The organism is Thioclava sp. JE_KL1, from assembly GCF_009296265.1.
GTDB lineage: Bacteria > Pseudomonadota > Alphaproteobacteria > Rhodobacterales > Rhodobacteraceae > Thioclava.
The window spans coordinates 54,515-111,027 of the sequence record NZ_WBJS01000003.1 but is presented as its reverse complement, the minus strand read 5'-3'; the positions used below and the strand labels follow the sequence as shown (position 1 = coordinate 111,027).

Below are 56,513 nucleotides of genomic sequence, written 5' to 3'. Positions count from 1 at the left end.
ATCCCCGAGACGACCGGCCTCGCGCGGCGGATTTCCGAAATCAATCCCGATATCGTTCTGGTCGATATGGCAAGCCCGTCGCGCGACATGCTCGAAGAGCTGACGCTGGCATCGGGGCCGCTGGAGCGTCCGGTGGCGATGTTCGTCGATCGCTCGGATGACGGGGCGACGAAGGCCGCGATCGATGCGGGCGTCTCCGCCTATGTGGTCGATGGGCTGCGCGCGGATCGCATCAAGCCGATCATGGATGCCGCGATTGCGCGGTTCAACATGGTGCAGCGGATGCGCACCGAGCTGGAGACGACCCGGCGCGCGCTGGAAGAGCGCAAGGTGATCGACCGCGCGAAGGGTCTGTTGATGAAGGCGCGCGGGATCGACGAGGACGAGGCCTATGCGCTGCTGCGCAGGACGGCGATGGATCAGGGCAGGCGGGTCGCGGATGTCGCCCATGCGCTGGTGACGGCTGCGGGGCTCCTGTCATGAGCGGTGTGCCGATTTCGGTCGGATACATCCCGCTCGTCGATGCGGCGCCGCTGATCATCGCGCGCGAGATCGGTTTCGCCGAGGAAGAGGGGCTCGCGCTGACGCTCAATGCTGCGCCGAGCTGGTCGACCTTGCGCGATCAACTGATGTTGGGGCGGCTCGAGGCGGCGCATATGCTGTTTCCGATGCCGATTGCCGCCGCATTGGGTCTGGGCGGGTTCAACACGCGCATCGATATCCTGCAGATCCTGTCGCATAACGGCAATTCGATCGGCGTGTCGCGTGCGCTGGCCGATCGGATGCGGGCGCAGGGCTACGGGTTCGATTTCGCGGATGCGCGCGCGGCGGGCGAGGCTCTGATCGCGGGCGCGGCGGGCCGTTTGCGCATCGGCGTGCCGTTCCCGTTCTCGATGCATGCGGAGCTTCTGTATCACTGGCTGGGTGCGATCGGGTTGAGCGCGCCACAGGATCTCGACGTTCACACCGTCCCGCCGCCTTTGATGGCGGAGGCCTTGGCGGCTGACGAGATCGATGTGTTCTGCGTGGGTGCGCCCTGGGGCTCTATCGCGGTGGAGAACCGGGTCGGTGAAATGCTGCTGCCCGGCACGGCGATCCGCGCCAACGCGCCGGAGAAGGTTCTGGCCGTGCGCCACGACTGGGCCGAAGCCGAGCCGGGGCTGACTCGGCGGTTGATGCGAGCGGTGTGGCAGGCTGGGCGATGGCTTGGACATGAGCGCAACCTTCTGACGGCGGCCGAGCTGCTTGCCCGGCGCGACTATCTCGACTTGCCGCCGGAACTGATAGAACGGACGTTGACCGGCAATCTCGTGATCTCGCCGCGGGGCGAGATGCGAAGCGTGCCGGGCTATATGAGCTTCCAGACCGGCGCGGCGGGCTACCCCTGGGCCTCGCAGGGTGCGCTCGTGGCAGCAAGGCTCGCGACAAGACTGGGGCTGTCGCGCGAGGAAGCGATGGCCTCGGCGCGTGCGATCTGCCGGACCGATCTCTACACCCGCAATCTCGCCGATCTGGGGGCGGATCTGCCCGAGGCGCGCGACAAGATCGAAGGCGCGCTGAACGCTCCGGGTGCCATTCCGGCCGTTCAGGGCCAGGTGATTCTGCCGAGCGATGCGTTCTTCGATGGCTGGATTTTTGATCCTTTCGCAAATTCATGACGGTTTCGTGAGCATTTTCTAAGCGCGCTGCAGAAAATCGTCTCTTCGCAGGCGCAGCATGAAACCCAATTGTTGACGCTGCGGGTGCAAAACTCGTTTTCTGGTTCTATCGAAGCAAGGGCGTTTCGATTTCCAACATATTCCGCCTCGCATCGCTGTGAGGCTCCGAACAAAGCCGTTCGACCCTGATCGCAGATCTTCCTCCTCCCTTGGAAGTGGTGCGCTCGGGTCGGGCGGCTTTTTCGTTTTCGACGCACATGACGATGCAACAGGGACCGTAACGATGAAAAAGCTTCTGGCAGCCATTGCCACCACCACCTGCCTTGTCAGCCCCGCGCTGGCGGAAATGCTCGATGTCGAGAAGGACGAGCTGAAATTCGGCTTCATCAAACTCACCGATATGGCGCCGCTCGCGGTGGCCTATGAGAAGGGCTATTTCGAGGATGAAGGCCTCTTTGTCACGCTCGAGCCGCAGGCGAACTGGAAGGTTCTGCTCGATCGCGTGATCGACGGCGAACTGGACGGGGCGCATATGCTGGCCGGTCAGCCGCTGGCCGCGACCATCGGCTTCGGCACCAAGGCGCATGTCGTCACACCCTTCTCGATGGATCTCAACGGCAACGGCATCACCGTGTCGAACGAGGTCTGGGACGAGATGAAGAAGAACATCCCCGTAGGCGATGACGGCAAGCCGGTGCACCCGATCTCGGCGTCGGCGCTCAAGCCGGTCGTCGAGAGCTACCGCGCCGAGGGCAAGCCCTTTAACATGGGCATGGTGTTCCCGGTCTCGACCCATAATTACGAGCTGCGCTACTGGCTGGCCGCGGGCGGTCTGGAGCCGGGCTACTATTCGCCCGATGACGTGTCGGGCCAGATCGGCGCCGATGTGCTGCTGTCGGTGACGCCCCCGCCGCAGATGCCCGCGACCCTCGAGGCCGGCACCATCTACGGCTACTGCGTGGGCGAGCCGTGGAACCAGCAGGCCGTGTTCAAGGGCATTGGCGTTCCGGTGATCACCGATTACGAGATCTGGAAGAACAACCCCGAGAAGGTCTTCGGCATCACCGCCGAATTCGCCGAGGAAAACCCCAACACCACGCTCGCGCTGACCAAGGCGCTGATCCGTGCCGCGATGTGGCTCGACGAGAACGACAACGCCAACCGCCCCGAGGCGGTCGAGATCCTAGCCCGCTCGGAATATGTGGGTGCGGATGCCGAGGTGATCGCGAACTCGATGACCGGCACGTTCGAGTATGAGAAGGGCGACAAGCGCGACGTTCCCGACTTCAACGTCTTCTTCCGCTACTACGCGACCTATCCCTACTACTCGGATGCGGTCTGGTATCTCAGCCAGATGCGCCGCTGGGGCCAGATCCCCGTGAGCCAGAGCGACGACTGGTATGACGAGGTCGCCAAGTCGGTCTACAAGCCCGAGATCTACCTTCAGGCCGCCCAGATGCTGGTCGATGAAGGTATCGCGGACAAGGCTGATTTCCCTTGGGATACCGATGGGTATCGTGAGCCCACCTCCGACATCATCGACGGTGTCGAGTATGACGGCCGCACCCCCAACGCCTATATCGACAGCCTGCCGATCGGTCTGAAATCGGGCCAGAAAGTCGTCGGCAACAAGGTCGAAGGGTAACTCCCCTGACTTGCGGGCGGGGCCGAGGTCTCGCCCGTCCTTTCCTCTCTACATTCCCCCAAGGACGCCAAGCCATGACCGCCATCGATCCTGACGCCCTGACCGCACAGCAGGCCCGCGAGGCCCGCCGCGAACGTCTCTTCACCCGCATCAACAAGGCCGATAGCTGGTTCAAGGTGCTCGGCGTGAGCTGGGTCACGCCGGTTCTGCGCGCCGCGGCCGGTGATAATCCCAAAGCCCAGATGAAAGAGATCTGGCAGCTTCTCGGCGTGCCGGTGGTGGCGATCATCGCCTTCCTCGCCGTCTGGGCGGTTCTGGCTCCGAAAGTGGAAACCTCGCTCGGCGTCATCCCCGGCCCGGCGCAGGTCTGGGAGCAGGCGGAGGTTCTCTATGCCGACCACCTGCGCGAGCGCGAGAAGGCCGCCGCCTTCTACGAGCGTCAGGACGTTCGCAACGACAAGCTGGTGGCGGCAGGCAAGGCCGACCGGGTGAAATACCGCGACTATACCGGGGCGCCGACCTATTTCGATCAGATCTGGACCTCGATCAAGACGGTGTTCTTCGGCTTCGCGCTCGGCACGATCGTCGCGGTGCCGCTGGGCATCATGGCGGGCCTGTCAAAAACCGCCAATGCCGCGATGAACCCGCTGATCCAGATCTTCAAGCCGGTCTCGCCGCTCGCGTGGCTGCCGATCGTGACGATGATCGTCTCTGCCGTCTACGTGACCAATGACGGGATGTTCTCCAAGTCCTTCCTGATCTCGGCGATCACGGTGACGCTGTGCTCGCTCTGGCCCACGATCATCAACACGGCCCTTGGCGTGGCCTCGATCGATAAGGACCTCGTGAACGTCTCGAAAGTGCTGAAAATGGGCACCTGGACGAAGATCACGAAACTGGTGCTGCCCTCGGCGCTGCCGCTGATCTTCACCGGTCTGCGCCTGTCGCTCGGGGTTGGTTGGATGGTGCTGATCGCGGCGGAAATGCTCGCGCAGAACCCGGGCTTGGGCAAATTCGTCTGGGACGAGTTCCAGAACGGCTCCTCGGAAAGCCTCGCGCGGATCATGGTGGCTGTGTTCACCATCGGCATCATCGGCTTCATCCTCGACCGGCTGATGTTCGCGATCCAGTCGATGTTCACCTTCTCGAACAACCGGTGATCCTCATGAGCATCCTCGAATTCAAATCCGTCTCGAAAAGCTTCGGCGAAGGCACCGCGCGCAGCGACGTGCTCAACGGCATCGACCTGAGCGTGAAAGAGGGCGAGTTCCTCGTGCTCTTGGGCTTCTCCGGCACCGGCAAGACCACCCTGATCAACCTGATGGCGGGGCTTGAGATGCCCTCCAAGGGCGAGGTCCTGTTCAAGGGCGCGCCGGTCACCGGCCCCGGTCCGGAGCGCGGCGTGATCTTTCAGAACTACTCGCTGATGCCGTGGCTGACCGTGGATCAGAACGTAGCCCTCGCGGTCGAGACGATTTTCCCGGGCCTGTCGAAGAAAGAACGTCAGGCAAAGGTCGATCACTACGTGAAGATGGTGGGCCTGAGCCACGCCGCGAGCCGCCGCCCGGCGGAGCTGTCGGGCGGCATGCGTCAGCGGGTCAACGTGGCGCGCGCGCTGGCGATGAACCCCGAGGTGTTGCTGCTCGACGAGCCGCTCTCGGCCCTCGATGCGCTGACGCGGGGCAACCTTGCCGACGAGATCGAGCATATCTGGGAGCAGGACAAGAAGACCTGCGTGCTGATCACCAATGACGTGGACGAGGCGATCGTTCTGGCCGACCGTATCATCGCGCTGAACCCCGATGGCACGCTGGGCGAGGAGTTCAAGGTCACCATCCCGCGTCCGCGCGATCGCGGTGCGATGAACCACGATGAAGGGTTCAAGCGCCTGCGCGCCGCCGTCACGAACTACCTGATGGATGTCGGCATGCAGGCCAAGGCCGAAGGCACGCGCAAGCTGCCCGATGTCACGCCGCTGCACGCGCTGCCCAAGGCGGTGTCCGACGCCGCGCGCTCGGCACTAGAAGGGAAGTATCTGGAGTATTCGCAGCTTCACAAGATCTACCCGACCCCGAAAGGGCCGCTGACCGTGGTGGAGGATTTCAACCTCACCCTGAAGAAGGGCGAATTCGTCTCGCTGATCGGCCATTCGGGCTGCGGGAAATCGACCGTGCTGACGATGACCGCGGGGCTCAACGATGTGTCGAAAGGCGGCATCAAGCTCGACGGTTTCGAGGTGAAGGGCGCCGATCCCGAGCGCGCCGTGGTCTTCCAGGCGCCGTCGCTGTTCCCGTGGCTCTCGGCGCGCGAGAACGTGGCCGTGGGCGTGGACAAGGTCTATCCGAAGGCATCCCGCGCCGAGCGTCAGGACGTGATCGACTATTACCTCGAGCGCGTGGGTCTGGGCGATGCGATGGACAAGCCCGCGTCGGACATGTCGAACGGCATGCGCCAGCGTGTGGGTATCGCGCGCGCCTTCGCGCTTTCGCCGAAATTGCTGCTGCTCGATGAGCCTTTCGGGATGCTCGACAGCCTGACCCGCTGGGAGCTGCAGGAAGTGCTGATGGAGGTGTGGTCGCGCACCAAGGTCACCGCCGTCTGCGTCACCCATGACGTGGACGAGGCGATCCTGCTGGCCGACCGCGTGGTGATGATGACCAACGGACCGCGCGCCACGATCGGCAAGGTGATGGAGGTCGATCTGCCGCGTCCGCGCACCCGCAAGGCGCTGCTCGAACACCCCGACTACTACCTCTATCGCGAGCAGGTCCTGAACTTCCTCGAAGAATATGAACAGGGCCACACGCCCAAGAAATCGGAGGCCGCGTGATGGACGCTGCAACTGCAACCGCAACCCCCGCACGCGCCTTCATCGGCGTCAGCGAAGTCTGGGTGCCCGAGGGCGACCGCCTAGTTCATGCCGCGGGCGATTATGGCGCGCTCACGGCCTTTGAAGCGGCCTCGGTCCGCACCAGTTTCGCTCATGGCGAGGGCCTGCCGGGGAAAGCATGGGCCGAAGGGCGCCCGGTCGTCCTGAAAGGCTTCGACGGATCCTATTTCCAGCGCATCGAGGCCGCGAAGGAGGCGGGGCTGACCTCGGCGGTGGCGCTGCCGGTTTTCGATGGCGACACGCTCAAGGCCGTTCTGGTCGTGCTGTGTGGCGATGACGAAATGACCACCGGCGCGATCGAAGTCTGGGCCGAGCGCGACGGGCTTCTGATGCTCGACGATGGCTATTACGGCGCGGCCAAGCATTTCGAATGGGTTTCGAAGCACACGCATTTCCCGAAAGGTCAGGGCCTGCCCGGCGGTGTCTGGGCGTCGCAGACCCCGATGCTGATGCGCGATCTGGGGTCGGGCTATCGCTTCATCCGCTCGGAAAGCGCGGGCGCGGCCGGGCTGACCACGGGTCTCGGTCTGCCGATCCCGGTGCCGGGCGATCAGAACTATGTGGCAACGCTTTTGTCGGCCCGTGGCACACCGATCGCACGTCGTTTCGAGATCTGGGACGCCCGCGAGGCCCGCGTGGGGCGCGACGGTGGCGCGGTTCTGGTGGATGGCCTGTGCGAGCGCGAAGGCGCGCTTTGGAACGAGGACAACCCCAAGCGGGCGCAGGACTGGCAGGGCCCGATCGGCAAGGTGCTGGGCACAGGCCTGCCGCTGGTGATCGGTGGGGCGCAGATCGCGGCCGGCTACAGCTCGATGGTCGCGCTGCCGATCCATCGCGATGGCGAGATCGCGCATATCGTCGCCTGGTATCTTTGAGGAGTGACCGAGATGCAGAAACTGGTCGTTATCGGCGCAGGCATGGCCTCGGGGCGGATGCTCGAGCATCTGTTCGAAGCCGCTCCCGGCGCATGGGATGTCACCCTTTTCAACGCGGAGCCGCGGGGCAATTACAACCGCATCATGCTGAGCCCGGTGCTGTCGGGCGAGAAGAGCTATGCGGAAATCGTCACCCATGACGAGGCTTGGTATGACACCCATGGCGTGACCTGCCGCTTCGGCGAGAAGGTCGTGGGGATCGACCGCGACCGCAAGGTCGTCATCGGCGAGCAGGGTGAGGTCGCTTACGACAAGCTGGTCATCGCCACCGGCTCGAACCCGTTCATCATCCCGCTGCCGGGGCATGATCTGGACGGCGTGATCGCCTATCGCGATCTCGACGACACGAACAGGATGATCGAGGCGGCGCGCCCCGGCGCGCGCGCCGTGGTGATCGGCGGCGGTCTGCTGGGGCTCGAAGCTGCGGCGGGTCTGCGCCTGCGCGGCATGGACGTGACCGTGGTCCATATCATGGGCCACCTGATGGAGCGCCAGCTCGACGAGGCGGCGGGTTACCTCCTGCGCCGTGCGCTCACCGATCGCGGGATCGAAGTCTGCTGCTCGGCGAATTCCAAGGAGATTTTGGGTGAAGATGGCAAGCTGCGGGCGCTGAAGCTGGATGACGGCACCGAGCTGCCCTGCGACCTGCTGGTCATGGCCGTGGGCATCCGTCCCTCGGTCGCGCTGGCCAAGGAGGCAGGCCTCGAGACCGGGCGCGGCATTCAGGTCGACGCGCAGATGTTGACCTCCGACCCCGATATCCTGTCGCTTGGCGAATGCGTGGAGTTCGACGGGCAGATCTTCGGTCTTGTCGCGCCGCTCTACGATCAGGCGAAGGTCGCTGCGCAGACCCTGACCGGGGAGGCCAGCGAATACATCCCCCGCGAAGTTTCGACCAAGCTGAAAGTCACCGGGTGCGACCTGTTCTCGGCAGGCGATTTCGCCGAAGGGGAAGGCCGCGAAGACATCGTCTTCCGCGATCCCGCGCGCGGCGTCTACAAGCGCCTCGTGCTGGAGGGCGACCGCGTCATTGGCGCGGTGATGTATGGCGACGTGGCCGACGGCAACTGGTTCTACGGTCTGATCAAGGGCGGCACCGACATCTCGGAGATGCGCGAGACGCTAATCTTCGGCCCGGCCTTCCAAGGGGGCGCCTCGGTGGACCCTATGGCGGCCGTTGCAGCCTTACCGGCTGACGCAGAAATCTGCGGCTGCAACGGCGTATGCAAAGGTCAGATCGTGGCCGCGATCGAAGCGGGCGCGACTTCGCTCGACGCGATCAAGGCCACCACCAAAGCCAGCGCGTCGTGCGGCACCTGTTCGGGGCTGGTGGAGCAAGTTCTGGCGGTCACGTTGGGCGATGATTTCGTCCTGCCCACCGCGAAACCGATCTGCGCCTGCACCGATCACCCGCATGAGGATGTGCGCCGTCTAATCAAGGCTAAAGAGTTGAAATCGCAACCGGCGGTGATGCAGGAGCTGGGCTGGAAGACGCCCAATGGCTGCCATGTCTGCCGCCCGGCGCTGAACTATTACCTGCTGGCCGATTGGCCGCTGGAATATCAAGACGATCCGCAAAGCCGCTTCGTGAACGAGCGCAACCACGCGAACATCCAAAAGGACGGCACCTATTCGGTGATGCCGCGCATGTGGGGCGGGATGACCACCCCCGAGGAACTGCTCGCGATTGCCGAAGCCGCGAAGAAATACGACGCGACGGTCAAGGTCACGGGCGGTCAGCGCATCGACCTTCTGGGCATCAAGAAAGAGGATCTGCCGCATATCTGGGCCGATCTGAATGCCGCCGGAATGGTTTCGGGGCATGCCTACACGAAGGGTCTGCGCACGGTGAAGACCTGCGTGGGCACAGATTGGTGTCGGTTCGGGACGCAGGATTCGACCGGGCTCGGGATCAAGCTGGAGAAGCGGCTCTGGGGCTCGTGGACGCCGCACAAGTTCAAGATGGCGGTGACGGGTTGCCCGCGCAATTGCGCCGAAGCTACCTGCAAGGATCTGGGCGTGGTCTGTGTGGACTCGGGCTTCGAGATCAGCGTCGGCGGCGCGGCCGGGATGGAGCTGAAAGAGACCGAGCCGCTGGCCAAGGTCGCGACCGAACAGGAGGTAATCGATATCTCGGTGGCCTTCCTGCAGCTCTATCGCGAGAGCGCGAATTACCTCGACCGGCCCTATAAATGGATCGCCAAGACCGGCGGGTTGGAGTGGATCATCGCGCAGGTCGTGGACGATCTCGAAAATCGCGCGGCGCTGATCGAGCGCTTCGATATCTCCCAATCCGTCTATCAGAAAGACCCATGGGCCGAACGCGCGACCCCTCACTACGAGCGCGCCTGGAGCCCGCTCGCCGATCTCACGAAGGAGGCTGCGGAATGAGCTGGATCGATATCGGAGCCCTCGACGACATTCCGGTGCAGGGCGCGCGCGTCATCAAGACCAAAATGGGCTGTGTCGCGGTGTTCCGCACCGCCGATGATGCCGTTTTCGCCCTCTCGGATCGCTGCCCGCACAAGGGCGGGCCGCTCTCGGAGGGGATCGTGCACGGCCACAAGGTGACCTGCCCGCTGCATAACTGGGTGTTCAGCCTCGAGACGGGTGAAGCTCAGGGTGCCGACGAGGGGCAGGTGCCGACCTATGATCTGCGTGTGGAGTCGGGCCGTTTGCTGATCGACGCAAGCAAGCTCGCCGCGCAAAGCGCAGCCTAAACCGGAGTGAAACGATGACCCGCGCTGCTCCGACAATTTGCACCACATGCCCCTATTGCGGCGTCGGCTGTGGCGTTCTCGCTTCGCCCGACGGGATGGGCGGGATGGAAATCCGGGGCGACAAGGCCCATCCCGCCAATGCGGGCAAGCTGTGCTCGAAAGGGTCTGCACTGGGGGAGACGGTCGATCTGGAGGGGCGGCTGCTGGCCCCGGTCGTGAACGGGCAGGCGACGGATTGGGACGCGGCGCTCGATCTGGTGGCCGAGAGGTTCAAAGCGGCGATCGCTGAGCACGGTCCTGACAGCGTGGCTTTCTACGTCTCGGGTCAGTTGCTGACCGAGGATTACTACGTCGCCAACAAGCTGATGAAGGGCTTCATTGGCTCGGGCAATATCGACACCAATTCGCGCCTCTGCATGGCCTCGTCGGTGGCGGGGCACAAGCGCGCCTTCGGCACCGATACCGTGCCCGGCCAATATGAAGATTTCGATCAGGCCGACGTCATCGTGCTCGTGGGGTCGAACCTCGCCTGGTGTCATCCGGTGCTTTTCCAGCGCATCGCGGCGGCGAAAAAAGCGCGGCCCGAGATGCGGGTCGTGGTCGTCGATCCGCGCCGTACCGCGACTTGCGACATCGCCGATCTGCATCTGGCCGTGGCGCCGGGGGCCGATGCGGTGCTGTTCAACGCGCTGCTGGCCGAGATCGCGGCGCAGGGCGCGGTGGATCGTGATTACGTCGCGGCCCATGTCAGCGGGTTTGACGACGCGCTCGCGGCGGCGCAGGCGTCTGATCCGTCCGCGACCGGTCTCGGCGCCGCCGATCTGGCCGAGTTCACGCGGCTCTGGATTGGCTCCGAGAAGGTCGTCACGATCTACAGCCAAGGCGTGAACCAATCCAGCTCCGGCACCGACAAGGTCAACGCAATCCTAAATTGTCACCTCGCCACGGGCCGCATCGGCAAACCCGGCGCGGGGCCGTTCTCGGTCACCGGTCAGCCCAATGCGATGGGCGGGCGCGAGGTGGGCGGTCTGGCGAATATGCTCGCCTGCCACCTCGATATCGAGAACGCGGAGCATCGCGACGCAGTGCAGGGCTTCTGGGCCAGCCCCACGATGGCGCCGGGTCCGGGCCTCAAGGCCGTCGACATGTTCCGCGCGGTCGAGGAGGGCCGGATCAAGGCGCTCTGGATCATCTGCACCAATCCCGCCGTCTCGATGCCCGAGGCCGACCGTGTGCGCGCCGCCATCGCGGGCTGCGATTTCGTCGTGGTCTCAGATATCACCGCCGACACCGACACCGCGAAGCTGGCCGATGTGATCCTGCCCGCGACCGGATGGGGGGAGAAGGACGGGATCGTCACCAATTCCGAGCGCTGCATCTCACGTCAGCGTCCCATTCTGCCTGCGCCGGACCAGGCCCGTCACGACTGGAAGATCATCTGCGACGTGGCCGCGAAAATGGGATGGGCCGAGCATTTCGCCTATGAAGGCCCGGCGGCGATCTTCCGCGAATATGCGGCGCTGTCCGAGGTCGCAGGACGGTTTGGGCTCGATTTCGACATCTCCGACTACAAGTCGATCACGAATGCGGACTATGAGGCGCTCGCGCCGTTTGTCTGGCCGCAAGGTCCTGCCAAGAAAGGCGGCCGGTTCTTCGAGCGGGGCGGGTTCTTCACGCCCGACCGCAAGGGGCGGATGCTGCCGATCACGCCCCGCGCGCCGAAAACCGCGCTGAGCCCGCAGACGCCGTTCCGCTTCAACACGGGCCGCGTGCGCGATCACTGGCACACGATGACGCGCACCGCGAAATCGCCGCGCCTGAGCCTGCACATGGCCGAGCCCTATCTGGAGATTCACCCCTCGGATGCTGCAAAGCTGGGGCTGCGCCCGGCAGGTCTGGCGGAAGTGAAAAATGCTCAGGGTCGCGCAGTTCTGCGCGTTCTGGAAAGCACCCGGATGCAACCCGGTTCGGTCTTCGCACCGATGCACTGGACGGGCGAGACCGCCTCCGATGGACGCGTCGATGCGCTGGTCGCCGCCCATGTCGATCCCGTCTCGGGCCAGCCCGAAAGCAAGGGCTGCGCTGTGCAGGTCTCCCCCTATGAGGCTGCGTGGTTCGGCTTTGCGGTGAGCGCGCATGATGTCACGCCGCGCGCCGGTTACTGGGCCAAGGCCCGGGCGAAAGGCGGCTGGCGGATCGAGATGGCCGGGCGCGAGGCACCTGCCGATTGGGAGGCCTTCGCGCGCGACCTCTTCGCTTTGCCCGACGCGGAAGCCGTCACGATGATCGATGATGGCCGGGGGCTCGCGCGGATCGCGCTGATGGTCGAGGGACGCGTCTCGGCGGTTCTTTTTGCGGCCCCCGAGCCGGTCGCGGTGTCGCGCGGCCATGTCGCGGCGCTGCTGGGCGAGACCGATCAGCCGAGCTTGCTGGCCGGGCGCGCCGGTGCCGATCAGCCCGATCCGGGCGCGATCGTCTGCGCCTGTTTCGATGTCGGCGTGAACACGATCCTCGCCGCGATTGCCGATCAGGGGCTAGCCTCTGTCGAGGCGATCGGCGCGGCCCTGCAGGCGGGCACCAATTGCGGCTCCTGCCGCCCCGAACTCGCGGCGCTGCTGGCGAGCGCCCAACCCCGCGAGGCCGCCGAATGAGCCTCGCTCCCTATATCCACGCGATGGGCCGCGGTCCGGGCCGCGCGCGGTCGCTGACGCGCGATGAGGCTCGCGACGCGATGGGCCAGATCCTGCGTGGCGAGGCGGCCCCCGAAGCCGTCGGCGCGCTTTTGATGCTGATGCGCTATCGCGGCGAGAGTGCCGCCGAGATCGCGGGCTTCGCCGAAGCCATTCGTGAGACCTTGCCGGATTGGACCGGCCCCGCGCCCGCGCTCGACTGGCCGAGCTATGCGGCGGGGCGTTCGCGGGGCTTGCCGTGGTTTTTGCTGTCCGCGCGGCTGGTGGCAATGGCGGGAGAGCCGGTTCTGCTCCACGGCTGGAACTCGCATCAGTCGCCCGTGGCTTCCGTCCGCGACGCGCTCGCAGGCGCAGGGATCGCAGTGGCGCAGGACATGCAGGACGCTGCCGCGCTACTGAAACGCGACAAGATCGCCTATCTCCCGCTTGAAAATTTCGCGCCGCGCGCGCTCGATCTGCTGCGGCTGCGCGAGGTTCTGGGGCTGCGCTCGGCGGTCAATACCGTGCTTCGGGTGCTCAACCCAGGCGGCGCGGGGGCCTCCGTTCAGGGTGTCTTCCATCCGCCCTATCGCGAGCTGCAGGCCGATGCCTGCGCGCTGCTGGGTTTGCAAGCGATGACGGTGATCAAGGGCGGGGGCGGCGAGTTCGAGCGCCATCCGGGCAAGGATATCGCGCTCTTCGGTCTGCGGGCGGGGGAGGCATGGACCGGGCAGGGCGCGGCAAGCTGCGATGCGACCCGCCGCCTTGCCGACGAAGCCCCCGATCCCGCCGAACTGGGGCGCCTCTGGTCGGGCGAGATCGACGATCCCTTCGCGACCGAAATCGTTCTCGGCACGGCAGAGCTGGCGCTAGACACCGCCGGAATCGCACAGCCCCGCGCGCGCGCCGCCGATCTCTGGACGCACCGACACAGCGCGCGCGCCGCCGATCTCTGGACGCACCGACACAGCGCGCGCGCCGCTTGAAAGGAAGATGATCATGAAACTCTCTGCCGCATCCCCCTTTGCCCCGAGCGACGCCGCGCTTCGCGCCCGCAAGCCGGGGCTTCTGGCTTTCATGAGCGAGGTTTTCCACGATTGGCGGCTGGCTCTGGCAGGCGTCTCGCCTAAGGCGACGACCCCGACCCGATCCGCGCCCGATCGCGCGAAACAGGGCGCGATCGCGCTTGTCGGGGCGGGCCCCGGTGCGCGGGATCTGCTGACGCTTCGGGCGGCTCAGCGTCTGAGCCAAGCCGATATCATCTTCTACGACCGCCTCGTCGATCCGGAGGTGCTGGAGTTGGCGCGCCGGGAGGCCGAGCTTGTCTATGTCGGAAAAGCGGTCGGCGCCTGTGCCTGGCCGCAGGAGCGGATCGACGCGGTGATCGTGGCGGCGGCGCTGCAGGGCAAGCGGGTCGTGCGGCTGAAAAGCGGCGATCCGTGCATGTTCGGGCGGGCCACCGAAGAGCTTGCCGCCGCGCGCGCCAACGGCATCCCGGTCGAAATCGTACCCGGTGTGACCGCAGCCTCCGCCGCAGGGGCCGCGCTTGGCCGGTCGCTGACGGAACGCGGCGCCACCGATCGCGTGGTCTTCGCCACCGGCATGTGCCGCGCGGACGACGACACGCCCGATTGGGGTGCTTCCACGCGCGCGGGCACGACGCTCGCGCTTTATATGGGTGTGCGGCAGGCGCCGGTGATCGAGGCGAACCTTATCGCGGCGGGTGTCCCGGCTGTCTCCGAGGTCGAGATCGTCTCGGATATTTCGACCGACCGTCAGAGGATCGCGACCTGCCAGCTTGGCGCGCTCGCCGCGACGATCCGGGCGGAAGCGATCGGCAACCCGGCGATCATCCTGATCCGTCACGACAAGGGAGCCGCGCGCCTTGGCGGCACGGCGGACCTACAGTCTCGGGACGTGGGGAAAGCTGGAAAAGCGCCGCTGGTCGCCGACTTCTGACGCCGAAGCTGTTACAGCTCACATCTCAGAGCGCAAACGGAAGGTCGGAGCCGCCGAGTTTCACCGGCGAGCCCCTGCTTTTCGCCCCTTCGCGAATGAAGTTTTTCGAGGCACATCGGGGCCTCAATGCCCCGACATCATCTCGCCCTTCGCCATCGCCAGATGATGCGGCTGATGGTGCGCGCCGACGGTGAGGATGCCGATGAAACCGAGCGCGCGGATCTTCTGCGCATCCGCGCCGGTCACGGTCAGCGCGCTGCCGCCGGGGACTTCCTCGGCGCTCATCTCCCAGCCCTCGACCCCATTCATCGTCGCGACATGGGCAGGCACCATCGCGCGGATCGAGGCGGTGACCTCGGGGTCGTCGGAAGTCGCCTCGAAGCGCGCGCCACCTTCGATGTCGTCCTCTTTGATCTTGGCGCGCAGGGTGACGTTGTTCATGTCGATCAGATGCTGGCGCAGGCCCTCGATATTGACGCGGTTCCAATCCGTGTCGGGATCGGCGAGCAGATAGGCGACGATCTCCTGAATGGCCGCGAAGGCGGACTGGCCCGGCTCGGTGATCGCGCCCGTGTCCCCGGATTGCAGTCCGGGCATCTGCGCGGTCGAGGTCATCGGCATCTGCCCGTCGGCATGGGCGTCGTCGGACATCATGTGGTCGTCATGTGCGGGCATGTCCTCTTCGTTACCCATATGCTCATGGTCGCCCATGTCCGCGTCGTCCATCATCATGTGATCGCCCGACATCATGTCATGCGCGCTCCCATCCGCGCTGCCATCCCCGTGCGCGTAGCTGACGGTGGGCAACGCCACGAGGGCGAGAATGCTAAGAAAACGTGTCATGAGTCCTCCGGAGTTTTGCGTAACTCTGTCATCTTTGCGCGCCGATGTCACAGCTTCAGCCTCCGCAAGCGCAAGGCGTTCCCGATCACCGACACCGACGAGAAGCTCATCGCGAGCGCCGCGATCACCGGCGAGAGGAGCACGCCGAAGACGGGGTAGAGCACGCCCGCCGCGATCGGCACGCCTGCGGTGTTATAGGCGAAGGCGAAGAACAGGTTCTGGCGGATGTTGCGCATCACGCCCTCGGCGAGGCGACGCGCGCGGACGATGCCGGTCAGGTCGCCCTTGACCAGCGTGAGCCCTGCGCTCTCCACTGCGACATCCGCACCGGTGCCCATGGCGATGCCGACATCGGCGGCGGCGAGTGCGGGCGCGTCGTTCACCCCGTCGCCCGCCATTGCGATGGAGGCGCCGTCCTTGCGCAATTTCTCGACCAGCGCGGCCTTGTCCTCGGGCGAGACCCCGGCATGGACCTCGTCGATGCCCAGCTCGCGCGCGACGGCCCGCGCGGTGCCTTCGCTGTCGCCGGTGGCCATGACGATCCGCAGGCCTTCCTCGTGGAGTGCGCGAATGGCGTCTGCCGTGGTCTCCTTGATCCGGTCGGCCACTGCGATCACCCCGATCACCTTGCCGTCGCGGGCGAGATACATCGCGGTCTTGCCATCCGATTGCAGCTGCTCGACCGTCTCGGACTGAGCGGAGGTATCCGCGCCGATCTGCTCCATCAGGGCGGCGTTGCCGAGCGCGATCTGCGCACCGTCGACGCGTCCGGTGACGCCCTTGCCGGTCACCGCCTCGAAGCCTTCGGCGTCCAGTTTGGGCGCGTCTTCCGCGCCTTGCACGATGGCCTCGGCCAGCGGGTGCTCCGAGCCGCGTTCCAATGCGGCTGCGAGGGATTTGACCTCTTCCTCCGAGACGCCGTCCCCAATCACATCGGTCAGCGCGGGCTTGCCCTCGGTCAGCGTGCCGGTCTTGTCGACGATCAGCGTGTCGACCTTGGCGAAGCGCTCCAGCGCCTCGGCGTCGCGGATCAGCACGCCCGCGCTTGCGCCGCGCCCGGTGCCGACCATCACCGACATCGGCGTGGCGAGACCCAGCGCGCAGGGGCAGGCGATGATCAGGACGGACACGGCGGCCACGGTCGCGTAGCCCAGGGCCGGCGAGGGGCCGAAGACGAGCCATGCGATGAAGGCGAGGATCGAACAGGCCACCACGGCGGGCACGAAATAGAGCGCGACGCGATCGGCCAGCCCTTGGATCGGTGCGCGCGAGCGCTGCGCCTTGCCGACCATCTCGACGATGCGCGAGAGCGTGGTTTCCGAGCCCACGGCCTGCGCCTCCATCACGAAGCTGCCCTGCTTGTTCAGCGTGCCGCCGGTGACCGCATCGCCCTGTGTTTTCTCGACCGGGACCGGCTCGCCGGTGATCATGCTCTCGTCGATGGCGGAGGAGCCTTCCGCGACCACGCCATCCACCGGCACGGTCTCGCCCGGGCGCACGCGCAGCTTGTCGCCCGTTTGCACCTGATCGAGCGGCACGTCCTCGTCACCATTTTCGCCCACGCGGCGCGCGGTTTTCGGCGCGAGGTCCATCAGCGCGCGGATCGCGTCGCCGGTTTTCTCGCGCGCGGACAGCTCCATGATCTGGCCGATCAGCACCAGCACGAGGATCACCGCCGAGGCCTCGAAATAGACCGGCGGCAGGCCGTGCTCGTTCAGCATCTCGGCGGGGAAGATACCCGGCACCAGAAGCCCCGCGAGCGAGAACAGATAGGCCGCGAGCGTGCCCAAAGCGATCAGCGTCCACATGTTGGGCGAGACATTCACCACCGATTTCCAGCCGCGCACGAAGAAGGGCCGCGCGAACCACAGCACCGGGGTCGCAAGCGCAAATTGAAGCCAGAGGAAGGCTTTCGGCCCGATCCACTCGGCGAAGGGCAGCCCGATATGCGCGCCCATCTCCAGCACGAAGACCGCAGCCGCCAGCGGCCCCATGATCCAGAGCCTGCGCCGGAAATCCACGAGCTCGGGGTTCGGGCCGCTATCGGCACTGGGGCTCATCGGCTCCAGCGCCATGCCGCATTTCGGGCAGTCGCCGGGCTTGTCCTCGATGATCTCGGGATGCATCGGGCAGGTATATTGCGTGCCCTCGGGCATCGGCTTGGCGGAAGGACGCGCGCCCAGATAATCCTCGGGGCGGGCCTCGAATTTGTGCTGACAGCCTTCGGAGCAGAAATAGAACCGCTCGCCGTCGAGCTTGGCCATATATTTCGCCGTCGCGCGCTCCACGCTCATGCCACAGACCGGATCGGTCGCCTTGATGTAGTCATCGGGCTTGGCCACGAACTTGTCGTGACAGCCTTGCGAACAGAAGTGGTAGAGATGCCCGTCATGCTCGGCACTGGGCTTGTCGGCATCCGGGTCCACGGTCATTCCGCAGACTGGGTCACGCGTGATCGCGTCCGCCGTTTCCTGCGTGTCGTGGGGCTCGTGGTGGGCGTGCTGCGATGTCATCCGTTCATCCTTTCGGCAACTTCGCCCGATCAGATAGGGCTTCCAGCTGCTGGAGGGTCAAGAGTATAACCGATCTTTTTCCTAAACCCGGTCCCGCGTCCCTATGTTCCAGCGGCCCTCACGTGAGCGTGACTTTTGCTTCCAGTGACTGGAAGGTTTATATACCAAGCGCAGGAGGCCTATGCAGATGAATATCGGAACCGCCGCGACGCAGACCGGGCTGCCGGTCAAGACAATCCGCTATTACGAGGAGATCGGCCTCGTCACGCCGGACAGGCGCGCGAATGGCTATCGCGATTTCTCCGAGGCTTGCGTGGAGCAGTTGCGGCTTCTGGCGCAGGCGCGGCACCTCGGGTTCTCGCTCGAGGAATGCCGTCGCCTGCTCAGCTTGAGCGCCGATGAGGGGCGGGCGAGCCGCGATGTGCGTGCGCTCGCGCTGCAAAACCTCGAAGCCGTGCGCGAGAAGATCGCCTCTCTCAGTGCATTGGAGGCGCAACTCCAGCGTCTGATCGCGCAATGTCATGGCGACGATGCCCCCGATTGTGCGATCCTCGATGACCTGATGGGGCAGCGCGGGAATTGACAGCCGCGCCAGAGCCCACCACATAGAGGGCAGGGAGAAACCGGGAGAGCCATGCGCAAAGCGCTGCATATCGTCGTCATCGGGCTGGTCTGTTTGATCGGTCTTTCGCAGTTGGGCGCACCCGCTGCCGCGATGACCCATGCGCGTGCGATGGATGCGATGGACGCAATCACCGTCAGCGATTGTGCCGCCTGTCCCGACAGCCATCACGATGCGGGCTCGACGCCGGACCAATCCTGCCCCCATGCGCAGATGATGGTCTCGGCCACGCTGGACTTCGCGCCGGAATTCTCGCTGAGCCGGGCTGACCTGTCCGTGACGCTCCTGCCTGCGGAGACGCCCGCGCCATTGGCGCATGAGCCGCAGCTCGACCTTCCGCCACCGCGTATCTGATCGATCACACCGTCGCTGGCCCCTGAGGGGGCTCGTCTGTCGCGTCCCGAGCCCGGGCGCATGATCGAACAGGATACTCCATGAAACGCTATATTCTTTCTGCCGCCGTCGTCGCGGCCCTCGCCGCCGGCGGTTGGCTCGTGATGCAACCCGATACCGCGAGCGAAGCGGAGGCGGCCACGCCTGCCAAAGGCGATCCGCTCGTCGCCGTGACCTTGCCGACCTCCCTGACCGAACAGGCCCAGATGGGTAAACGCGCTTTCGACGCGACCTGTGCGGCCTGTCACGGCGCGAATGCCACCGGCAAGATGGGCTTCGGCCCGCCGCTTGTTCACAAGATCTACGAGCCGTCCCATCACGGCGACATGGCCTTCCAGGCCGCCGTTCAGGCGGGCGTGCGCGCGCATCACTGGAAGTTCGGCAACATGCCCCCGCAGGAGGGTCTGACCCGTGGCGATGTCGCCAATATCGTCACTTACGTGCGCGAATTGCAGCGCGCGAACGGGATCGAGTGAGATGCAGAATTTCCAACTGACCCGCCGCGCGGTCCTTGCCGGAATGGGGGCCACGGCGCTTACGGCGCGCATGGGTAGCGCGGCAACCGCCGCGACTCCGCTGACCGCGCAGCGCGCCATGGCCCAGGTCGCCCCCGAGGGCTATCCGCAGACCGAGGTCTGGTCCTATGACGGCACGCTGCCGGGGCCGCAGTTGCGGGTGCCGCAGGGCGCGCGCCTGCAACGGCGCTTTGTCAACAAGCTCGATGTGCCAAGCTCGGTGCATTGGCACGGCATCCGCATCGACAATGCGATGGATGGCGTGGCGGGGCTGACGCAGGACGCCGTGCCGCCCGGCCAGACCTTCGACTATGGTTTCGTCGCGCCGGACGCGGGTACCTATTGGTATCACGCGCATACGAATTCGATGGAGCAGGTCGCGCGCGGCCTCTCCGGTGCGCTGATCATCGAGGAGCCGGACGCCCCGGATGTCGATCGCGACGAGGTGCTGTTGCTCGACGATTGGCTGCTCGACCCCGAGACTGCGCAGCTGGAGCCGGATTTCACCCATCCGATGGACCTCAGCCACGGTGGGCGCTTCGGCAATCTGGTCGGAACCAACGGGCACTATGCGCTGACCCTGAAGGCCAAGCGCCACGAGCGCTTGCGCCTGCGCCTGATCAACGCCGCCAATGCGCGGATTTTCGTGCTGCGTCTGACCGGGCTCTCAGGCTGGCAGGTGGCGCTGGACGGGATGCCGCTGCCCGCGCCGGAGGCCATTCCCGAGGAACTGGTCCTCGCGCCCGCGCAGCGCGTCGATCTGATCGTCGATGTGACCGGAGACGGGGCTCAGGCGGCGATCGAACGTTTGGGCAATGACGACCAATGGCACAGCCAGGTCGCGTTCGAGATTTCGGGTGACGCAAGCCGCTCGCGGCGTGACGCGCCTGCGCCTTTGCCGCCCAATCCGAACATGGCCCCGCCCGATCTGACGCAGGCCCGCCCGCTGGAGATGAAGATCGAAGGCGGCGCGATGGGCCGGATGTCGCGCAGCCAGATGCAGGGGCTGATGCAGAGCGGCAATTTCTGGACGCTCGGCGGCAAGGCAGGGCCGGGGGATGCGCCGTTTGCGCGGCTGTCCAAGGGCGAGCCGGTGCGGCTGCGCTTCGTCAACGACACCGCGTTCCCGCATGCGATGCACCTGCACGGAATGCATTTCCGCGAGGTGCTCGAGGATGGAAGCCTCGGCCCGATGCGCGACACGGTGCTGACCTTTGCCGGACGCAGTCACGAGGTCGCGTTCACTGCCGACAATCAGGGCAAATGGCTTTTGCACTGTCACATGCTCGCCCATGCGGCGGCGGGCATGTCGTCCTGGATCGAGGTGACCTGAGATGACGTTGAAAGGAGTGACTATGAAACACCCCCTGATGACGACCCTGTTCCTGCTCGGCTGGGCGCCGATGGCGTTCGCGCATGGCGGGGTGGAGGATCCGCAGGTTCTCGCACGGATGGAAGGCATGAAGCGGCTCGGGACCGAGATGAAGCTTCTGAGCACGATGGCGAAGGGGGAGAGAGACTTCGAAGCCGAGAAGGTCCGTCGCGCGATCACCCGGATCGAGGCGGAGGCCGGGCAGATTCCGGTGCTTTTCGAGCCCGAGGCGCAGGACCCGAAATCCGAGGCCCATCCGTCGATCTGGGACGAATTCCATGACTTCCGCGGTCAGGCGCAGGCGCTGGAGGAAGCGGCCAGCTCGCTCTCGGAGCCGATCGAGTCCCGGCAGGCGCTTGGACCTGCTCTCGTCAAGCTCGGGGTGACCTGCAAGGAGTGCCACGACGAGTATCGGGAGTAAGCGGCGATGCGAATTGAAGCCGTAGGTCTGGCTGTCGTGGTCGTGCTCGGGGCAGGGGGCGCGCACGCCGTCAGCCTGCTCGACGGGCGCGATATCGCGGCGGGCAAGGATCTCTATGCGCAGAACTGCGCGAGCTGTCATGGCGCGCAACTCGAAGGTCAGCCCGATTGGCGCGAGGCGGGACCCGATGGCGTCCTGCCCGCCCCGCCGCATGATGCGAGCGGGCACACTTGGCACCACGAGACCGCGTTGCTGTTCGATTACGTCAAGCAGGGCGGTGCGGCTGCGCTGGCCGCGCGCGGGGTTGCCGACTTCCCGAGCGGGATGCCCGGTTTCGGTGGAACGCTGAGCGACGCGCAGATCCTCGATATCCTGGGCTTCATCCGTTCGACATGGCCCGAGCGGATGCAGGCGGTGCAATCGGCGCGCGACGCAAAGTAAGCCACCGGCGCGACTCCGTCGCTCCGTGCCGCAAATGTGCCTCGGAGCGTGCCGCGTTTGTGCCTTCGGGAAGTGAAAAAAGAAAGCCCGGAGCGAACTCTGGGCTGTTCTCTTTGAAGTCAGTCTCCTGCGAGAGATTTGGCCCCGGCGGTAGGGAACGGAACTGTATTGACTTCAGTCTTAAGGTACTGAATTCGTTAAGGCTTTCCGGCGTGGTCCCGTGGTTCTTGCCACAGTTGGATGTCCTGCGGATAGGTGCTCGATTTCGGCGCGGCAAGGTATTTTCGGTAGTCCGATCACGCTATCGAGCCGAAAAACCGCTCGGCTTGACAGAGGGTTTGGCTTAGCTGCGTTCACCAAGTGTTCTTAGCTCATCTCGAGATGAGCTCCGGCCAGCCAGAAGGTGTCAGTCGAATTGGAGTCGAAATACCAATACTTCGAGGTATTGGTCGCCTGAGCTTGGCACTCCGAGTGTCAGTGCCGACTAACCGGAGCGTAAGAGGCAACGAGGTTCCCATAGCTGCGTCCGAATATTGACGACACAGCCACCCCGTCCGACACGTTCATTGGTTCGTAATGTCGCCCTTGAGAGAATAGCCGATCATCAGCACGTCCTTGCGGGTCATCTCGTCGATCTCATGCGCGGCGAGGACCGACATGATGTCATCGATTGCGGCCATGTATTCGCCGGTGCTGATATTCATGCCGCGATGCGCCGCCACCATGTCACGCCCGGTATATTGCTCGGGGCCGCCACTGCCTGCGCCGAAGAAAGCGCAGAGTTGGGCCTTGGCGTCGTTCAGGTCGTCCGGTCTTTCGCGGTATGGCAGGAAACGGGCGCTGATTGCGGGGTTTACCATATGCGCCTCGAGGACATCGTCGACGAGCGCCTTGATCCCGGGCTTTCCGCCCAGCCGGTCGTAGAGGGTCTGTTCCATCGCTCTTGCTCCTTGTTCGCTATCCGAAGTGTTTGCTGCTTGGACCCCGGGCGCTGGGTCGCGCCCGGGATGAGGGCTCATTGCGCGGCCTGCTGCACACGCTGCGGCTGGATGTTGTGATTGACCCGGAAGAGGTTCGTAGGGTCGTAGCGTGCCTTGATCTCCTGCAGCCGGTTGAGGTTGCCGCCATAGGCCTCGGCAAGGCGATCCGCGTCATCCGCTGGCAGGAAGTTCACGTAGACACTGGGCGCCGCGTCCGCTGCCGTTGCGTTGAACAGATCGCGCGCCCACGCGATGCAGGCCTTGTCCTTAGCCGCGTCGTCCCAGCGGGTGTGAACGTTCATGGTGAAGTGGCTGTCGCGCTGCGGATAGGCGGTCGCGTCGGACGGGACGCGGGCCATCGCGCCGCCGACATGGGCGATGAAGATCTCGCATTGCGGATCGGGAAGCTCCTCGACCGCGCCCAGTATCGCCTCCATCGTGCCGGGGCCGAGCTTCAGGAAGTCCCGGCTCTTCCAGTAATTGCGCGCGCCGGGCGTCAGCAGCGGATCGAAGGCCGCCTGCCAGCCGGTGAAGGGATGCGGGCCGATCACATCGACAATGGGCGTGCCGAGGGCTCGCAGCTCGCGCATCGCCTCTTCGCCCTTGGTCATGTCGCCGACGTAACAGGCCGCGAAGATCAGCACCTCGCGCCCGTGCCAGTCTTCCGGCAGGAAGGGCAGGGGAGGCGCCTTGCGCAGGACCGACCAGACCGTCAGCTCGTCCGGCGCCTTGTCGCATATCTCCTGAAACTTCGGCAGCAGAGTGGCCGCCTCCGCGAAGGGATGGATGACGAGGCCGGACAGAACGTCGGTGCCGATGGCGTGGCCCTGGAATTCGAAGGAGGACACCACCCCGAAATTCCCGCCCCCGCCGCACAGCGCCCAGAAAAGGTCCGGATGCTCCGTCTTCGACGCCTTGACGCAGCGCCCATCGGCGAGCACCACGTCGGCCGACAAGAGGTTATCGACCGTCATCCCGTATTTCCGGGTGATCCAGCCGAAGCCACCACCAAGTGTCAGCCCAGCGATCCCGGTTGTCGAGTTCACGCCGACAGGCACGGCAAGCCCATGCACCTGCGACTCGCGATCGACATCGCCCAGTGTCGCGCCCGGCTCGGCCCGGACGGTCCCGGCCTCAGGATCGACGTGAACCGAGCGCATGCCCGACAGGTCCAGCATCAGCGAGCCGTCCTCGACCGCGAGACCGGCAATCTGGTGGCCGCCGGACCGAACGGCCATCCGAAGCCCTTTATCCTTGGCAAAGGCGACCGCGGCCTGAATGTCGCTGGCTCCCATCGCATGCACGACGAGCCCCGGTTTGCGATCGATCATCCCGTTCCAGATCGACCGCGCGGTGTCATAGCCCTCATCTCCCTCGATCAGGGCCTTGCCGCGCAGGGCGGCTCCAAGGGCCTCCCGGTCCGCGCCGGTGATCTTCTTGCGAGTGCCGTCCAGCCCGTTCATTTCAATGATATCCGACATGTCTTTCTCCCTGTGAGATCATGGCGCACAGCGACGCGATCCACCCCTCGCGCGTCTGCCGCGTTCGATTGTTTGCGGTTCTGAAAGGATGAGCGCGCCGCGGGTCTCAAACCAGTGGCGAAACTGGACCGGCCCGCTCGGGCACAGGGTGTGGGCACAGAGTTGGATACAAGAAGCGCAATTTGCGCTATGCTGGGAAAAGCCATGGAGGAGATCTCCGATGTCCAACGCCAGCTATTTTCAGTTTTGCCCGGTCGCGATGGCCGCCGAAATCCTCTGCACCCGGTGGACGATGGTCCTCGTGCGCGAACTCGTGGCCGGATCGACCCGCTTCAACGATATTAGGCGAGGTGTCCCGCGCATGTCGCGCACACTGCTTGCGCAGCGCCTGCGGGAACTGGAAGCGGCAGGAATCGTCGAGAGACACCCGGTCGAGGGCACTCAAGCCGTCGACTACCTTCTGACCGATGCGGGAAAGGACCTGCTGCCGCTCGTCGAGGCCTTCGGGATTTGGGGGCAGAAATGGGTGGAATCCGAGCCGTCTCTGGAGCGGCTCGATGTGTCGCTGCTGATGTGGGACATGCGCCGCAATCTCGATCCTTCACCGCTTCCTCCAGGCCGGACGGTCCTGAATTTCCACTTCCCCGAACTCGCGGCGTCGAAATCCTCGTGGTGGCTGATCGTGGAGGCGAGCGGGGATGTCGATCTGTGTCAGGTCGACCCGGGGTTCGATGTGGACCTCTTCGTCACGACGGATCTGCGCACGATGACAGAGATCTGGATGGGCCTCACGACCGTGTCGAAGGCCGCCCGCAAGCTCGACCTCATCGGGTCCCGAGACGTGGTGGCCTCAATGCAGAAATGGCTGGGCCTCAGCCCCTTCGCAGCCGAGAAAAAACTGGCCTCCTGAGCCGCGTCGCCGTTCCGCTCCGCGCGTCATCGACGGCTGGGGCAGACCGTGCCAGCATTGGCCACAGGCCGCACGTTCCGGAGGGCTACATGCCCATCAGCACCCGCGCGGCGTTGAAGAGCACTTTCGGGTCGAGGTCCGTGCGTGCGACCCGCGGGGGAGGTGTGATCCGTCCCGTCAGGCTCGCCACCGCGGCCCGGGCGGATCGGACGGAATATTCCACCGTGAACACGCAATCGCGCGGCAGTTCGCAGAATTGCCCGATGATCGCGAAATTGCTGGCGCCGCTGGGCCGTATGTCGGGGCGATCCCCGGGCTGACGCGGCATGAACTGGCTGGTGATGAAGGGCATCCGGCAGGGGATGACGCGGGCCGTCTTGAACCAGGCCTGCTGTTCGGGCGTCAGGCCCAAATGGCCGAACAACTCGGTCAGGATCTCGTCGCCGGTCGCCTCCCACATCGGTTTTGTGGTGAAGTCGCCGGGACGGTCTCCGCGCAGGCCATATCCCCAGAAGACATAGGTGCCGTGTTTCTGGCCGCGGAAATGGGGTTGGTGGAAGAGCACGATCGAGAGCGTCCAGCCCGAGTCCGCGAAGGTCACGAGTCCGCCCGTGCCCGTGCGGTTACCGGTGAAATCCTCCATGAACTCGAAGAAATCGGGGCCGTCGAGCGTGACCGTGAAGGAATGCCACGCGGTTTTGTCAGTCTCGCCGCAGAACGCCTCGGGGCGGCCGAAGCCCTCATGTTCCGCCGCCAGCTTTCGCCACAGCATCCAGGCACCGCTCTCGTGGTCATGGCGGCTGGGCGCGTGATCGTTCGCCCCCGTCACTGACGCATCGGTCATCGACCCGAGCGTGAGATAGACCTTGTCGGTCTCGGCGACCGGTATCTCCTCGCCGCTGGCAAAGGCCAGCGCGCTGACGCGGCGGTCCTGCCGTGAGCCCTCGATCCGCACGTCGACGACCTGCGTGCCGGTGACGATTTGCACGCCTCGGTCGCGCAGCCAGCTCACGATTGGTGCGATAAGGGAATCATACTGATTATAGCGGGTGCGCAGAATGCCGGCGATCCGGGTGAAACCGGGAAAGAGATGGATGAAGCGTCGCAGGTAGCGCCGCATCTCGACCACGGAATGCCATGGTTGGAAGGAGAACATCGTCGACCACATCAGCCAGAAGTTGCTGTCCAGAAACGTGGGCTGGAACCAGTCCTCGATCGTCTGAGCTCCGAGCGTGCTTTCGCGATGCAGGATCAGGCGGTTGATATCCACGATGTCCTGCGCCGTGAGCGTTAGGTCAAAGCGGTCCTCTGCCGGTTTGCCGTCGCGCACGATGCGGCAATTGGCCGAGCCGGGCACCATGCGGTTGAAGGCGAAGATGTCCTGTGCTGCCGAGGTGGCGGGGTCGTCCGCCGAGGGGATCGAGCCGAGCAGATCGAACGTGCAGGCGAAATGCTCCTCGAACATCCGGCCACCGCGGACGAGATAGCCGTCCTCGCCATCGCCCGATCCGTCCAGCGAACCGCCCGCCGTGCCGAGTTGTTCGTAGATATGGATCGCCGCGCCATCCACGCCCGCGTCGCGTAGCAGAAAGACCGCCGTGGCGAGACCCGCGATGCCGCCGCCGACGATGTGATGTCGTTCCGTTGTCGCTTCCATCGCCAAGCCTCACTCCCTGCAGTCCAGATTTCCTTCGCCCCCGTCGAAATCCTTGGGGACACAGCGAATTCTAGCATTTTATGAGAAACGGACGAAGAAGATTGCTTTCCGAGTTTACGCCTGCTCCGCCCGCTTGCATGGTGATCAGGGAAGGCACGTCATGCGGCGGACTGCCCAAACTGTCTGAGCATGGGGCCGGCCATTCGCGCCGGGTGCAGCTAATATCCATGCTCCCCCTTTGGCGAGAGGGAAAATCTCGGCCCTTAGCCGACATCTATGGCCTGAGCGGCGAAGGTCAGCTTCGAATTGCTATCTCGGTTCGGCTTCCGGATGTTCTCGTCGACTTTGGATGATGCTTCGGCCCCATTAACAGTTGGATCACTGCATGACTATTGTGGAGATTGAGGCTGTCAAAAGGCTCTTTCGCGTTTGTCTGCTCCTGAAGCATTGGCGCAGCTTGCTGCATTACGCGGAACGATTTCGCGGCGGCCAAGCCAAGATCGCGCTGAACCCTATAGTTTCTCATAGATTGCGCGCGCGGGGGGCTGTGACGTGAAATGCGCGTGATCGGTTCGTGTGTTTGGGCCGTGACAAAACACCAATAAATCGGGGTATTCTCATGACATTGAAATTCGCGCTCGCGGCGTCAGCCGCCTGTCTTGCGCTGGCCGCATGTAACAGCAGCAACGGGTCTTCCGCGGCGCTGACCTCGGCAGAGGCGCAAAACGTCGAAGCAACCTATTCCGACTACGCGGACAGGATCGGTACGGGCGACCTGACAACGACTGTGCCGACGGGGCAGGCGTCGATGTCGGGCTATATGGGCGTGAGCAACGTCAATCCCGACGACCCGACCACGACCGTGATGGGGGAACTGGCGATGGATGTCGATTTCGACGCGGGGACGCTGACCGGCAAAGGGTCCAATTTCGGCATCTATAGCGGCGATGTCCTGACCAAGGAAGCCGATGTGACAGGCTCGCTCGACGTTGCGGGCACGGTTTCGAGCTCGGACATGAGCGCGACCGCGACGGGTACGATGTCGGATGGCTCCTCTGCGGGCGCTGACTTCGCTCTGGATATGACCGGCAGTTTCTATGACGACGCGGGCACGCTGACTGCGGTGGGCGATATCTCCGGGACGATGACCGACGGCTCTGACGTCCAGAACGTCGACGGCAATTATTACGCCACCGAGAACTGAGGCGGGGCTCTTCCTGCACAGGCCGGGCGTTCTGCGCCCGGTCTCTTTCCGTCTCGCCGAGAGGCAAACGACAAGCGCGATGCGATACCGTTCTTCCTTCCTCCTGATCTGGCTCGCCTTCGCGCTTGTCGTCTGTCTGCTCTCACCGTCGCGCAGCTTTGCGGAACAGACGGTTTCGGATTGGCTCGGCGTGGCGAATGCGCAGCTCGCGCAGGGCAAACCGGGGCGGGCGCTTCTGATTTTCGGAGAAATCGCGGCGCGCCATCCGGAATTCACCCCGGCGCAGACCGGGTTGGAGCAGAGCTTCACCAAGCTTGGCTCCGTTCGCCGAAACGAAGCGTTCCTGCGTTACGCGCTCGCCAAGGATTCAAAGCACGAAGCGGCGCTTCTCGCAGCATGGCAGGCGTTGGATCGCGCCCACCCGTTTCGCTTTTCCGCCACGGCCTCGATCCTGCCGAGCAGCAATATCGATCACGTCGCCTCCGAACGGTATCTGGTGACCGATTTCGGCACGTTCTTGATCAACGATGGCGGCAACGAGACTTCCGGGGTAGGGCTCGGCTATGGCGCGAACCTCGACTGGTTCGTTCAGCCGCGCCCGGGGCATCGCATCCGGTTGCGCGCCTCCTATGCAGGGGCTTGGTATCACACCGCGATTTTGCGCTATTCGGAACCCGGGCTCGCCCTGCGCTACGAGCATCTCGGTGGGGGTGCGCCTTGGTCGGTCGAAGCGTTTTTGCGCGACAGGCGCTATGGCGGCGGGTCGCAGGATATCACGTCGGACAACCTCACACGCGGAGTGCGGTTCGCGAAAGCGTGGCGGTCCGCAGGGGGCGGGCGCACGGTTTTCCGGCTGGACGGCGAGTATGCGAGCTACAGCGAGAAGCCCTACCTGACGGGCCCGAGATATTTCGTGGACCTCGCGCGCCGAACGAGATTGGGGCAACGTAGCGCCCTGAGCTATGGCCTGCGGCTGGAACGCGCCTTGCCGCGAAAGGATTACCATCGCTATTCCGGCGCTGAGCTGCGCGTGGGCTTCGATCGACCGCTTTTCGACGGAGTTCGTGGGGGGCTGTCGCTCAGTTACGGAGAGCGCCGCTATGACGCCGCCTTTCCGATCGTCGGGGTGCACCGTCGGGACCGGACCGCGAGCCTCGGGTTGAGCCTCGAGTTGAAACGAGCGAAAATCCTCGGTCAAACGCCCAGGATCACCTGCAGCGCGCGGCGCACCCGGTCGAATGTCGCGCTCTACACGACGAACTCGGTTGATTGCGCTTTGTCCCTAAAGCTTGATTTTTGAGCGAAATTCGGCATCTATGTCGAATGTTAATCGGTGAGCATTTTAGCTTCGGTGTTTTTTTCGGCGCATTGCTCGGCGGTCCGGTTGGCTTTGATTTGAAGAGTTTTGGGGGTTCCATGCCGAGTTTCGATCCGCGGCGCGTCGTTTTTCGAGAAACGCACGCAATTTTAGATTTGACCCGACCGCGCCGGCTGACCTGACACGATGCCACGTTTCATATCGCCGCATCACGAAATTTATGATGCCGCGCTCGATGACGAGCTTTTCACCGCGCTGCCAAACATGCTCGCGCAGGTGATCGGCATCCCGTCGGCTGTCTTCATCTGGCTCCATCCCGGCGATTATCGGGAAGTTACCGCCGGAACGCAGGCGGATGCCAATCTCGATTACAATTCTTTTGAAGGTCACGACCCCTGGTTGGCCCACGGTACGCCGGAAAAGTGCGGCACAGGCCTGTTTCGTTTGTCGAACCACGTGAGCGCTCAGGAGTTCGAGCGCAGCGAAATGTATAACGATTTCATCGTGAAGAACGGTGTCGATCGCTACTGGTGTCTCGCGATGATGCAGAGCACGCGCGACGGTCTGGTCGCCACGGCCTTCCACAAGGGTAAGCGCGGGGGCGATTTCACCGATCCCGAGGTGGAGACTCTCGGTTTGCATGTCCAGGATCTGGGACGGCTGCACAAGATCCGTCGGGAGCTGCATCGCGCCAGTATCCAGCAGGTCACCGCGCCCGACCGCAGCCTGCTTGATGACGCCCCGATCTTCGAGCTCGACCACGAAGGGCGGCTCGTGCGGATGAATGGCATGGCCGAGCTGCTGCTCGATCTTCATCCGCTGCTGGTGCTCGACTTCGAGCGGAAATTACGGTCACGCGGGCCGATGCACGGGGTTTTGCGCCAAGCCATCGGACGGTCGACAGATGCGGTGAAGAGCCAGGCAGGCGCGCTCGACCTACCTCAAATGCGCGCGACTGACGGGCGAATTATACCGAAACTGAGGCTGAACCTGCTGCCGCGAACTGACGGGGGCCGGAAGGTCTGGGTTATCGCGACGAGCGAGGAAGAGGATGGAATACGAAATCTGGTCGCAGCCCCACGTGAGAAGATGCGACTCACGCCACGCGAGCGGGACGTTCTTCAGGGAATGATCCGGGGCCGCAGGCGGGACCAACTCGCCAATGATCTCGACATCGCCATTCCGACAGTCGATCTGCACAGCGCCAATCTTCGCCGCAAACTCGGGGCACGGACCATTGCGGAGGCCGTTGCCATCGCCTTGCAGTTTGGACTGATGTAGGTCTTCCGTGAAGGCGTCGCTCTGGGAAAAGGGCGACAATTCAATGGACGATCCGGGGCAAATGCCGCCCATGGGGTTCGGCATGATTGGCGCTGGAGGATAGGTTCAGAAGCCTACGATAGCCGTGGCCGCGACACCCTCGGTCGGTCCTTCGGGCATCGCGTCAGTTCGCTGGACTACGCGGCTGCACCGAACAGTTACGCCTTGCGACTGTTGAAAAAGCGCCGGACGTAGAAGCCGACTCCGATCAGGATCGCAACGAGCACCACGCCATTGAGGGCGTGCATCGTGTTGCGCAGGGCCGGGCTTTTGTCCCACGCTTGGCCGAGCTTGAGGCCGACATAGGCGAGGACGAGGCACCAGGGCCAAGATCCGATGAACGTGTAGATCTGGAACTTCCAGAACGGCATCCGAGCGATGCCGGCCGGGAGGGAGATGAAGGTCCGCACCAGCGGCAAAAGTCTCGAGACGAAGACCGCGGCGCTGCCATAGCGGGAAAACCAGCGATCGGCCCGGTCCAGATCCGATTGGCTGAGCAAAATGTATCGCCCCCAACGTTCAACGGCGCGGCGACCGCCGTAAGCACCAACGAAATAGGCGAGGGTCGACCCGATATTGCAGCCGATTGCGCCAACGGTGGCGACGAGTAACAGCGAGAACTGACCTTTCGAGGCGAGATAGCCCGAGAAGGGCATGATCACTTCCGATGGGAGCGGGATACAGGCGGATTCGATCGCCATCAGCGCAGCGATCCCGGCATAGCCCATGGAACTGATCGCATGGGTTATAAAGCCCGCGATGGCTCCCATTAGTCCTGAAATCATGTCTCATTCCTCCCGCATCTGGCCCTGTGCTTCCCCTGAGGTTTCCGGCAAAGACCCTGCCTTGCGGTCGTGGGGCAATCTGAAGGTGTAGCGGCGATGAAGGCGGGAAAGAAAGCTCGCGAAACCGTGTCCCAGCCGCGAAAGTCATGGGTCGGACGGGCGCACCGCGAAACGCGTGAATGCGTGCATGACACCCGCGTTTGTCCCGTCGCTGGTGGAGCGTCATTTGCGTGGCACATTTCACCCATCACAACGTTGGAAAGCGCATCTCCACCCGCAGACCGCGTTCGAGGTTTTGCAGGCGCAGCTCGCCCCCGTGTATCTGCGCGATGGCATCTACCAGGCTCAGGCCCAAACCGCTGCCTTGGGTGTTGCGGCTCTGGTCGAGGCGGACGAAACGTTCGCGCACCCGCGCCAAGTCGCGGTCCGGGATGCCGGGGCCGTTATCTGTCACGCTCAGCACGACATGCTGGTTCATCTCATGCACGCCTATCGAGACCCGTGCCGGGGAGGGGCTGTAGCGAAGCGCGTTGTCCACGAGGTTCACGAGCGCCTGAAACAGAAGCTCGCGGTCGCCCTCGATAGAAATGTCCTCGGGCAGATCGAGCGCCAATTCCTGCCCTGCATCCTCCGCTCCCGCGCCGAGCATTTCCGCGACATCTTGGCAAAGCTGCGTGAGATTGACGGGCACAGGCGTGATCTCGACCATTCCGGCCTGCATGCGGGACAGGCGCAGGATCGCGTCGAAGGTTTCCGAGACCTGATCGAGATCGTTCAGCGCTTTCCCGATCTCGCCGCGTTGCGCCAACGGCAAGGACGCATCCAATGCCACCGGCTCGAGCCGAAGCCGCAAACGCGCGAGTGGCGCGCGCAGGTCATGCGCGACATCGGTCGAGACCTGACGGATCGATGCGATCCCCGCCTCCAACTGGTCGAGCGCCTCATCCACGCTTTGCGCCAGACGCGCCACGTCGTCATCGCCTTCGTCGCGGATGCGCAACCCGTGGCGGCCTTCGCCAACTGCGTGGAGGACCTGCTCCATCCGGTCGATGCGCGCTTCGTTTCGCCGCGCGATGAAGACCGCAAAACTGATCGACAGCAGAAGTGCGAGGCCGAGGCCCCAGCCGAAGCTCGTGGCGAGGATCTCGCCCTGTTCACGCAGCCACGCATCGTCGCGCCCCGTCATCAGCCAGCCTGACGGAAGCTGCATCCCGAAGGTGACGTAACCTTCGGGGACATTCGCGCTGGGTGGGTCGAGCAGTGTCAGGCCGGACCCCGGTTCGAGGTGTCGCGTACCTTCGAACGTGGCGGCGACGCGGACATTGCCAAGTGCGTCAGAGCCATCGGCTGGCACGAAGGTCACGATATTCGCGCCGTCGCGACTCGTCGTCATCCGCGCTGTGATCTGCTCGCTCAGGTCCTGCATGTCGGCGCCTCGGGCGGAGAGGGCGAGCGCCTCGGTATCGGCGCGGACCTCACCCTCGAGGCGGAGGCTCATTTCCTTGGATTGCAGCACGTAGGACACGCCGCCCGCGACGAGTGCCGCGAACGCGAAGACCGTGGAAATTGCGATGGCGAAGCGCATCGACCAAGTGAACGCGCGCATCACGAGGCCTCGAACACGTAGCCGATCCCGTGCAACGTGGTCAGGTAGGGGGTCACGAAAGGCTTGTCGATCTTGCCGCGCAGCCGGCTGATATGGGTCTCGACGACGCTGCTCTTGGGATCGAAATGGATGTCCCAGATCGCCTCCAGCAGGATCGTCTTGGTCTGCACCCGACCGGGCCGCTCCATGAAGTGCTTCAGGAGCATGAATTCCCGCGGCTGCAATTCGATGCACTGCCCTTCGCGCCACGCCTCGCGGGCGAGAAGGTCGAGCCGCAGATCGCCCTGCACCAGTTCGGTCACCTCGGCCTTGAGGGCAGGGCGGCGCGCGATCGTGTCGATCCGTGCAAGCAGCTCCACGAAGGCGAAGGGTTTCACCATGTAATCGTCGGCCCCCGCACGCAGCCCGGCGACGCGATCCTCGACGCTGCCCATCGCGGTCAGCAGAATGGCGGGCGTGGCGATCTGCGCCGCGCGCAGCGCCTTGAGCAGGGCCAACCCGTCGAGCCCGGGCATCATCCGGTCGAAGATGAACAGATCGTAGCTCTGCGCGGTCGCTTGCGTCAGCGCCTCGCGCCCGTCGCGGAGCAGGTCGACGGCATGCCCTTCTCCGGTCAGCCCCTTGCGCAGGTAGTCTCCGGTTTCGGCATCGTCTTCGGCAATCAGGATCTTCATCGCACCATCCTTCGATAACGGACCGGGATTGTCACGGGCGGCTCCGCAAGGTCTGTGCGATTTCTTACAAATTCGTAAGACGGGAGCAAAACGCTTAGTCCTTCTGCAGGGGATTGCTGGCGGCATCGATGTGGATGCATCGCAAGCAATGAGGACCTTATGCGAAACCTGCTTCTCTCCGCCGCGCTGATCGCGGTGCCGGTCGCGTCATTTTCAATGGTCGAAATGGCCATGAGTACGGGAGCGCCGGGCGCTTCCGCGCCGCAAGCTGCAAGCCTCGGCGATATGAGCCCTTACGAGACGATCGTGAGCGATACACAGACGCTTGCCAAGAAAGGCGAGTTCACCGCCGCAGAGAAACGCATCACCGATCTGGAGACCCTTTGGGACAAGAACGCGGCCAAGCTGCGCAAGGCCGATCCATCGGTCTGGGGCGTGATCGACGGGGCCGCGGACAAGGCTTTCGCCGCCCTGCGAACGAAGTCGCCGAACGCGAAGAGCGTGATGCAGAGCCTTGACGGGCTGCAGACGGCGCTTGCCGATCCGGTGCCCTCGGAAGTCGGGGCCGTGCAGAAAGTCGCGGGCATCGCGGTGACCGACAAGACCGGCCACGCGCTGCCCTGCGAGGCGATGATCGGGCAAGTGCGAGATACGCTCGGCGGCAAAACCGCGCCGCAAGCGGTCTCCGATCTTCAGGCGAAAGCGCTAGAGCGCTGCAACGCGGATGACGACACCCGCGCCGATGCCTTCTCGGCGCAGGCGCTGGCAATGCTGAACAACTGAGGCGCATCATGAGTTACCAACAGACTTTCATCTACCCCGACGAAGAGTTGACCAATCCAGTCAGCCGCGTTCCCGAGGTCACGCCGGGCTTCTGGCTCATCAAACTGATGGCGGTGACGATGGGCGAGACGGCAGCCGACTTTCTGGCTGTCAATCTGGGCCTCGGCCTGACCGCGACGACGATCCTGATGACCGCGATCCTCGCCCTCGTGATCCGCTGGCAATTCGCGCAGCGCCGTTATGTGCCCGCGGTCTACTGGTCGGCGGTGGTGCTGATCTCGATCGTGGGGACGCTGATCACCGACAACATGACCGACAATCTCGGGATTCCGCTGATCGACTCGACGATCGGGTTCACGATCCTGCTGGGCGCGACCTTTGCGGCGTGGTTCGCCTCCGAGCGCACGCTCTCGATCCATGAGGTCTACACGGCCCGGCGCGAAGGGTTCTACTGGCTCGCGATCCTGTTCACCTTCGCGCTCGGTACGGCGGTGGGCGATCTGATCTCGGAGCAGTTCGGCATCGGCTATCTCGCGACCGGCATCCTCTTCGGGCTGATCATCGCGTCGCTCGCTTCGGGATATGCCGCGCTCAAGCTCGACGGGCTCTGGGCGTTCTGGCTGTGCTATATCTTCACCCGCCCTTTGGGCGCGTCCTTCGGCGATCTTCTCTCGCAACCCACCGAGTATGGCGGGCTGGGCTTCGGCACCATTCCCACCAGCCTCGGTTTCCTTGCCGTCATCGCGATCACCGTCGCCGCGATGACTGTGAAACGCAGGCGCGTCTGACTCCCTTTCCAGCTCGTACGCCGCGTGGCCCTCCGTCCCGACCGTCCGGGGCGGAGGTTTTTTCGTTCCGGCCAAGCCAGAAACCCGGCTTCTCACGGATTTGTAAGAAATGGGCGAATTCGATCCGGATCGCGGCGGGCAAGCTCCTCTCAACATCAAAAGGAGGTGCCCAGAGATGCAAACAGACACACCAGCCGTCAGCACGCGGGGGCTTACCCTGAACTACGGCGAGTTCACCGCGCTCCAGCCGCTCGACCTCGACATTGGCCGTGGCGAGATATTCGGATTTCTCGGCCATAACGGTGCGGGCAAGACGACGACGATCCGGCTTCTGACGACGCTCATGGATCCCAGCGGCGGCACGGCGAGCGTCGCCGGCTGCGACCTCGCGCATAACCGCATCGCGCTGCGCCGCGCCATCGGCTACCTGCCCGAAAACGTCCGCCTCTACGACACGCTCACCACACGCGAGAACCTGCGCTTCTTCGCGGCCCTCTCGCGGATCGAGGACGCCCGCGACCGCGTCGAGGAGGTGATGGAGTTCCTCGGCATCACAGACCTTGCCGACCGCCGGATCGCGACCTTCTCCAAGGGGATGCGCCAGCGGGTCGGGCTCGCGCAGGCCATCGTCCACCGTCCGCAGGTCCTGTTCCTCGACGAGCCGACCTCGGGGCTCGATCCGATGGGGGTACGCCAACTGCGCGAGGTGCTCGAGCGGTTGAACGGGCAGGGCATGACGATCTTCATGAACACCCACCTGCTGAGCGAGGTGGCGCGGTCCTGTTCCTCCATCGGCGTCCTTTCGCACGGCCAGCTGGTCTTCCACGACACGATCGAGACGGTAAACGCGCGCTACGGCTCGGAGGAGGCACTCGAGGAGCTTTACCTCTCGGTGGTGCCGGATCGCGAGGTCGCGGCATGACACCCTCCACGATCTTACGCCGCCACGCGCTCGCCGCGCTTGCGCGCGAGCGGACGATCGCGCTGGTGGCCGCTTTGTTCGCCGCGCTGGTGCTGGTCTCGGCCTATCTGGGCTGGTCCGCGACCTCGACGGTCGACGCGATCTATGCCAGCGCCACGCATTGGTTCGAAGCCAATGGCAAGCCGGTGCCGCCGAACCCGGTCACGCAGGGCTCGCCGCTGGCGCTGCTGCGCAATCTCACGATCTATATCAGCCTGATCGGCGCCTTCTCGGCCATCGTGATCGGCTACCGCATGGTCGAGACCGACCGTCGGGCAGGGGTACTGCCGCTGATCGGCGCGCGCCCGTTGGAGCGGCTCGATTACGCCCGCGGCAAGGTCTCGGCACTCGCCCTGGCCGTCGGCGGTCTCGCGGCGCTTGCGGGTGTGGTGGGGGCTGCGACCCTCGCCATCCTGCCTTCGGTGCATCTCGGCCCCGGGGATTGGGCGCGGCTCGCTGCGTTCTTCTCTCTGGGCTGGCTCTACATGATGATCTTCGGGCTGATTGCGATCGGCGCTTCGGCGCGGGCGCGCAGCGAAACCGTGGGGCTGATGGTTCCGACGGTGGTCTGGCTGGTGCTCACCTTCGTCTGGCCCGCGCTGACCGGGAACATCCTGCCCACCGCTGCGATCAACCCGATCTCGGCGCTCGCACCCGCGCCGCAATCCGCGATCTTCGACCTCTCCGCAAACCTGCTCGGGCCGTTCTCGTTAGCCGAAGCCTACAAGTATCTCGGCGCGGAGCTGATGGGCTATCTGCCCGACGGCCTGCCGCCGCGCGGCCCCGTTCCCCCGCTGGTCGTGATGATGCTCTTCGCAGCGGGCTCCGGCCTCTATGCGCTGCGCGGCTGCCTCAAGCTCGACATGACGAAGGGAGGCCCCGATGCCTGATCTCTCCGCTATTCCCACCATTGCGCTCAAGGACGCACGGATCGCGCTGCGCGACCGCTTTCTGCTGGCCGCGACCCTGGCGCTCGTCGCAGCCGCGCTGATCTCGCTGATCACCGGAACGGTTGCGATGCGCACCGATGTGGCCACCTACATGGCCGCGAAACAGCAACTGCTGGCGCTCGGCAAAAGCCTCGGTTCGATCGCGGCCCCCGAATTCTACCCGCTCAAGCTGATGCGCGGCACGATCGAGCAGATCGAGATCATGGGCGCAGTGATTGCGCTGATCGCGGGTTACCGCGCCGCCGTCGAAGAGCGCGGGCGCCAGACGCTGGCGCTGATCCTGACGCGCCCGCTTTCAAACTGGCAGTTCCTCACCGCGAAGCTGCTGGGCGGGGCCGGGTTGATGGCGACCGCGCTGGCCTTCGTCTTCGCGCTTTGCGCCGTAGTGCTCGCGCTTGGTTCGGGCATCGGCATCGGGGCGAATGACCTGTTGCGGCTCGCGATCACCTGGGGGGCTTCGACGCTCTATCTCAGCGCGATCTTCGCGGTGGGCTTCGGCCTCAGCCTCTGGCTGAAAAGCCCCGCGAGCGGGCTGCTCTACGCCTTCGCGCTGTGGCTTCTGGTGGTGCTGGTGGCGCCGCAGATCGGCGACACGATGGACCCCGACAATCAGGTGGCTGGCGGCGTCTTCGCGCAGCTTTCGATCCCGAAGGCTGAGCAGACCAGGATCAAGCAGGGCTTCGCCACCTACGAGACCATCCGCAACGGGATCGAGGTCTCGTCCGTGACCAAGCATTACGAGCGCTTCACCTTCGCGGTGCTCGGAATCAAGGACATCTACACCGGCAAAGCGCTCGGGCCGATCTGGGCCGACAAGAAGGGCGATGCCTGGTTCCTCATTCTCTTCACCCTCGGCCTCGGCGGGCTCGTCCTGCTGCGTCCGATCCGTGCCGATCGTCTGACCAAGGAGACCTGACGATGAACAAGACCCTTTCCACCCTCACCGTGCTGCTGATGCTCGCCGCTGGCGGCGCCCAAGCCGCGCAGACCGATACCGACAAGGATGGCGTGCCCGACATGGCAGAGCCGCTGCTGCACACCGATCCGCAGAACCCCGACACCGACGGCGACGGGCAGAACGATCTGGCCGACAAGGACCCGGTGGTGGCGCAAAGCCCGATCCAGCCCGGGGGTACCGCCGCGCCGTTCCATATCGGAGAACTGCTGGTCGAGAACAATGTCGATCCCGCGACCCATACGGACGCGCCGGATCACCTCGAAATCCAGCTGGTCAACGACAGCGCCAAACCGCTGAAGGGCTTCACCCTCTTCTACACCATCACCGATGCCGATAGCGGCGCGAAGGAGGCCTATATCCTGCATCCCGACGTGACGGTTCCCGCCAATGGCTCGGCCCGCATCCATGTCGATGACAGCGGCAAGCCGGGGCATCTGCGGGCGAACCCGAACTCGATCTACACCACCGCGCAATCGGCGAAACAGGTCGAGGTGAGCCTGCAGCTTCCGGGCTCTGCCGCGGTGACGCAGAGCGTCAAGAAAGACGCCGGTGGCGCCGAGCAGGCGGATTGATCCCGACACGATCGGATCGCGGCCCCGCTTCGCGGGGTCGCATAGGGAGGCAGAGGCAATGAAACTCCGTAAAATCGCGCAGATCGTGGGCACCGTATTGCTCGGCACGCTCGCGGCGCTGGTGCTCTATTTCGGGTATCTTCAAGTGACTGGAAATTTCCACACCGTGGTGGCTGGCGAGTTCTATCGGTCGAACCAGCCAACGGCCGAGCGGCTGAAATCCTACAAGAAAAAGGACGGCATCCGGTCGGTTCTCAACCTGCGCGGAGCTCATCCGGGACAGGCGTGGTATGAGGAAGAGAAGGCCGCAGCGCAGCGGCTGGGGCTGACGCTGATCGATTTCAAAATGTCCGATCACGAGGTCCTGAGCCCCGCGCGCATCGCGGCGTTAGAAACAGCCATGGCCAACGCGCCGAAACCCTTGCTGGTCCACTGCAAAGCTGGCGCAGACCGCACGGGACTAGCTGCGGCCCTTTATCTTACGCATCAGAAAAAGCGCTCGCCTTCCGAGGCAGGCTGGCAGTTGTCTCTACTCTACGGTCATGTCGGCGTGCCCCGGCTTTCCAGAGCTTGGCCGATGGACCAGACATGGATAGCGGCCAACAGTTGACAAAATTTCAACCTCTTCGTCGCAGGTCTGATGATGGTGGGAAAGTCTCGTTTTTCTCGTGAGCGGCCTTTCGAGAGACGCGCAGCGGATTCACACTTTCCGCCCAGGCCCGTCCTCTGGCTGCACGATAGCAGAAGCATACGCGGTTAGCGCTTCCTGTCTTGTGCCTTTGCGACGCTGTCGCGCACGACCAGTTCCCCCGTCATCAGAACTTTGATGGGGGATTGGTCGCGGTCGTCCGCCGCTATGAGGTCGTCGAGCAGGCGGATCGCCATTGCGCCGATGCGCGCTTTCGGCACGTCGACCGAGGTCAGGGGCGGGTCGAACACGCTCGAGGTGGGCAGGTTGTCGAAGCCCACGACCGAAACATCCTCCGGCACTCTGTGGCCCAATTCGCGCAGGGCCCGGACGAAGCCGAAGGCGATTATGTCGTTCGCGCAGAAATAGGCATCCGCGACGGGCCGGCCGCGCAATTGAGTCAGGGTCTCTTTATAGGCCCCTTCCAGCGTCGACATCACCGAAAGTTCCTGCGCATCCTCGCCCTGCAATCCGAGTGCCGCGGCCGCGGTCTGGAAAGCCCTTTGACGCAGTCGGAAGTTCATCACCTCGCTGTAGCTCCCGACATAGCCGATCTTGCGGAAGCCTCTCGCTATCAGATGTGAGAGCGCGTCGTGGACGAGTTGATCGTTGTCCATGTCGACGAAATTCGCCTTCAGGAACGGGTGGTAGGTGTCGATGAGCACCGTGGGGAGCGGCGCGTATTCAATGATCGTCTCGATATCCTCGCGCGACAGTTCGGTGCCGAGCACGACGATTCCGCGCGGCTCCGTCCCCTCCAAGTCGGACAGCATCTGCTGAAGAGATTCCTGCTCGTAGCTGACGACCTGCAAGGCGTAGTCGCGCCGCAGCGCCTCGAAGGACATGCCGTCGATATAATCCGAGATGAAGTGGTTGTGGTCGCGGTTCACCGTCTGGCCGTGCCGCGCGATTTTCAGGAAGCGGATCGTGTTGGTGGCTTCCTGCCGTGGCCGATTCGAACGCGGCGTGTAGTTCAGCGCTTCCACTGCCTGCAGGACGCGGGCGCGGGTGGCCTCTGAGATATCGCCCTTATCGTTCAGAACCAACGACACGGTGGCAGCGGAGACCCCCGCATGACCGGCAACCTCGCGTAAAGTGACCGGTTTCTTCGGCTGAACTTCCATGGTCTCGCTCATCCCACCTTCATTTCATCGCGATTTGTCTGTGCCGCACATGGGCGGAACGCACGGTCCTTTTAATCTCACGCGCCGAGAGGGGCTAGTGAACAAACGGGGTTGACTTTAGTAAACATAATAGTAGCAATTTAGTAAATAAGATAATTATTCAGTAAACGACACGGGGGAGGAGATGTCGAAACTGGACGGGAATCTGTTTGTGTTGTCCGTGCTCATCGTGCTGCTTCTCGCAGTCGGCGGCGCGGCATCCGGCGGCAATTACCTTTCGATCTACAATTTGCAGTCGATGGCGAACCAAGTGCCCGAGATCGGGTTGCTCGCCATCGGCGTGATGCTCGCGATGTGCTCGGGCAATGGCGGGATCGACTTGTCGGGGATCGCGCTGGCGAACCTTTCGGGGGTGGCTTCGGGGCTTGTGGCTCTTTCGATTTTCCCGGTGGATGAGGCCCCGGTGCTGTTCACCATCACTTTCGCTGGGGGCTGCCTGCTGATCGGCATGCTGGGGGGCGCGCTGAACGGATTTCTGATCTCGCGCTTCGAGATCACGCCGATCCTGTGCACCTTGGGCACCCAGATGGCCTTTACCGGTGCGGCGGTCGTGTTTTCGGAAGGACGCTCGGTCATGATCGGGTCGCCGCCCGCGCTCTATGATCTGGGCAACGGCTTGATCTTCGGAGTTCCGGCGAGCTTCCTGATCTTCCTCGGCGCGGCTTTGATCTTGGGGGGCGTCCTGCGGTTTACGCCCTACGGGATGAAGCTGATGCTCACCGGGGCAAACCCGAAAGCGGCGCTCTTCAGCGGCTTCAACCGCGACCGCATCCTGATCACCACCTACGCACTGTCAGGACTGATGGCCGGGCTTGCCGGGGTGATCATCGCGGCACGCAACATCAACGTGAAATGGGACTACGGCACCTCGTATCTTCTGATCGCGATCCTTGTCGCGGTGATGGCGGGGGTGCGTCCTGATGGCGGGTATGGCCGCGTCGTTAACGTGGTGCTTTCGGCGATCACTCTGCAGCTCCTGTCGAGTCTGCTGAACTTCGTCGGGTTCTCGAATTTCGTGCGGGATTTCGCCTGGGGCGCGCTGCTGCTGTGCTTCCTCGCGGTGAACCGCTTCGAGCTGGTCGACCAGTTCATCACACGCTTTTCGCTGGGGCGCGCGGCGCGCGCTCCGAAAAACTGAGCCGAAGAATGTAATCCAGGGAGGAGATCATCATGGCATTCAAAGGACTTAAAATCGGCCTGTTGGCCGCGACAACAGCAGCGATGCTGGCCGGTGCGCAAGGGGTCGCGGCGCAAGAGGGCAAGTCGATCACCACGGTCGTCAAGATCAGCGGCATTCCGTGGTTCGACCGGATGAAAACCGGCGTCGAAAAATACGCGCAGGAACATTCCGACATGAAGATCGAGCAAGTCGGCCCTGCCACGGCGGATTCCGCGCAGCAGTTGCAGATCGTTCAGGATCTCGTGGCGCGCGGCGTCGATGCGCTTGCCGTCGTGCCGATGGATCCGGCGATCCTCGAAGGCGTGCTCAAGCGCGCGATGGATCGCGGCATCGTCGTCGTGACCCATGAGGCCGATAACCAGAAGAACACCATGGCCGATGTCGAAGCCTTCGATAACGCCGAATACGGTGCGGCCCTGAACGAGCGTCTGGCCAAGTGCATGGACGGCAAGGGCAAGTGGACGACCTTCGTCGGCTCGCTGGGCAGCCGCACCCATATGCAATGGGTCGGCGCGGGCGAGGAGAACGCGAAGAAATACCCGGATATGGAACTCGTCGATCCGAACAACGAAAGCTTCGACGACGCCCAGGGCACCTATGAGAAAGCCAAGGAAATCCTGCGCAAGCATCCGGATATCAAGGGCTTCCAGACCTCGGCGGGCAATGACGTGCTCGGCGTCGGTCGCGCGATCGAAGAAGCGGGTCTGGCCGGTAAGGTCTGCCTCGTGGGCACCGGTCTGCCGAACCCTTCGGCGGCCTATCTCGACAGCGGCGCAATCACCGCGATCGGGTTCTGGGATCCCCAGAAGGCCGGCATGGCGATGAACTCGCTGGCCACCAAGATTCTCGCGGGTGAAGAGATCACCGACGGCATGGATCTGGGAGTCGACGGCTACCACAGTGTCAGCGTGCGCCCCGGCGCAGGTGACGGCGTGCTGGTCGTGGGCAATGGCATGGTTCTCGTCGACAAGGACACCTACAAAGAGACCCTTTTCTAAGGCGTGAAAAAACAGGTCGGTCGGGGGCAGCCCCGGCCGACTGTCAGACCGCCCGTGCCCAGGCTGGAGGAGCTTTGGCGCATGGGATGGAAGCGACCGGTGTTCAGGGGGGAGCAATCAGATGTCAGACGGACATTTTCTGGAGCTGCGCGGCATCCATAAGCGCTTTGGCGGTGTTCACGCGCTGCGTGGCGTCGATGTGACGATCGATACCGGCGTCGCCTATCACCTGCTGGGCGAGAATGGCTGCGGCAAGAGCACCTTCATCAAGATCATTTCGGGCGCCCACGCGCCCAGCGAGGGGGAGATCGTTCTGGACGGGCAGGCGCATGGCGAGCTGTCGCCGATCCAGTCGCTCGAAGCGGGGATCGAGACGGTCTATCAGGACCTCTCCCTGCTGCCGAACCTCTCCGTCGTGGAAAACGTCGCGCTTGGCGACCAGCTGGTAAGCGGCAACGGGCGCTTGATGCGTCTGTTGAACCGCCGCCGTCTGCGCGAGACGGCGCGCGAGGCGATCCGCAATGTCGGGCTGGAGCCGACGGCGAAACTCCTCGGCACGATGGTGGGGGATCTGCCGCTTGCGATCCGTCAGCGCGTCGCGATCGCGCGCGCTATCGCCGCCGACGCGCGGCTGGTGATCATGGACGAGCCGACCACATCGCTCACCCGGCACGAGGTCGACGCGCTGATCGAACTGGTCGGCAAATTGCTCGAACGCGACGTGGCGGTGCTGTTCGTCACCCACAAGCTGGAGGAGTGCTACCGCATCGGAGGGCAGGCGATCATCTTCCGCGACGGCGAATGTATCTCGCAGGGCCCGATCGCGGACTATTCGCGGGCAGAGCTGTCGCATCTGATGACCGGGCGCGAGCTGGACACGATGCGCTATCGCAAGGGCACGCCGCAGGCCGAGGAAGTGCTTCGCGTCGAGGGTGCAAGTTCCGGTGCGGCCTTTGAAGATGTCGCCTTTTCGCTGAAAGCGGGCGAGGTGCTGGGGATCACGGGGCTCTCGGATTCCGGGCGCAACGAGGTCGCCCTCGCGCTGGCTGGCCACCAGCCGTTGAGTGCCGGTCATTTCGAGATTTCGGGCGCGCGGGTGCATCTCGACTCTCCCGCGGACGCGATTGCGCGCGGAATGGGCTATGTCCCCGAGGACCGCCTCTCCGAGGGTCTGTTCCTGCAGAAGTCGATTTACCAGAACGAGGTGACGCTGATCCTCGACCGGCTGCGCGGTCGCGGCGGCATCGTCGACAAGCGCAAGGGCCGCGAGGCGGCGAGCAAGATTTCCGAGGCGATGAACCTCAATACCGGCAATATCGATCTGCCGGTGTCGGCTTTGTCTGGCGGCAACCAGCAACGTGTGCTGATTGGCCGGTGGCTCAGCATCGAGCCGAAACTGCTGGTGCTGCATGGCCCGACGGTCGGCGTCGATGTCGGCTCCAAGGACACGATCTACCGCGCGATCCAGGCGATGGCCGAGCGCGGAATCGGGCTGATCATCGTCTCCGACGATCTGCCGGAACTGCTGCAGAACTGCGACCGGATTCTTGTGATGAACCGCGGTCGCCTCGTCGATGAACTCGACGCCGCGACCACCGACGAGAACCGTATTTACCAATCGATGCTCGGCTCGGCGAACGAGGCTGCCTGATGACCATGGTGCAAGAGATGAATGACCGATCAACGCCCAAACGTCCCGAGGACAAACTGACGATTTGGGAGACCCTGCGACGCCGACCCGAGATGGTGACACTGACCATCCTCGTCGTCATCTGCGTGGCGGTGTCGATCATCAACCCCAACTTCCTGCAGCCGGGCTCGCTCATCGATATGGGCCGCGCAAGCGTGGTGACCGGCCTCTTCGCGCTCGGCGTCTTTGCCATTCTCGCGGCAGGGGGGATCGACGTCTCCTTCACCGCGATCGCGGCGCTGACGATGTATTCGCTGACGAAATTCGTGATCACCGTGGCGCCCGATCTGCCGATGGCCGCGATCATCGCGATTGCCGTCGTGGCCGGTGCGCTTCTGGGCGCGGTGAACGGCCTTTTGGTCCACGGTCTGCGCGTGCCCTCGCTGATCGTGACGATCGGGACCCAATACCTGTTCCGCGGGATCCTGCTGGCTTTCGTCGGCACGGTGTGGCTGATGGAGCTTCCGCCGCAGATGACCGCCTTCGGCAAGGCCGCGCTCTATCAGTTTCAGGGCGCAAATGGCGTGACGGTCGATCTGCCCGCCTATTTCCTGATCTTCCCCGTGGTCGTCGGGCTAGCGTGGTTCCTGTTCGACCGCACGCTGATGGGCCGGGCGATCTTCGCCACTGGCGGCAACCCGGAGGTCGCGGCGCGGCTCGGCTATGGCCAGCGCGTGGTGCATGTCTTCGTCTTCGCCTTCGCGGGTGCGCTCGCAGGTCTGGCTGGCATCATCCATGTCAGCGCGACCCGCATGGCCAACCCGTTCGATCTGGTCGGCACCGAGATCGAAGTGATCGCCGCCGTCGTTCTGGGCGGGGCGCGGATCACCGGCGGCACGGGCTCGGTGCTGGGCACCGTAGCCGGTGTTCTTCTGATCACCGTCGTCAGCAACACCCTGGTTCTGGTGGGAATCCCCAGCACCTGGCAGCGCCTCGTCGTGGGCGCGTTCATCCTTCTCGCAGCGGCCTTCTTCGTGCGCCGCAAGCAAAAACCCAAGCAACGCAAAGCAGAGTGATCCGATGAAGAAATTTCTCAATAAACCCGAAGATTTCGTCGAAGAGATGCTGGAGGGGATTTACGCCGCCCATCCGGAAGTGACCCATGTCGCGGACGATCTGCATTGCTTCGTGACGGCCAACCCGGTCCCCGGCAAGGTCGGGATCGTGACGGGGGGCGGCTCCGGCCACCTGCCGCTGTTCCTTGGCTATGTCGGCGACGGGATGCTCGATGGTGCGGGCGTTGGCGGGGTGTTCCAGTCGCCCAGCTCGGACCAGATCCTCGAAGTGACCAAGCATGTCGATCAGGGGGCGGGCGTCCTCTATCTCTACGGCAACTACAGTGGCGACATCATGAATTTCGACCTCGCCGGGGAATTGGCCGAGGTTGACGATATCGAGACCGCCACCGTGGTCGGCAATGATGATGTCGCCTCCTCCCAGCCGGGCGAGGAGCACAAGCGCCGTGGCGTCGCCGGGATCGTCTTCCTCTACAAGGTCGCGGGTGCCGCTGCCGCCGAGATGAAGCCGCTCGCCGAAGTCGTCCGCCTGACCGAGAAGGCGAAGGCGCGCACGCGCACCATGGGTGTCGCGCTGACGCCCTGTATCGTTCCCGAGGTCGGCAAGCCCAGCTTCACGCTTGGCGAGGACGAGATGGAAATCGGCATGGGCATCCATGGCGAGCCGGGGATCACCCGCAAGACGCTCGAGCCCGCAGATGCCGTCGTGGACGAAATGATGGAGCGCATCTTCGCCGAGCAGGACTACGCGGCAGGCGACGAGGTGGCGATCATCGTCAACGGGTTGGGTGCGACGCCGATGGAAGAGCTCTACATCTTCTATCGTCGCATCTCGCAGCTGTTCGCAGAGCGCAACGTGAGCGTCGCGCAGGTCTGGATCGGCGAATTCGCGACCTCGATGGAGATGGCGGGCGCCTCGATCTCGGTGCTGCATCTCGATGACGAGTTGAAACCGCTGATCGCGCGCGGCGCGACGACGCCGTTCTTCAAACATATCGCGAAGTGAGGGTTGCCATGACGATGGATGCGAAGGCACTGCCGGACCTGTTCAACCGTTACCGGGACCGGTTCGCCGCCGAGAAGCAGGCGCTGATCGAGCTCGACGGCAAGGTCGGGGACAGCGATCTGGGACTGACCATGGCGAAGGGCTTCACCGCTGCGGCGACCGCCCTTGAGGAGAAGGCGCCCGAGACGCTGGCGGACGGAATGAAAACCGCAGGCGCTGCGATCGCGAAAGCTGCCCCCTCGACCATGGGCACACTGATGGCGACCGGCTTCCTGCGCGGCGCGAAGGCGCTCGACGGTGTGGACGTGATGGATACCGCGGCGCTCGCGGATTTCTGGGCGGCGTTCCGCGACGGGATCGCACAGCGCGGCAAGGCGCAGCTGGGCGACAAGACCGTGCTCGACGTGCTGCACCCGATGGCCGAGACCATCGCCGCGCAGGCGCAGGCAGGCGCATCGCCCGCCGAGGCATCACGCGCGGCGGCCCAAGCTGCGAAAGAGGCGCTGGAGGCGACCAAGGAGATGGAAGCCCAGCACGGCAAGGCTGCCGCGTTTGGCGAGAAATCCAAAGGCATTCAGGACGCGGGCGGCACTGTCGCCTGCATCCTCATCGAAGAGACAAGCGCCGCTTTCGGCGCATAGGAGAGGGCATGCACTACAATACGCTGGGACGGAGCGGGCTGAAGGTTTCAGCCCTCGCGATGGGGACTTTTACCTTCGGTGGCGAGGGCCCCTTCGCGATGGTCGGCAGTCAGGGCGTGGCCGAGGCGCGCGATCTGTTTGATTGCGTGATCGACCACGGGGTGAACCTGATCGACACGGCGAACATGTATTCTACCGGCACGGCCGAAGAGATCGTGGGCGAGGCGCTGGAAGGTCGCCGCGACAAGGTGCTGATCTCGTCAAAAGCCCGGATGCCGATCGATGATGGCCCCAATGGCGAGGGCGCGAGCCGCTGGCATCTGATCCGCGAATGCGAGCGTAGCCTGAAGCGTCTGCGCACCGATCACATCGACATCTACCACATCCACGAATGGGACGGCCAAACCCCGGTCGAGGAAACGCTTGAAGCCCTGCAGACGCTGATCGATCAGGGCAAGATCCGCTATGCGGGCTGCTCGAACTATACCGGCTGGCAGGTGATGAAATCGCTCATGGCCTCGGACAAGCCGGGTCGGGCGCGCTTCGTCACCCAGCAGATCCACTACACGCTCGAGGCGCGCGAGGCGGAATATGAGCTGCTGCCGATCGCGGTCGATCAGGGTGTCGGCGCGACCGTCTGGAGCCCGCTTGCCGCAGGGCTGCTGTCGGGCAAACACACCCGCGACAATCCGGTGGCGGAGGGGAGCCGTCAGTCCAAGGGCTGGACCGAGCCGCCGATCCGCGATCAGGAGCGGCTGTGGAAGATCGTCGATGTGCTTAACGAATTGGGCGAGGCGCATGGCGTCGAGGCCGCTCAGATCGCGCTGGCATGGCTGCTTACGCGTCCGGGCGTCGCTTCGCTGGTGGTGGGCGGCAGCACAGTGGAGCAGTTCGAGCGCAATTTCCGCGCGCTCGAAGTAACGCTCTCGGCAGACGACCTAGCCAGCCTGGACCAGGTGAGCCGCCCGCCGCTGATCTACCCGCTTTGGCATCAGGAGCAATTCGCCAAACCGCGCTTCAGCCCGGCGGACGGGATCGTGACGCGCTGAAATGGCCAGTTGAAGTTGGTGCATGAGGTCGGTCGCAGTAAGTCGCTCCGGTCGATGAAGCCTGAGACGACTACTGACGCTTTTGTGTGCTTTCGCAGTTGCCGCTAAGGTGGGGAGCAAGCGAATACTTGGGCGCATAGCAGGAATTGGGACCGAGCGAAGCGAATGACCGCTCTCCTCCCAGACCTACGGACCCGTCGCGAACGGCCCAGAGCCGACGAACGCTGACGGCAGCGAATGTCAGCGTTCGTCTATCGGGCCGTCAGCGATTTTGTAACGTCCAAGTCCGCCTCAGAGCCGCTGCAGCGGGATGCGCAGACTAATCGAGAGCACATGTGCGTCGTTTTCGAAGCTCAGCGGAGCAACCGGCGCATCGCCACTGGTCACCGGCGTGCTGCCGCCCTTCGCGGTCCCGAAGCTGTAATAGCGATAGGACATCTCGAGGATCGCCGGATGCTTGCCGGGAGGCGTCAGCTGGTAGGCCATGCCGATGCCGAGCGAATAGGCGAAATCGCCATGGGTGTCGCCCGAGAAGGTCCGGTCTACGGAGGCCTTTGCGGTGTTCGTCCGCGTCCAGTCGCTGACCTTGTTGTTCGCGTAACCAAGCCCCGCCACGACGAAGGGATGCAGGCGGGAATTGACGCCCATCTGCTCGAACGGGGAATAGTAGAGGTTACCCATCACCGCGCTGGTCGAAACCGAAGCCGCGGTGATGTCTGCATGGTCGCCGCTGGTCGTGTGCGGACCGGTGGTATGGGCGGCGCCAGTCGTGAGGAAGCTGACATCGCCGCGGAAGCCGTTCATCCAGTCATAGCCGAAGGCGATCTCGCCGAAGCCAGTCGTGTCGTTGCTCAAGTTGAAATCGATTCGCGGATCGGACGGGTAGCCGGGCGGGAGCCAGTGCTCGTCGGACGGTCGGGTGTTTGCTGCCCCGAGCCCGAAGCGCACGTAAGGTCCGTAAGTGACGCTCGCCGTGCCGACCTTGAAGAAACTGGCCGAGTCCTGCGCCGCGGCTACCCCCGGAACTGCAAAACTGAAGACAAGGGCGCAGGCTGCGGCCCGCTTGATTGAAAAAAACATTTCGATGACTCTCCGTCCGTCTCATCCATCCGCCTGACCGGATGGTCCTGTTCCGCGACATAATGGATCTCTGGCTGCGCGCGTTGAAGAAGAAACTTCTGCCCCCGCTTCACGCAAGGGCAGAGTGTTGCTTCGGTTCCATAGGGTCTCAGCCGTCGTGACCTGCGAGAACCGCGATACGCACTGCTTCGGCTTGCGCGGCGAGGCTGGTCGCCGCCGCGCCCGTCACCGGCTGGCCAAGAATGGTCGTCACCGCCGTTACCGTGGCCGCCGTGATCGGCACCGTCTTGTCGGAGGCCGTGCCGAGGAAGATCGCCTCGAGCGTTGCGGTGTTGTTCGTCACTCCGAGACTGGAGAGCGCCGAACTGCCATCCAGCGTGTCCTTGAGAAGGGCGAGGTTCTGCAGCGGCGAGTCTATGAAGGAGACGTTGTCCCAATTCAGCGACAGCTGGTCGATCGCCTGATCGAGCGGCAGGTTGTAGAACGAGACCATGGTCGGCGAAATCGTCGCCAGCGCTTCCTCATAGGCGCGCTGCAGCACGTGATCGGGCGAACGGGCCACGTTCAGCCGCCCAAGCTCGACCTCCGGGATACCCTCTTTGGACCAGACCGGCTTGGTGCCGCGGGTGCCGGACGGGGTGCCGGCTTGCGGGCCCTTGCCCTCGGAATCCGCGCCCGGGCCGCCCTGACCTTGCCCGGAAGACCCGCTGGCGCCGCCACGGCCGCCGCTCTCCTCATGCGAGCCGTCGTCCTCATGGCCGCCGCCGCTTGAGCCATGCCCGGCCTCTCCGGTCTTGCCCTTCTGTTGGCCACCATCCGTGTGGTCCCCATCGGTATGCGTGCCGCTGTCTTGCGCAAAGGCGCGCGGCACGGACAGATGGAACGTCCCAGATTTCGGGCCAAGCTGCACGGTGAGACCCAGCCCAGCGATCAGCGCAATTCCTGCCACGGCAGTTGCGCTCTTTGCAGTCTTGCGTGTCATGACTGCCTCCTTGTTATGAGATGTTGGTCGTCTTGACCCGGACCCCGCGCCAGAGGCGGGTCCGGGTCGATGTTCGTCACATGCGATCAGCCATGTCCGGCGAGGATCGCGATGCGCACTGCCTCGGCATCTGCGGCAAGAGACGCGGCCGCAGCCCCCGTGACCGGCACCCCGAGGATCTGCGTCACCGCAATCACCGTATCGGTCGTGATCGGAACGGTCTTGTCCGAAGCCGCACCGAGGAAGATCGCCGCGAGCGTGTCGGCATCATTCGAGACGCCAAGGCTAGACAGCGGGGCCGATCCCTCAAGCGTCGCCTGCAGAAGGCCGAGGTTCTGCAACGGGGAGTCTATGAAGCTCACGTTGTCCCAGTTCAGGGAGAGCTCCTCGATCGCCTGGTCGAGCGAAAGGTTGTAGAACGAAACCATCTCGGGCGAAATCGATGCGAGCGCTTCTTCATAGGCCTGATCGAGCACATGTCCCGGCGAGCGCGCGACGTTCAGACGCCCCAGTTCGACTTCCGGAATCCCTTCCTGCGACCAAGTCGGCTTGCCGCCGCCGGAGGAGGAGGGCGCGCCTGCTTGCGGCCCCTTGCCGTCGGAATCTTCGCCCGGGCCGCCTTGGCCCTGACCCTGAGATTGTCCGGTCTGGGCGCCTTTGCTGCCCTGACCCTGACCGCCTTGATTCCCCTTGCCGGTCCCTTGGCCGCCGGACTCCTGTGCATTGGCCGCGAAGCTGAACGGTCCAGCGACCGGTGCCTGCCATGCGATCGCAAGTCCCAATGCCGCAGCAAGAGCGACGAGCGATACGCGAGACTTGTTCGTGAACATTGAATTACGCATTTCCATATCCTCCTCCGTGTTGACGCCTTCGCGTCGAAGCAAGAAGAACATAGGAGGAGGGATTCCTCTTTGATCGTAGTCAATGAGATGTATGTTTCCGGATGCCTCTCACACCACCTGAGAAGTCGCGTCATCACCATCGTGACGCATTGGCAGAGGGCGCGGGACCGGTGATCTGGGCGCGCGCCGCGACCGGCAGCGAGCCTGCGTCGCTGCCGGTCGTGTCTGGCGAAGCGGACGTCCGTTTCCTGCCGATTTCCATCAGAGCGTCGCGGTCGCCCCATATCTGCCGCTTTTGTTGCTGCTGCAGGCTGCATAGTGAGTGTCTAAAGCGGACATCCAAGCCAATGCACATTAGATCGACAAATTATGGAGACTTAGCCAAGCAAAGGTAACGGCTGCGGTGGCGATGAGGCGGCGGTCCGATCGTGAGAGGTAGCCGGACCAACCGATACTTCTGCGCTTCGAAGTTCGAAGCTGTGATCAGAGGGCCTATCTAACCGCGTGTGGAAACCGTAGCCTGATAGCTCTCGAGTTCCGAGATGAGCGACAGCCCATCCGGCACGTCGTGGCGCGCGCAGAACTCCTGCCAGATCGCGCCGACAGGAAGGTCCTTCACTTCTTCGGTGACCATCAGGCGTGTGCTGAAGTCCAGCGATTCTTCCGCCGCTTTCAGCCGCTTTTGGGGCAGCAGAAGCGCGCGCAGGAGTGCCTTTTGCATATTGCGCGTGCCGATCACCCAGGCGGCGGTGCGCGAGATCGTGGCGTCGAAGAAATCGAGCCCGATATGGGTGCGCTTGAGCAGGTCAGCGAAGACCAGTTCCTGCGCCATCTGAAGAATGGAATCGTCGAGCAGGATCACGTGGTCGCTGTCCCAGCGCACCGGGCGCGAGACGTGCAGCAGCAGTTCCGGCACCGATAGCGAGACTGAGCTGAGCTTGTCGGCCACGTTCTCGGTGGGGTGGAAATGGCCCATGTCGAGACACAGCGCGATCTCGCGACGGATCGCATAACCGAGGTAGAATTCGTGGCTGCCGACGGTCATCGACTCGACGCCGATCCCGAAGAGCTTGGATTCCACCGCGTCGAGCAATTGCGCGCGGTCGAAGCCGGGCGCCATCATCGCATCGAGCGAGGCCTCCAGTCGCTGCCGCGCGGCCATTCGGTCGACGGGCGTGTCCTTCGATCCGTCGGGCACCCAAACATTGTTGACCGAGGCCGATCCGAGTGCCTTCCCGATCCTCGCCGCGATCTCGCGCGAACGCTTGCCGTGCTCGATCCAGAAGTCTCGGATGCCTTGGTCCGGGTGGCTGAGCGTCAGATTGTCGTCGGCCTTGGAGTGGGCGAAGAAAGTCGGGTTGAAATCGATCCCGTGGTTCTTCTCCTTGGCCCAATCGATCCAGCTCTGGAAATGCTTCAGCTCGATCGCGTCACGATCCGGGCTTTCATCCGTGTCGAGGTAGAAAGCGTGCAGGTTGAGCCGATGCGTGCCAGGAATTTGCCCATAGGCGAAGTCCAGATCGGCGCGCAGCTCTGCGGGGGTGCGGGCGCGGCCGGGGTGGTTGCCGGTCGCCTGAATGCCGCCGCCCGAGGCACCTGTTCGGTTTTCGAACCCCACGACATCGTCGCCCTGCCAGCAATGCAGCGAGATCGGAATCTCGGCCAGCGCGTTCAGCGCAGCCTCGGTGTCGATCTCCCAGTCGGCGAATTGGGCGCGCGCGTCCTCGTATCTGCTCATAGTCAGTCCTCCCGTCTTCTTCTCGTGGCTGGGTCCTTCACGCTCAGCGCGTGAAGGCCTGCACGTTGCCGGCATCGACATTGATGATGTTGCCGGTCGATTTTGCCGATTGCTCGGAGGCGAAGAAATAGGCGGCCTCGGCGATGTCTTCGGGCAGCACGTTGCGTTTGAGCATCGAGCGCTGGCGATACATCTCCTCCAGCCCCTCTTTGTCGGTGCCGTAGGTCGACGCGCGCTGATCTAGCCATTCGCCCGACCAGATCTTCGAGCCACGCAGCACCGCATCCGGGTTCACCACGTTCACGCGGATACCGGCCTCCGCCCCTTCGAGCGCGAGGCAGCGGGCGAGATGGATCTCGGAGGCTTTCGCGGTGCAATAGGCCGACGCGTTGGGGGAGGCGGCGAGCCCGTTCTTCGAGGCCACGAAGATGATCGAGCCGCCGATATCTTGCGCGCGCATCACCTTGAAGGCTTCGCGCGAGACGAGGAAATAGCCCGTCGACAGGATCGACATGTTCTTGTTCCACAGATCGAGCGTGGTGTCTTCGACCGGGGCGGAGGAGGCGATCCCGGCGTTCGAGACCAGAATGTCCACGCCGCCGAACTCCACCGCGATATCCGCATAGGCGGCGGCAACGGCGTCCTCGGAGGTCACGTTCATCTCGACCGTGCGAACCATGTCGGCGCCGAAGCTGGCGGCGAGCTGGTCGCGGGTCTTCGTCAGCGCCTCGGTGTCGATATCGGCGAGCATCACGCAGGCGCCCTCGGTCAGGTAGCGCTGCGCCGTGGCCGCGCCGATCCCGCCCGCGCCACCCGTGACGAGCGCCACCCGGCCAGCCAGCGATTTCGGTTTCGGCATCCGCTGCAGCTTCGCCTCTTCCAGAAGCCAGTATTCGATGTCGAAGGCTTCCTGTTCAGGCAGGCCGACATATTCGGAGACTGTCGAGGCCCCACGCATCACGTTGATCGCGTTGACATAGAACTCGCCCGAGATCCGGGCCGTCGCCTTGTCTTTGGCAAAGGTGAGCATGCCCACGCCCGGGATCAGATAGACGACCGCGTTCGGGTCGCGCAGAGCCGGGCTGTCGTCATGTCTGCAGCGCTCGTAATAGGCGGCGTAATCGTCGCGATACGCGGCCACCTGTTGTGGCAGCCCTTCGAGCACGGCGTCGAGATTGCCTTTGGCCGGATCGAACGCCACGACGAGCGGGCGGATCTTCGTGCGCAGGAAGTGGTCGGGGCAGGAGGTGCCAAGCGCCGCCAGCTCTTCCATCCGGTTCGAATTGACGAATTCCAGAACCGCGTCGTTATCGGTGAAATGGCCCACCATGTGCTGCTTGCCCGACACCATGCCGCGGATCGCGGGCATCAGGCGGGCGGCGACGGCACGGCGGTCCTCGGGGGAAAGGCTTTCGTGCTTCGCGCCACCGAAGATCGCCTTGCCAGCGGTCTGTTCCTCGAACCAGCCCATCGCCTTGTTGATGATCTCGAGCGTGAGCTCGTAGCACTCTTTCGCGTCATCGGCCCAGGTGAACAGCCCGTGGCTTTCGAGCACGACACCCTTGGCGTCGGGGTTCTTCTTGCAGAAATCTTCCAGCCACAGACCCAGCTCGTAGCCGGGCTTCTTCCACGGCAGCCAGCCGATCTCGTCGCCGAAGATTTCCTGCGTGAGCTCTTTGGAGTTCTTCGACGCAGCTATCGCGATGATCGCATCGGGGTGCATGTGATCGACATGCTTCTTGGGCACATAGGCGTGCAGCGGCGTGTCGATCGAAGCTGCGCGCGGGTTCAGGTTGAAGGTGCAATGGGGCAGGTAGCCGACCATCTCGTCTTCGAACTCCACGCCGCGATAGAGGCCCTTCAGCGCCTCCAGCTTCGACATGTAGAGCGTCGCGAACCCGTCCATCTTGATCGAACCGACATCGCCGCCGGAACCTTTCACCCAAAGCACCTCGACCATGTCGCCCGAAAGCGGATCGCGCTCCATCACCTTCGCGGAAGTGTTGCCGCCGCCGTAATTGGTGATCCGCTTGTCGGACCCCAGCAGGTTCGAGCGATAGAGCAGTTTCTCGGCTTCGGACATGTCCTTGGCCTTGGCTTCGTCCCACTTGGACTGAAGCCGCGCGGACGCGGTGTTCATGGTGGTCTCCTCCCGATCGCCCTATGAAAAAGGACGTGATCAATCTGGCTGGAGGCTGGCAGGGCTGCGACGGATTGTCAATCATAAACGATCACAAATGATCATGCTGCGGCTGCATTATGATTTTAATGATCGAAAATGATTGACAATGCCCGTAACCCTGCGCAGTCTTCCGAAACGAGGGAGGACTCGATGCACGAGAAAGAACGCCACAGGATCATTCTGTCTGCGGTTCAGGACAGGCCCGTCGTGACGGTGCCTGACATGTGTGCGCTCACCGGCGCGTCGGAGGCAACGATCCGGCGCGATATCGCGTCTTTGCACTTGGCAAAAAAGCTGCGTCGTGTGCGTGGCGGGGCAGAGGCCCTCAACCCCACGAAGTTCCCCGGTCTCGCCGGGCGGCCCTTCACGCTGAACGAAACGCTCAGGATCGCTCAGAAGCAAGCAATTGCCCGCGCGGCGGTCGAGCTGTGCGACGATGGCGATCCGATCATCATCAATGGCGGCACCACCACCTTCCAGATGGTGCACCCGCTGGCCACGCGCCAGATGCAGATCTTCACCAACAGCTTCCCGATCGCGGAGCACCTGCTGAAGAATTCGAAGAACGCGATCCTGCTGTCGGGCGGTGTCATCTACCGCGAGCAGAATATCGTCCTCAGCCCGTTCGAGAATGACGTGACGCGTAACTTCTACGCCAAGCGGATGTTCATGGGCGCGCAGGGCGTAGGGCCGCTGGGTCTGATGGAGGCGGACCCGCTGCTGATCCAGGCCGAGCACAAGCTGATCGGACAAGCCGATGAGCTGGTCGTGCTCGTCGATTCGACGAAATTCCAGAAACGCTCGTCTCTGGTTCTGTGCCCGCTTGAGCGGGCGCATACCATCATCACCGATGACGAGATCACCGATCGTGCGGCAGCCATGCTTGAGGCTGCCGGCGTCAACCTGATCGTGGCGCATCCGACCGCCGCGAAGCAGCAAGAAGCCGGAGCCTGAAGCCCCGGCCGCGTCGGAAAACAGGGAGGAGACCTGAAATGAAACTGACCAAACTTGTCACCACCGCTGCTGTGGCGCTGGCCATGATGGCGGGCACGGCGTCGGCGAAGGAGATGCGGATCGCGCTCGTCGTCAAGGCGCTCGGCATCGGCTTCTTCGAGGCCGCCCACAAGGGCGCGGAAGAGGCTGCGAAGGATCTGGGCGACGTGAAGGTGATCTACACCGGTCCGACCGACACCACCGCTGAAGGCCAGATCGAAGTACTCAACTCTCTGATCGCGCAGAATGTCGACGCGATCGCAGTGACCGCGAACGACACCGACGCGCTCGTGCCGACGCTGAAGAAGGCGATGCAGCGCGGGATCACCGTGATCTCGTGGGATTCCGGTGTCGCAGCCGGTGGCCGCGAGATGCAGCTCAACCCGTCCTCGACCGAGCTGATCGGCAAGATGCTGATCAAGATGGCTGCCGACAACATGCCCGATGGCGGCGATGTCGCGGTGCTTTCGGCCAGCTCGACCGCGACGAACCAGAACAACTGGATCGCGGCGATGAAGGACGACATGGGCAACTATCCCAACATCAACCTCGTCGCGACCGTTTATGGTGACGACCTCGCCGACAAATCCTATCGCGAGGCGAAAGGCCTGATCGAGAAATACCCGAACCTCAAGGCGATCATCGCACCGACCTCGGTGGGCATCGTGGCGGCGGCCAAAGCCGTGACCGATGCGGGCAAG

The 56,513-nt window shown here is 63.9% G+C and carries 51 protein-coding genes (2 of these 51 running past the window's edge); 37 read left to right on the top strand and 14 right to left on the bottom strand.

The features are described from left to right. From F8R15_RS05945 to cobA, 11 genes are all read left to right on the top strand, one after another. On the top strand, nt 1-483 hold the 3' portion of the coding sequence (locus F8R15_RS05945; RefSeq protein WP_152843948.1) for an ANTAR domain-containing response regulator. The gene continues 102 nt to the left of window position 1, outside the view; the window shows 483 of its 585 coding nt (coding positions 103-585); its start codon lies off the left edge, out of view; the stop codon is at nt 481-483. Then, entirely contained in the window at nt 480-1,658 is a 1,179-nt protein-coding gene (locus F8R15_RS05940) for an ABC transporter substrate-binding protein (protein ID WP_152843947.1), read from the top strand. The genes F8R15_RS05945 and F8R15_RS05940 overlap by 4 nt, the downstream gene beginning before the upstream one ends. A 283-nt stretch (nt 1,659-1,941) precedes the next feature. Then, entirely contained in the window at nt 1,942-3,303 is a 1,362-nt protein-coding gene (locus F8R15_RS05935) for a CmpA/NrtA family ABC transporter substrate-binding protein (protein WP_152843946.1), read from the top strand. Nucleotides 3,304-3,377: 74 nt separating this feature from the next. Then, nucleotides 3,378-4,463 carry an ABC transporter permease gene (locus tag F8R15_RS05930; RefSeq protein ID WP_152843945.1) on the top strand — a complete coding sequence of 362 codons (1,086 nt, stop codon included), beginning with the start codon at nt 3,378-3,380 and terminating at the stop codon, nt 4,461-4,463. 5 nt (nt 4,464-4,468) lie between these two features. Next, a complete protein-coding gene (locus tag F8R15_RS05925; RefSeq protein WP_152843944.1) occupies nt 4,469-6,133 on the top strand; it encodes an ABC transporter ATP-binding protein in 1,665 nt (554 codons plus the stop codon). Further along, the gene (locus F8R15_RS05920) at nt 6,133-7,068 is read left to right on the top strand and encodes a GAF domain-containing protein (protein WP_152843943.1); all 936 of its coding nucleotides are present in this window, start codon (nt 6,133-6,135) and stop codon (nt 7,066-7,068) included. The genes F8R15_RS05925 and F8R15_RS05920 overlap by 1 nt, the downstream gene beginning before the upstream one ends. A gap of 12 nt (nt 7,069-7,080) precedes the next feature. After that, a complete protein-coding gene (gene nirB / locus F8R15_RS05915; protein ID WP_152843942.1) occupies nt 7,081-9,519 on the top strand; it encodes a nitrite reductase large subunit NirB in 2,439 nt (812 codons plus the stop codon). Beyond that, nucleotides 9,516-9,848, top strand: a complete 333-nt coding sequence (gene nirD, locus F8R15_RS05910; RefSeq protein ID WP_152843941.1) for a nitrite reductase small subunit NirD — start codon at nt 9,516-9,518, stop codon at nt 9,846-9,848. Before nirB ends, nirD begins: the two co-directional genes overlap by 4 nt. Before the next feature lie 14 nt (nt 9,849-9,862). Next, complete coding sequence (locus tag F8R15_RS05905) at nt 9,863-12,499, top strand: nitrate reductase (protein ID WP_152843940.1); 2,637 nt, start codon at nt 9,863-9,865, stop codon at nt 12,497-12,499. Continuing rightward, on the top strand, nt 12,496-13,503 hold the full coding sequence (locus tag F8R15_RS05900; protein ID WP_152843939.1) for a glycosyl transferase family protein: 1,008 nt from the start codon (nt 12,496-12,498) through the stop codon (nt 13,501-13,503). Before F8R15_RS05905 ends, F8R15_RS05900 begins: the two co-directional genes overlap by 4 nt. Nucleotides 13,504-13,516: 13 nt before the next feature. Next, nucleotides 13,517-14,476, top strand: a complete 960-nt coding sequence (gene cobA, locus F8R15_RS05895) for a uroporphyrinogen-III C-methyltransferase (protein ID WP_253732433.1) — start codon at nt 13,517-13,519, stop codon at nt 14,474-14,476. Between the two features lie 123 nt (nt 14,477-14,599). On the opposite strand, the gene F8R15_RS05890 is transcribed toward cobA, so the two are convergent. Then, nucleotides 14,600-15,319 (bottom strand): hypothetical protein, encoded by a 720-nt coding sequence (locus F8R15_RS05890; RefSeq protein WP_152843937.1) that lies wholly within the window; start codon nt 15,317-15,319, stop codon nt 14,600-14,602. 47 nt (nt 15,320-15,366) lie between these two features. After that, a complete protein-coding gene (locus F8R15_RS05885) occupies nt 15,367-17,832 on the bottom strand; it encodes a heavy metal translocating P-type ATPase (RefSeq protein ID WP_152843936.1) in 2,466 nt (821 codons plus the stop codon). Nucleotides 17,833-18,019: 187 nt separating this feature from the next. Between F8R15_RS05885 and F8R15_RS05880 the strand changes: the two genes are divergently transcribed. From F8R15_RS05880 to F8R15_RS05855, 6 genes are all read left to right on the top strand, one after another. Then, on the top strand, nt 18,020-18,415 hold the full coding sequence (locus tag F8R15_RS05880) for a MerR family transcriptional regulator (protein ID WP_152843935.1): 396 nt from the start codon (nt 18,020-18,022) through the stop codon (nt 18,413-18,415). Between the two features lie 51 nt (nt 18,416-18,466). Next, a complete protein-coding gene (locus tag F8R15_RS05875) occupies nt 18,467-18,808 on the top strand; it encodes a hypothetical protein (protein ID WP_152843934.1) in 342 nt (113 codons plus the stop codon). Between the two features lie 80 nt (nt 18,809-18,888). Then, the gene (locus F8R15_RS05870; protein WP_152843933.1) at nt 18,889-19,323 is read left to right on the top strand and encodes a cytochrome c; all 435 of its coding nucleotides are present in this window, start codon (nt 18,889-18,891) and stop codon (nt 19,321-19,323) included. Nucleotides 19,324-19,366: 43 nt separating this feature from the next. Then, nucleotides 19,367-20,695, top strand: coding sequence for a multicopper oxidase family protein (locus F8R15_RS05865; protein ID WP_305798610.1), 1,329 nt, complete (start codon nt 19,367-19,369; stop codon nt 20,693-20,695). A gap of 22 nt (nt 20,696-20,717) precedes the next feature. Further along, on the top strand, nt 20,718-21,155 hold the full coding sequence (locus F8R15_RS05860) for a cytochrome c (protein WP_172976172.1): 438 nt from the start codon (nt 20,718-20,720) through the stop codon (nt 21,153-21,155). A 6-nt stretch (nt 21,156-21,161) separates the two neighbouring features. Then, a complete protein-coding gene (locus tag F8R15_RS05855) occupies nt 21,162-21,596 on the top strand; it encodes a c-type cytochrome (RefSeq protein ID WP_152843930.1) in 435 nt (144 codons plus the stop codon). A gap of 563 nt (nt 21,597-22,159) precedes the next feature. On the opposite strand, the gene F8R15_RS05850 is transcribed toward F8R15_RS05855, so the two are convergent. Next, complete coding sequence (locus tag F8R15_RS05850; RefSeq protein WP_078539282.1) at nt 22,160-22,534, bottom strand: group 1 truncated hemoglobin; 375 nt, start codon at nt 22,532-22,534, stop codon at nt 22,160-22,162. Nucleotides 22,535-22,611: 77 nt separating this feature from the next. Then, on the bottom strand, nt 22,612-24,057 hold the full coding sequence (locus F8R15_RS05845) for an FAD-binding oxidoreductase (protein WP_152843929.1): 1,446 nt from the start codon (nt 24,055-24,057) through the stop codon (nt 22,612-22,614). Between the two features lie 220 nt (nt 24,058-24,277). Between F8R15_RS05845 and F8R15_RS05840 the strand changes: the two genes are divergently transcribed. Continuing rightward, entirely contained in the window at nt 24,278-24,967 is a 690-nt protein-coding gene (locus F8R15_RS05840) for a helix-turn-helix domain-containing protein (protein WP_152843928.1), read from the top strand. 85 nt (nt 24,968-25,052) lie between these two features. Here F8R15_RS05840 and F8R15_RS05835 read toward each other — a convergent pair whose 3' ends face one another. Further along, nucleotides 25,053-26,624, bottom strand: a complete 1,572-nt coding sequence (locus F8R15_RS05835; RefSeq protein ID WP_152843927.1) for an oleate hydratase — start codon at nt 26,622-26,624, stop codon at nt 25,053-25,055. Nucleotides 26,625-27,243: 619 nt separating this feature from the next. Here F8R15_RS05835 and F8R15_RS05830 point away from each other — a divergent pair. The 3 genes from F8R15_RS05830 (at nt 27,244) to F8R15_RS05820 (ending at nt 30,427) form a co-directional block, all read left to right on the top strand. Continuing rightward, nucleotides 27,244-27,828: a hypothetical protein gene (locus tag F8R15_RS05830; RefSeq protein WP_078603601.1), complete on the top strand. Its 585-nt coding sequence runs from the start codon at nt 27,244-27,246 to the stop codon at nt 27,826-27,828. A 79-nt stretch (nt 27,829-27,907) separates the two neighbouring features. Next, nucleotides 27,908-29,128 carry a surface lipoprotein assembly modifier gene (locus F8R15_RS05825; RefSeq protein WP_152843926.1) on the top strand — a complete coding sequence of 407 codons (1,221 nt, stop codon included), beginning with the start codon at nt 27,908-27,910 and terminating at the stop codon, nt 29,126-29,128. A gap of 282 nt (nt 29,129-29,410) precedes the next feature. Further along, nucleotides 29,411-30,427: a LuxR C-terminal-related transcriptional regulator gene (locus F8R15_RS05820; RefSeq protein WP_172976171.1), complete on the top strand. Its 1,017-nt coding sequence runs from the start codon at nt 29,411-29,413 to the stop codon at nt 30,425-30,427. A 197-nt stretch (nt 30,428-30,624) separates the two neighbouring features. Here the strand turns inward: F8R15_RS05820 and F8R15_RS05815 are convergent, their stop codons facing one another. The 3 genes from F8R15_RS05815 to F8R15_RS05805 form a co-directional block, all read right to left on the bottom strand. Then, entirely contained in the window at nt 30,625-31,251 is a 627-nt protein-coding gene (locus F8R15_RS05815) for a DedA family protein (RefSeq protein WP_152843924.1), read from the bottom strand. A 247-nt stretch (nt 31,252-31,498) separates the two neighbouring features. Then, the gene (locus tag F8R15_RS05810) at nt 31,499-32,857 is read right to left on the bottom strand and encodes a HAMP domain-containing sensor histidine kinase (protein WP_152843923.1); all 1,359 of its coding nucleotides are present in this window, start codon (nt 32,855-32,857) and stop codon (nt 31,499-31,501) included. Next, nucleotides 32,857-33,531 carry a response regulator transcription factor gene (locus F8R15_RS05805; RefSeq protein ID WP_152843922.1) on the bottom strand — a complete coding sequence of 225 codons (675 nt, stop codon included), beginning with the start codon at nt 33,529-33,531 and terminating at the stop codon, nt 32,857-32,859. Before F8R15_RS05805 ends, F8R15_RS05810 begins: the two co-directional genes overlap by 1 nt. Before the next feature lie 159 nt (nt 33,532-33,690). Between F8R15_RS05805 and F8R15_RS05800 the strand changes: the two genes are divergently transcribed. The 7 genes from F8R15_RS05800 to F8R15_RS05770 all read left to right on the top strand — a co-directional run bounded on the left by F8R15_RS05800 (nt 33,691) and on the right by F8R15_RS05770 (nt 39,153). After that, the gene (locus tag F8R15_RS05800) at nt 33,691-34,314 is read left to right on the top strand and encodes a hypothetical protein (protein WP_152843921.1); all 624 of its coding nucleotides are present in this window, start codon (nt 33,691-33,693) and stop codon (nt 34,312-34,314) included. A gap of 8 nt (nt 34,315-34,322) precedes the next feature. Then, nucleotides 34,323-35,102 (top strand): hypothetical protein, encoded by a 780-nt coding sequence (locus F8R15_RS05795; RefSeq protein WP_078570485.1) that lies wholly within the window; start codon nt 34,323-34,325, stop codon nt 35,100-35,102. A gap of 175 nt (nt 35,103-35,277) precedes the next feature. After that, nucleotides 35,278-36,024, top strand: a complete 747-nt coding sequence (locus F8R15_RS05790; RefSeq protein ID WP_152843920.1) for an ABC transporter ATP-binding protein — start codon at nt 35,278-35,280, stop codon at nt 36,022-36,024. Next, on the top strand, nt 36,021-36,953 hold the full coding sequence (locus tag F8R15_RS05785; RefSeq protein WP_152843919.1) for an ABC transporter permease: 933 nt from the start codon (nt 36,021-36,023) through the stop codon (nt 36,951-36,953). Before F8R15_RS05790 ends, F8R15_RS05785 begins: the two co-directional genes overlap by 4 nt. Then, nucleotides 36,946-37,929 carry an ABC transporter permease gene (locus tag F8R15_RS05780; protein WP_152843918.1) on the top strand — a complete coding sequence of 328 codons (984 nt, stop codon included), beginning with the start codon at nt 36,946-36,948 and terminating at the stop codon, nt 37,927-37,929. The genes F8R15_RS05785 and F8R15_RS05780 overlap by 8 nt, the downstream gene beginning before the upstream one ends. Nucleotides 37,930-37,931: 2 nt before the next feature. Further along, nucleotides 37,932-38,543 (top strand): hypothetical protein, encoded by a 612-nt coding sequence (locus F8R15_RS05775; protein ID WP_152843917.1) that lies wholly within the window; start codon nt 37,932-37,934, stop codon nt 38,541-38,543. A gap of 58 nt (nt 38,544-38,601) precedes the next feature. Beyond that, nucleotides 38,602-39,153, top strand: a complete 552-nt coding sequence (locus F8R15_RS05770) for a tyrosine-protein phosphatase (protein ID WP_152843916.1) — start codon at nt 38,602-38,604, stop codon at nt 39,151-39,153. Between the two features lie 146 nt (nt 39,154-39,299). Here the strand turns inward: F8R15_RS05770 and F8R15_RS05765 are convergent, their stop codons facing one another. Then, a complete protein-coding gene (locus F8R15_RS05765; RefSeq protein ID WP_216644111.1) occupies nt 39,300-40,367 on the bottom strand; it encodes a LacI family DNA-binding transcriptional regulator in 1,068 nt (355 codons plus the stop codon). Between the two features lie 172 nt (nt 40,368-40,539). On the opposite strand from F8R15_RS05765, the gene F8R15_RS05760 reads away from it, so the two are divergent. The 7 genes from F8R15_RS05760 (at nt 40,540) to F8R15_RS05730 (ending at nt 47,995) form a co-directional block, all read left to right on the top strand. Next, a complete protein-coding gene (locus tag F8R15_RS05760; RefSeq protein WP_078539249.1) occupies nt 40,540-41,553 on the top strand; it encodes an ABC transporter permease in 1,014 nt (337 codons plus the stop codon). 32 nt (nt 41,554-41,585) lie between these two features. Beyond that, nucleotides 41,586-42,593 (top strand): substrate-binding domain-containing protein, encoded by a 1,008-nt coding sequence (locus F8R15_RS05755; protein ID WP_078539248.1) that lies wholly within the window; start codon nt 41,586-41,588, stop codon nt 42,591-42,593. A 121-nt stretch (nt 42,594-42,714) separates the two neighbouring features. Next, nucleotides 42,715-44,244 carry a sugar ABC transporter ATP-binding protein gene (locus F8R15_RS05750; protein ID WP_152843915.1) on the top strand — a complete coding sequence of 510 codons (1,530 nt, stop codon included), beginning with the start codon at nt 42,715-42,717 and terminating at the stop codon, nt 44,242-44,244. Then, the gene (locus F8R15_RS05745; protein ID WP_166504566.1) at nt 44,244-45,299 is read left to right on the top strand and encodes an ABC transporter permease; all 1,056 of its coding nucleotides are present in this window, start codon (nt 44,244-44,246) and stop codon (nt 45,297-45,299) included. Before F8R15_RS05750 ends, F8R15_RS05745 begins: the two co-directional genes overlap by 1 nt. A gap of 4 nt (nt 45,300-45,303) precedes the next feature. After that, on the top strand, nt 45,304-46,305 hold the full coding sequence (locus F8R15_RS05740; protein ID WP_152843914.1) for a dihydroxyacetone kinase subunit DhaK: 1,002 nt from the start codon (nt 45,304-45,306) through the stop codon (nt 46,303-46,305). 8 nt (nt 46,306-46,313) lie between these two features. Beyond that, nucleotides 46,314-46,946: a dihydroxyacetone kinase subunit L gene (locus F8R15_RS05735; RefSeq protein WP_108722380.1), complete on the top strand. Its 633-nt coding sequence runs from the start codon at nt 46,314-46,316 to the stop codon at nt 46,944-46,946. An 8-nt stretch (nt 46,947-46,954) separates the two neighbouring features. Then, nucleotides 46,955-47,995 carry an aldo/keto reductase gene (locus F8R15_RS05730; RefSeq protein ID WP_152843913.1) on the top strand — a complete coding sequence of 347 codons (1,041 nt, stop codon included), beginning with the start codon at nt 46,955-46,957 and terminating at the stop codon, nt 47,993-47,995. A 291-nt stretch (nt 47,996-48,286) separates the two neighbouring features. Here F8R15_RS05730 and F8R15_RS05725 read toward each other — a convergent pair whose 3' ends face one another. The 5 genes from F8R15_RS05725 to F8R15_RS05705 all read right to left on the bottom strand — a co-directional run bounded on the left by F8R15_RS05725 (nt 48,287) and on the right by F8R15_RS05705 (nt 54,777). Next, on the bottom strand, nt 48,287-49,075 hold the full coding sequence (locus tag F8R15_RS05725; protein WP_152843912.1) for an outer membrane protein: 789 nt from the start codon (nt 49,073-49,075) through the stop codon (nt 48,287-48,289). A gap of 148 nt (nt 49,076-49,223) precedes the next feature. Next, nucleotides 49,224-50,057, bottom strand: a complete 834-nt coding sequence (locus tag F8R15_RS05720) for a hypothetical protein (RefSeq protein WP_152843911.1) — start codon at nt 50,055-50,057, stop codon at nt 49,224-49,226. An 86-nt stretch (nt 50,058-50,143) separates the two neighbouring features. Next, nucleotides 50,144-50,899, bottom strand: coding sequence for a hypothetical protein (locus tag F8R15_RS05715; RefSeq protein ID WP_152843910.1), 756 nt, complete (start codon nt 50,897-50,899; stop codon nt 50,144-50,146). Between the two features lie 496 nt (nt 50,900-51,395). Further along, nucleotides 51,396-52,637, bottom strand: a complete 1,242-nt coding sequence (locus F8R15_RS05710; protein ID WP_152843909.1) for an L-rhamnose isomerase — start codon at nt 52,635-52,637, stop codon at nt 51,396-51,398. 43 nt (nt 52,638-52,680) lie between these two features. Then, complete coding sequence (locus tag F8R15_RS05705) at nt 52,681-54,777, bottom strand: bifunctional rhamnulose-1-phosphate aldolase/short-chain dehydrogenase (RefSeq protein WP_152843908.1); 2,097 nt, start codon at nt 54,775-54,777, stop codon at nt 52,681-52,683. A 192-nt stretch (nt 54,778-54,969) separates the two neighbouring features. On the opposite strand from F8R15_RS05705, the gene F8R15_RS05700 reads away from it, so the two are divergent. Together F8R15_RS05700 and rhaS are read left to right on the top strand one after the other, a co-directional pair. After that, on the top strand, nt 54,970-55,773 hold the full coding sequence (locus tag F8R15_RS05700) for a DeoR/GlpR family DNA-binding transcription regulator (RefSeq protein WP_152843907.1): 804 nt from the start codon (nt 54,970-54,972) through the stop codon (nt 55,771-55,773). Nucleotides 55,774-55,811: 38 nt separating this feature from the next. Continuing rightward, nucleotides 55,812-56,513, top strand: partial view of a rhamnose ABC transporter substrate-binding protein gene (rhaS, locus tag F8R15_RS05695; RefSeq protein ID WP_152843906.1) — the 5' portion only. The gene runs 288 nt beyond the window's last position; the window shows 702 of its 990 coding nt (coding positions 1-702); it begins with the start codon at nt 55,812-55,814; the stop codon falls past the right edge of the window.

What these genes read in the sequence shown, in the direction of transcription:
- F8R15_RS05890 (WP_152843937.1), bottom strand. Translation starts at nt 15,319, where the DNA reads ATGACACGTTTTCTTAGCATTCTCGCCCTCGTGGCGTTGCCCACCGTC.
- F8R15_RS05765 (WP_216644111.1), bottom strand. Translation starts at nt 40,367, where the DNA reads ATGAGCGAGACCATGGAAGTTCAGCCGAAGAAACCGGTCACTTTACGC.
- F8R15_RS05845 (WP_152843929.1), bottom strand. Translation starts at nt 24,057, where the DNA reads ATGTCGGATATCATTGAAATGAACGGGCTGGACGGCACTCGCAAGAAG.
- F8R15_RS05800 (WP_152843921.1), top strand. Translation starts at nt 33,691, where the DNA reads ATGCGAAACCTGCTTCTCTCCGCCGCGCTGATCGCGGTGCCGGTCGCG.
- F8R15_RS05715 (WP_152843910.1), bottom strand. Translation starts at nt 50,899, where the DNA reads ATGCGTAATTCAATGTTCACGAACAAGTCTCGCGTATCGCTCGTCGCT.
- F8R15_RS05740 (WP_152843914.1), top strand. Translation starts at nt 45,304, where the DNA reads ATGAAGAAATTTCTCAATAAACCCGAAGATTTCGTCGAAGAGATGCTG.
- F8R15_RS05875 (WP_152843934.1), top strand. Translation starts at nt 18,467, where the DNA reads ATGCGCAAAGCGCTGCATATCGTCGTCATCGGGCTGGTCTGTTTGATC.
- F8R15_RS05865 (WP_305798610.1), top strand. Translation starts at nt 19,367, where the DNA reads ATGGGGGCCACGGCGCTTACGGCGCGCATGGGTAGCGCGGCAACCGCC.
- F8R15_RS05705 (WP_152843908.1), bottom strand. Translation starts at nt 54,777, where the DNA reads ATGAACACCGCGTCCGCGCGGCTTCAGTCCAAGTGGGACGAAGCCAAG.
- F8R15_RS05870 (WP_152843933.1), top strand. Translation starts at nt 18,889, where the DNA reads ATGAAACGCTATATTCTTTCTGCCGCCGTCGTCGCGGCCCTCGCCGCC.
- F8R15_RS05925 (WP_152843944.1), top strand. Translation starts at nt 4,469, where the DNA reads ATGAGCATCCTCGAATTCAAATCCGTCTCGAAAAGCTTCGGCGAAGGC.
- nirD (WP_152843941.1), top strand. Translation starts at nt 9,516, where the DNA reads ATGAGCTGGATCGATATCGGAGCCCTCGACGACATTCCGGTGCAGGGC.
- F8R15_RS05755 (WP_078539248.1), top strand. Translation starts at nt 41,586, where the DNA reads ATGGCATTCAAAGGACTTAAAATCGGCCTGTTGGCCGCGACAACAGCA.
- F8R15_RS05815 (WP_152843924.1), bottom strand. Translation starts at nt 31,251, where the DNA reads ATGATTTCAGGACTAATGGGAGCCATCGCGGGCTTTATAACCCATGCG.
- F8R15_RS05820 (WP_172976171.1), top strand. Translation starts at nt 29,411, where the DNA reads ATGCTCGCGCAGGTGATCGGCATCCCGTCGGCTGTCTTCATCTGGCTC.
- F8R15_RS05930 (WP_152843945.1), top strand. Translation starts at nt 3,378, where the DNA reads ATGACCGCCATCGATCCTGACGCCCTGACCGCACAGCAGGCCCGCGAG.
- F8R15_RS05700 (WP_152843907.1), top strand. Translation starts at nt 54,970, where the DNA reads ATGCACGAGAAAGAACGCCACAGGATCATTCTGTCTGCGGTTCAGGAC.
- F8R15_RS05835 (WP_152843927.1), bottom strand. Translation starts at nt 26,624, where the DNA reads ATGGAAGCGACAACGGAACGACATCACATCGTCGGCGGCGGCATCGCG.
- F8R15_RS05850 (WP_078539282.1), bottom strand. Translation starts at nt 22,534, where the DNA reads ATGGAACAGACCCTCTACGACCGGCTGGGCGGAAAGCCCGGGATCAAG.
- F8R15_RS05725 (WP_152843912.1), bottom strand. Translation starts at nt 49,075, where the DNA reads ATGTTTTTTTCAATCAAGCGGGCCGCAGCCTGCGCCCTTGTCTTCAGT.
- F8R15_RS05750 (WP_152843915.1), top strand. Translation starts at nt 42,715, where the DNA reads ATGTCAGACGGACATTTTCTGGAGCTGCGCGGCATCCATAAGCGCTTT.
- F8R15_RS05795 (WP_078570485.1), top strand. Translation starts at nt 34,323, where the DNA reads ATGAGTTACCAACAGACTTTCATCTACCCCGACGAAGAGTTGACCAAT.
- F8R15_RS05790 (WP_152843920.1), top strand. Translation starts at nt 35,278, where the DNA reads ATGCAAACAGACACACCAGCCGTCAGCACGCGGGGGCTTACCCTGAAC.
- F8R15_RS05885 (WP_152843936.1), bottom strand. Translation starts at nt 17,832, where the DNA reads ATGACATCGCAGCACGCCCACCACGAGCCCCACGACACGCAGGAAACG.
- F8R15_RS05780 (WP_152843918.1), top strand. Translation starts at nt 36,946, where the DNA reads ATGCCTGATCTCTCCGCTATTCCCACCATTGCGCTCAAGGACGCACGG.
- F8R15_RS05810 (WP_152843923.1), bottom strand. Translation starts at nt 32,857, where the DNA reads ATGCGCGCGTTCACTTGGTCGATGCGCTTCGCCATCGCAATTTCCACG.
- nirB (WP_152843942.1), top strand. Translation starts at nt 7,081, where the DNA reads ATGCAGAAACTGGTCGTTATCGGCGCAGGCATGGCCTCGGGGCGGATG.
- F8R15_RS05935 (WP_152843946.1), top strand. Translation starts at nt 1,942, where the DNA reads ATGAAAAAGCTTCTGGCAGCCATTGCCACCACCACCTGCCTTGTCAGC.
- F8R15_RS05940 (WP_152843947.1), top strand. Translation starts at nt 480, where the DNA reads ATGAGCGGTGTGCCGATTTCGGTCGGATACATCCCGCTCGTCGATGCG.
- F8R15_RS05900 (WP_152843939.1), top strand. Translation starts at nt 12,496, where the DNA reads ATGAGCCTCGCTCCCTATATCCACGCGATGGGCCGCGGTCCGGGCCGC.
- F8R15_RS05840 (WP_152843928.1), top strand. Translation starts at nt 24,278, where the DNA reads ATGTCCAACGCCAGCTATTTTCAGTTTTGCCCGGTCGCGATGGCCGCC.
- F8R15_RS05745 (WP_166504566.1), top strand. Translation starts at nt 44,244, where the DNA reads ATGACCATGGTGCAAGAGATGAATGACCGATCAACGCCCAAACGTCCC.
- F8R15_RS05710 (WP_152843909.1), bottom strand. Translation starts at nt 52,637, where the DNA reads ATGAGCAGATACGAGGACGCGCGCGCCCAATTCGCCGACTGGGAGATC.
- F8R15_RS05920 (WP_152843943.1), top strand. Translation starts at nt 6,133, where the DNA reads ATGGACGCTGCAACTGCAACCGCAACCCCCGCACGCGCCTTCATCGGC.
- F8R15_RS05760 (WP_078539249.1), top strand. Translation starts at nt 40,540, where the DNA reads ATGTCGAAACTGGACGGGAATCTGTTTGTGTTGTCCGTGCTCATCGTG.
- F8R15_RS05735 (WP_108722380.1), top strand. Translation starts at nt 46,314, where the DNA reads ATGACGATGGATGCGAAGGCACTGCCGGACCTGTTCAACCGTTACCGG.
- F8R15_RS05855 (WP_152843930.1), top strand. Translation starts at nt 21,162, where the DNA reads ATGCGAATTGAAGCCGTAGGTCTGGCTGTCGTGGTCGTGCTCGGGGCA.
- F8R15_RS05730 (WP_152843913.1), top strand. Translation starts at nt 46,955, where the DNA reads ATGCACTACAATACGCTGGGACGGAGCGGGCTGAAGGTTTCAGCCCTC.
- F8R15_RS05775 (WP_152843917.1), top strand. Translation starts at nt 37,932, where the DNA reads ATGAACAAGACCCTTTCCACCCTCACCGTGCTGCTGATGCTCGCCGCT.
- F8R15_RS05905 (WP_152843940.1), top strand. Translation starts at nt 9,863, where the DNA reads ATGACCCGCGCTGCTCCGACAATTTGCACCACATGCCCCTATTGCGGC.
- F8R15_RS05880 (WP_152843935.1), top strand. Translation starts at nt 18,020, where the DNA reads ATGAATATCGGAACCGCCGCGACGCAGACCGGGCTGCCGGTCAAGACA.
- F8R15_RS05805 (WP_152843922.1), bottom strand. Translation starts at nt 33,531, where the DNA reads ATGAAGATCCTGATTGCCGAAGACGATGCCGAAACCGGAGACTACCTG.
- F8R15_RS05770 (WP_152843916.1), top strand. Translation starts at nt 38,602, where the DNA reads ATGAAACTCCGTAAAATCGCGCAGATCGTGGGCACCGTATTGCTCGGC.
- cobA (WP_253732433.1), top strand. Translation starts at nt 13,517, where the DNA reads ATGAAACTCTCTGCCGCATCCCCCTTTGCCCCGAGCGACGCCGCGCTT.
- F8R15_RS05825 (WP_152843926.1), top strand. Translation starts at nt 27,908, where the DNA reads ATGCGATACCGTTCTTCCTTCCTCCTGATCTGGCTCGCCTTCGCGCTT.
- F8R15_RS05720 (WP_152843911.1), bottom strand. Translation starts at nt 50,057, where the DNA reads ATGACACGCAAGACTGCAAAGAGCGCAACTGCCGTGGCAGGAATTGCG.
- F8R15_RS05785 (WP_152843919.1), top strand. Translation starts at nt 36,021, where the DNA reads ATGACACCCTCCACGATCTTACGCCGCCACGCGCTCGCCGCGCTTGCG.
- F8R15_RS05860 (WP_172976172.1), top strand. Translation starts at nt 20,718, where the DNA reads ATGAAACACCCCCTGATGACGACCCTGTTCCTGCTCGGCTGGGCGCCG.
- F8R15_RS05830 (WP_078603601.1), top strand. Translation starts at nt 27,244, where the DNA reads ATGACATTGAAATTCGCGCTCGCGGCGTCAGCCGCCTGTCTTGCGCTG.